Origin of the sequence: Haliscomenobacter sp. (assembly GCF_040403615.1) — a bacterium.
In the GTDB taxonomy this organism is placed as follows: domain Bacteria; phylum Bacteroidota; class Bacteroidia; order Chitinophagales; family Saprospiraceae; genus Haliscomenobacter.
Genome location: NZ_JBBAKG010000031.1, coordinates 1 through 53,926 on the forward strand (window position 1 = coordinate 1; position 53,926 = coordinate 53,926).

Sequence of the window (53,926 nt, forward strand, 5' to 3'; positions counted from 1 at the left end):
CAGCATGATCATAGTATAACGCATGTGTGCGATATAATCAAGCATGTTTGGACAAGCATGTTGCCATAATGTGCTGTTCTGATAAAATTTCCAGATCTGATGCTAAAGGTAAATAGCTGCACATAACGAACGGCGTTGATTATGTCACTACATACCATTACCACAATTACTGAAGACCTGAACCAGTTGATTCTGGACGACCCTGTGCGACCAGAAATTCCAGTGACCGACCGAGTCAACGCCAACAGCAGAATCTACATGCTCAAAAGTGGTGATCAAACTCAAGCAGTGACCTGTGTTAAGTTCTTATCTGTTATCCCTGCTGCTGTAGAGGACATGGGCAACATTGTGGAGAGTGCAACCATTGCTGTGTTCTATACCATCTGGAGTTACACTGCTGGTGCCGGTCGAGACCTGATCCAACAGGCCCAAACCAGTATTCAAGCGGAATTTCCTGATATCAGCACCTATGTGACTCTGAGTCCCAAGACCGAAATGGCTCGTAGATTTCATTTGAAAAACGGTGCTAGAGAATTGCGTGAAAATTCCAACACCATAAATTACATCTATAAGTGATTGGACCAAGCGTATAAAAGAAAGCCCCTTTCGGGGCTTTCTTGTGACTTACCAAATTTTGATTTTTCTATTTGGCTAACCAGATTTGAAATTTCTTGTTAAGGTCATCTGAGTTTTCTGCCCAGAACTGTGAGTTGATTGGCATAGCCCGGCCTGCATGTGGGCTGCTGGGCAACCAGGGTTTGTAAGGATGGCCGTCAGGAATCAGCGCCATGGATGAACGGCGTGCAGGCGCATAGGGAATGTTAGTTGCCATAGCAGCCAGTGCCTGTGAGCTGGTAGTCTGACGAATAAACTCTTGTGCTGCTTCTGTGTTTTTGCTGCCCTTAAGGATGGCAAACATGTTTGGCAACGTGGTGTGTCCGTCCCAGATTACCACAAAGTCTTTCTTGTCTTTGAAGTTGGCATCAACCACACGACCGTGCCACACATGACTCATGACCACATCGCCTGTGGCTATCAACGGCACAGATTGGGCTCCTGCTGTCCACCAAACCACATCCTTTTTAATAGTATCCAATTTTCTAAATGCACGATCTACACCTTCGGGTGTGCTGAGAACCCGATAGATATCTGCTGTTGCCACGCCATCGGCCATCAATGCCCATTCTAGTAGTGACACTGGACTTTTAAAAAGTCCTCGTTTGCCCGGGAATTTTTTGGTATCAAAAAAATCTTCCAGTGTCCGGGGACCATTGACACCTAGTTTTACTCGATCATACGCAATAACATTGGCATAGGTGGTGGTGGCCACAGCACAACCTTGAATCATGCCTGTGGTGAAATCCTTGGCAGCAATCGATCCATCTGTGCCTGCAGGAAGTTTGGCAGCGTCAATTTTTTCAAACAGGCCTTCCTCGCAGCCTTTGACAGCTTCTCCGGGTGTTATGTCAGCCACATCCCATTTGACGTTTCCTGATTTGACTTGGGTTGCAATTTCACCTAGCCCCCATCCACGATCCACGGACATGATTGTGATATTATTTTTGGCTTCAAAAGGCTTGTACATGGAGTCTGACAGAGCCTTGGTATAAACGCCTCCCCAGGATGCCACTGTGAGACTTTGCTGAGCCAACACAGAGATTGGCGCCGCAACTAGTGCAGCAGAGATTGCTGCTATTGATACGATTAATTTCATTTGATTTTCCTTAAAAAATTTATACTTAGATATAAACAATTTAGCTGCGGAAGAGTTCCGCGTTACGGATGGCGTTCCATGAGTATCACCATGGTAAAAGGGTGCAGCTACCCCAGGCGTCAATGTGAGTCCGACGTCGGCCCCTGCCGGCGTTGCTAAAATTATTTATATGGCAAGTGTACATGATATAAAAAAAATGTCAACTACTGATCTGTCCATCCTGCGTCTTGTGATGTGTATGTCTTGCTATCATTCAAACAATAGAATTTACTGAGATGACCTTTTCTTCCAAACACAGCCACAGCATTACCAAACTGATCAGTGTTCCATTCATCACTGTGTTCTTGAATCATGGCTGTCATTGAAGTTTTGTAGTTTTTGTGCCATTGTTGTCCCTCAGCACTGTTTATCACATTTTTATAAAAATTAGTACTACTCCACCCAGATATCAAATGCTTGTCCCAAGATGCTTGGTTATAAGTGTCACGATACAATTTGTAAGCAGCAATGTCATGCACCGAAGATCTACCCATGGCAGCATTGTATATTTTACCTAGCGCAGTTGTGTTGGGCAGATCTTTAACAAACAAGTCTGTAGAATTTAAATTGATATGGAATTGACGTAGCATGTATACCGTTTTTAAATAAAGTTCTGGTATATTCCTACTGACAAAAAAATCTTCTGTGCGCGAACTAAACATAGCATCATGTATTGATGTATCAATAAAATAAAAATACCATTTGTTTTTATTTTTCCACAATTTTACTTTGGATCCGCCTATGATATCACAAAAATCCACTGGACCGGGATCTTTTAATTTCGTACCCAAGGCCCAGCCCAGATCCATGGAAAATGCTAAATTTCCATCAACGGTATCAAACCCAGAAATTTTATCCGGGTCTGTAGCACCATTAAACCATTCTCCAACATCACTTGCTGTGGGAAGCAAAATAGTTATCTTGGTCAGAGCCAGTTTTTGTTTGATCTGTTGCAGGGCCGGTATAGCTGCTATGGCAATTTCTCTGTCAGAGGTTGATGCAGGAGTTGCACTATTGATATTGTCAGGAAATGTAGTCAATATGATTTCGTCTAGATGAATATTGTTGTTGACAAAACTATCCAGTGCAGTTTGACTATCAGCGCCGCCACTGAACCAGAGTCTCAAGTAGCTGTAGGTGTTTCGAAGTTCTTGTGCTCGCTGGCGGCACAATTCAGCATGGGTCTGCGGTGGCTCTACGGATGCATTTAGTCTAGCAAAAGCATCCTCAAACCAGTGAAAATACAAAGTAGCATGGGGCAATGTTTTCTTAAAGATCAATGCATCATGCTTGAACAAGAATTCAGTTGACACATTGGTTTTGTGATTGAACACTGTCCAGTAAACACTCCGTGTGGAGTAATGCGGATTAACAATGTTGGGAGCCCAGGACCTAAAAGAAAAATCACTCATGTGTTACTATGTAGTCATCTCTGCTTGTTCTGTAGTGGATTTTTCATCAAGTGACGCTGACAAATCTTGGTATTCTTGTTCTTGCTGTAACTTCAGCAGCATGATATCATATACCATCACAACTGCATACCCGGCTAGACCAATCATGCCTATAGTCAACACTGCCATTGGACCATAAGTTTGTATGAAAAATGCGGTGATCATAACCGATACCACAGCAACACCAAACAAGCCCAGAGTCCTAAGAGCTGCACGAACGCGAATATCGTTGAACATAATTTTTCCTAAGTTAAAATAAAATAATATTTGACTCTGTGTCAAATTCCCCTACCGATAAAGTTTGACATCCGCATGTTTCACACGGATGTGATTGTAGATCCTGTCCTCATACTTGATGGGTAAATCTAGTCGAACGCTTATGACAGGACCTTCCAGTTCATTTACCAGGCTGTCATTGCCCACCGTGCCCACAAACGGAATCTTGTTCCAGCGACCAAACAGTCGTGTACCAATTTCGTACTGGCTCACGTAGCGATTGGCAGCAAAATATTCAGCTAGGGTTCCCATTGCGTTACTCCTGTCGAGGCACAGAGATCTTGTGCTTGATACACAAGGTTCCGGTGTCATTGTTGAATACCCGTACTATGGCAGACAATTGCAGGCACTCGGGCTCAGTTTGCATGGGACGGGATTGCTGAATCAGGCCGTCGCTGTTCAAGGTCAGCAGACTCCAGATCCATAGCACTGTCATGGTCTAGGGCTCGATCCAGGTGGTACTCACAGCATTAACCTTGTTCAAGGCTGCAATGCGAATTGTTTGTTCTTTCAACAACTGTTCGAACCTGGCCATGTGTGCCAACTGAATGTTGTGGAGATACATGTACATCCTGGTCTCGTCGGGCCAGTCACGAAATTTTTCTTCCAGAGCCGGATCCACTTGAGATGCAAGGTCTCGTAGGTATTCTTCTTGTGTCATAGTTCAACCCCTGGTAAAAAAATACAAATACAGCATGGCCAAGATTGGCACTCCAGGAAACACCACAAAATAAATGTTTCGGTAATATGTCATACCTTGATCCCAGGTATCATACCATTTCTTGCCAAGAAGAAATTTGATCATCACTTGGTCCCCAACCATACAAACGGCAACAGCATCAAAAACAAACCCACTGTGAACAACACAGCCATCAATATTTTGTATTTCATTCTTCAACTCCAAAATGTATTATAACTGAACATTGATTTTTATGCAACCTGTATTTCAAAGTTTTTGGGTGTAGTAGCCCCCAGTCACATGTTGCAGCATGTACAGGCCTGTGACGCCTCGATAAACAGTAGATGACCAAACACTCCAGTCTCTGACTCCAGGGTTGGCTCCCAAAGCACGTGCCATGCTCAGAAAACTTTCTCGCAGGTGTAGTACAAGCCGGCCGTTTTCTCGTCGGTACAACAAAGCATCACCATTGGGCCCATTGAAGTAACAGTATTGATCACCCTGGTAACTGAATGCAACAATGTTGCCAGTTGAGTTGTGTGAATCCAGTGTGTGAGCATATGCAAAATTGTCTGCGCCTTGATTCAACCACACTTCTTTTCTGCCAGCAGCACCTGGTATCCAGGCTTCATAGTTGATCACAAAATCCAACAGTCCGTCGCCATTCACATCAATTTCTTTGACACCATTTATTCCGGCAAGTGCAGCATCCTGTCTGGGTATTGCTATTTGCTTGATTAGATTCAGCTGTGAATCCACAATACTAATACTGTCCTGGAATCCTGGCATCTGACTGTTTCCGCCCTGGAACACCGCAAAGTTTCCTGTGACTGCATCACGAATCACTGCACATGCACTGCCACCATTCACATGCAGACTTGCTACCAAGGGCGAAAATGTCCTGTTGCCGTTGTTGAGATAATAACCATAGGTATTGATATTACGATCGTACACGCCCATTATCAACACATCCACATGCCCATCTTGATTGAGATCGGCCACACATGCACCTTGACTATGGGCTCCCGAATCGACTGTTTGACGAGTGAACACCCCACTGGTGCTGCCCCACAATATCAAACTTGATGTTGATGCCACTAGATCGTCATCGCCTGGAAACCAAATATCCGCATGTCCATCATGATCAAAGTCGCCAATGAATATATGATTACTACCGGGATATTGATTGGTTCCTGCCAGTGCCACAGTGCGATCAGTCAGTGTGCCATTGGGATTTTGAATCATGATTGCCAGATAATTGATGCCACCTGTCCATCCACCAATGACCACGTCGTCTAGTCCGTCCCTGTTGAGATCACCAACTGCGTAGGTTTCCACTGTGTTTCTGTCGGCGCTTTGATTTAGCACTCTGGTGAACGCCGCACCCGGAAGTGGCTGAGCCTGATTTGAACTGGGGGATCCGCTGTCTGAACCGCCGCCACAGGCTGTCAACATCAGGCTGATTGCTAGATATGCCCAAAGCTGGATCATGTTGGTCCTTTGTTGCTATGTGTGTATTATAGCATTTCGGACAATATTGGTCAACCGACCCGGAAATTATGTTCGTTTTTCTAGAATCTTGTCAGCCAGTCCATAGTCCACGGCTTCTTGAGCACTCATAAAATTGTCACGTTCCATATCTGCTGTGAATTGTTCAAAGGTTTTGCCTGCTGAGTTATGTTTGACATAGATCTCAGTCAGCACCTGTTTCATTTTGAGAATTTCTGTGACCTGGATCAACATGTCCGTGGCCTGCCCACGTGAACCGCCTGAGGGTTGATGAATCATGTGACGAGCATTGGGCAAGATAAATCGTTTGTTCTTGGCTCCGGAACTGGCCAGCAACGATCCCATTGAACAGGCCTGTCCCATCGCAATGGTCTGCACATCGGGCCGGATAAACTGCATGGTGTCATAGATAGCCATGCCTGCTGTGACGCTGCCGCCGGGTGAGTTGATATACAAGCTGATGTCTTTGTCAGGGTTTTCACTTTCGAGAAACAACAACTGTGCCACAATCAAACTGGCACTGTGTTCGTCTACATCCGAGTCCAGCATGATAATGCGTTCTCGAAGCAAGCGGCTGTAGATGTCGTAGCTGCGTTCGCCCTTGCTCGTGGATTCAACAACAATTGGTACTAGATTCGGCATGGTATTCCTTTTTGGATTTTTTGTTTTTGACTATGAACATAATCAGTGAAGTGATGTTTATTGTATAGTATTTTTTCACTAAGAGCAAGGAATTTGGCTTGCCAGTACTCAGGTGACTGGTCACACAAGACCCCAAGGAATCGGTGCATGGCTGCTGGCTCAGCAAGGTTCAGGTCTGTTATATCCGCAAAGTCCAACACATACGTTTCAAAGCCGCGATCTGAGAGCCAGCGGGTTCCGCCATCGGGATCATACACCAAGAACGGCTTGCATCCTACTATGGGTTTGTAGATTTTTTCACTCACAAATCCTGTTCGGTTGATATCAAAAAACGTTTCGGTCACAACGTTTACCAGGTGGCGTTGCCAATTGTGCCGGTGACCCAGACTCACTATGTCATTGGGTATGCCGTAGTGTGTGGCAGCGGCATTGGGTGCAAGATTGTCTGGCTCGCAATCAGTTGGCAACGATCTCACAGCCAGGCCTGTGCCACCCATGCTCACTATGCCACGGTCCAACAAGTTACTGGCTTCAAGTTGTCGATACAGCTTTTGTCTATGCCAGTGTGGTTTGCGATTCAGGCACATGTAGGCTGTGTCAATCTGGCTTGAACTCATTAGAATATCCAGGGGCGGAGGCTTTAAAAATTCATCCACAAATACTGCACAAAAATCCACAGCATGTGGTCCTGCATAATATCCCACAGTCAGTATTTCACAGTCAAACTCCTTGTACCAATCAGCAGCAGGAATAGCTGCATCCAGCATGGCTATAAGCACAATGCGATCAACAGGATTGTCACGCAACCATGCTAATACTTGTTGATGATATTCACCGGTATACCATACAGAATTGACCACAACTGTTCTAGAAGAATCTGCAGATATGTGTGCCAGCATACGATCAACTATGTCTGCTTCAAACTTCTTGAGTGGAAATTGCAGGCCCCAGCCGTTGTCAAATCTTTGAATAATCATGATCTAGTATGTTAACAGGATAGTTGCAGATATTTGAAAGACGTTGCCGATTGTGTTGAGCTATCTCATGTGCAAGACTCAGCATACGATGCTGATCTGCGCGACCACACTCCAGCAATGTTCTCATGCTCCGTTGCATGAGACGCCATCGATCAGGACCTTCGTAGAGATCATAACTCTCATCCCAGATGCTGTGATATGTTCGAAATCCCATGGCTCGCAATCTTGCCAGGAAGTAGCGCGGTGCATACACCAGCACAGGTTTGGCAGCCATGATAGGACGCATGGTTTTTTCTGTGGGAAAGAATGTATCTCCCAGGGTATAGGTTTCGCACACTATCTCCACAGCAAAATTGTGATAATGCTGCATCAAACTGACATTCATTTCTGCCGGTGATGTGAGACTGACAAATGAATCTCTTACTGATTTGTTGTCCACACTGGTCACAATCCGTTGATTGTACCAGTCAAACATGCGGGCCTGATCGTAGAGTGACAGCCAGTCTGACAAGTTTTCTGGCTCCTGCGCCTCATTAATCTGCTGCTTCCAGGGAAATGGTTGTACATGATTCATCATGCTGGCAAAGAGTCCAGGACCATGCGCTTGATATAGAATAGCAGCTCTGCTGAGTGTGAGTCTTCCAATAAACAATCCAAATGGCTGTCGATATTCTAGTTGTTGTTCAAGTGTGGGTGCTGTGTGTTGCCAATAATTCTTGACCATAAAGAAAAAATGACTTATCTTGCTGCATTTCACACGCTGGTATGGCACAAATTCCACAGGATTGCTCCATCGGTGCAACTGCACTGTGTCCGGAGTTTGTTTCCTGGCCGTGAGCCAGGCGTCAACCACTGTGGTTATGCCCAGTGCCGACAAGCTGGGACCTTCACTGCACAGGTCCAGGATCAAGGGTTCTCCAGGTGGGTGCTGGTCAAGCTGTTGTTGAAAACGGGCAGGATTGTTCCAGCAGTCACCGGTAAATTCTATTGCTATGGGTTCTGTCATGCCAATACTTATGGTGCCACTAAATACACCATGAGAGACTTAATCAACGTACTTGACAGCATAATAACTGAAGTGACCATCAGCAAACCCAAATATGGACCCGGCACTCAATTTTCTGTTTCCGCAGGGTCAGAAGCTGGGAAAAAGTTACTGACATTGTTGCAGCAACAAGGATTTGATGCCACTCCGCCATTGACCAGGCAAGACGACACAGAATTGGGCGAAAAAGATATCTTAAATCTCCCCACAGTTACATATGGAAAAGGCGGCGACGGTTATATTTTTTCCAACAATGCTGGGCAGTCTGTTTTGATTGTTGGCAGTTCTAGTACCATTGGGGCAGCGTTTAATGCGTATACCGGAGCCACTGCCGATGACGATGTTGGGAAAATTGCCAATCGCGGCGAAACAGCCGAAGGTATCCTGGGCGCTGCTATGTTTGCTAAATTCACCAAACGTGAAGCTGACGAAGATATCGGTACAGTGACCGCCCAGGATATTAGCAATGTGCTTGACAGTTTAAAGCAAACCGGTGAAGATCAATATCAAGTGGAAGTAGAAGATTTTGATAATGAACATGCGGATGTAATTTCGTTTGTGCTGAGACTTAAATCTGCTGCATACAATGATCTCATGGATCCGGACAAACGACCGCTGTTGGCCAGTGAATTCTCCAGTGCTGCTGCTTATGTCAACAGTTCGGACGCCGAACGTTATAGCAAGTATTTCTACATCAATGGCCGTTCTGACAAGATCGTGATCATGGCCGACGGCGTCACGGGCGAGACAGAACAAAAGACCGATGTGTGGGTGTATGTCACAGATGAAAATGGCCAGCCACGCAAACTCAGACTTAATGCCAGTTTAAAAGTAGGTGGTATTGGACAATTCGGACAGGTGGGCGGAGACAGCGACGAAGCCTTACAAAATCTATGGGAATACTTTGGTGTTGATGTATCTCCTGTGTTGGCCAACTTTAAAAGAACAATGAAATCTCAGGGTCCAAGAGACGCATTTAAAAAATTGTACCAATATGCTGCTACCAACCTAGACAACGAATTGAAAAACGCCAGCCCCGAAGATGAGGCCAACATAATCAACGACATTGCCACTGGCATCACACACTTTGCCACCCTGGGAGATCCCAATGTTGAACTTGTGGATTTCAACAAGGGTGGATTCAAGATTTTGCGATTCAACAAGTTGGCCGAACAACTAAAAGACATAGATCTTGCAGCCACTTATATTGACGGCAAAACTTGGCCAGAAGTTGTGATACACGAACGTGGCAATCCCAAAAACAAACTACTCACAATCAGAGTCAAAATTGAAAATAGACCAAAAGGTATCTATGTTCGCAGTATTATTGAAAAAGAACCTCTGTTGGAAAAACTCACCGAATATCGAAAAGCCAGCTGGAACAATGCTCCAGCTGCTACTGGTGCTGAAGATCTAGATGCAGTTACCAGCACACCAAGACTATCCGGTCCTGGTGCACGAGCAGCAAAGACAAATCGCGAGCCCAGAATGGATCGTGCCACGCTAGGGCGTGAACGTCGTTAACGTCCCAGCTGTGATATTGCGTCGCAGATGTGCAGTTCCAGTGCCTGAGTGGCATCAAGCCAAACATCATGAGGTGGTAGTAGTTTGGCTCGGACAGTGTCATCGTCCAGTCCGGTACAATCCCGGTAGTGCTGTACCATGCGCTTTTGGGTGAGTTCAAACTCACGTATGGTAGCAAACAATTCATGCACCTTGCCATCGCTGCCCCAGCTGAACTGGTGACTTAGAATACTGGTATTGGGAGTAAGGATTCTACGTCCTGGAGAGCCTGCTAGAAATATCAAGAGTCCTGCACTAGCAATCTGCCCCAGACCCACTGTCTTGACCGCAATAGCACTACTGCGCATCACATCAATCAAGGCAAAGGCTGCACTCATGTCACCACCTTCTGAGCAGATCATCAGCAGGAGTTCTTTGCGTTTTTTCTTCACCACAAAGTTTTCATGCAGAATCCACTCTATCACTGGTTTGATACTGTCATGGTCTATTTCGCCCATAAGTACCAGCATGCCCGAGTCGGCCAGCCGTTGAGTGTGTGATTGATCTAGAGTTTCAGTTTCTGTGGCCATAAATTTGTAGTGAAAAAAGCAGCCCGATTGGGCTGCTGTTATTTATGCGTATATTATCGCAGATTATTGCTTTTGTGTTACAGTGTCCAGTTCTTCAAACGCTTGTTGGCTACGACCCTGGGCTTGTGCTTGCAGTCGTATCTGATCCTGACGTTTTTTCAGTACATTGGCATCACCTGTTGGCAGGACTACCAGCACATAGCTACGGAATCTGGCGCCATCAGCAACTCGCTTGATTTCTTTGGTTTCGACCCCGGTGATATCCACACCCGGACACATGCCGCGAATAGCAAGTTCACTGGTTTCGTGGCTGGCTTCAGATGTGTCCATCATAAAAATCTTGGACTGCTGGCTGACCTTTCCGCCTGCTGCCATGCAAATCTTGCCATATGCAAACAGCTTGGCCTTGTAGTCTGCCATGCTCATGTCTGTGCTGACTGCACTGCCATTGGCGTAGACCGCACTGTTACTCACAGGCAGTTCAGTCATCCATTTGGGTGCTCGATCAATAGCAGATGTCACTGCTTTTTCTTGTCGCTGGCGTTCTTCATAGGCACGCCGTTCATACTGTTCTTTGGGAGTCGAGCTACATGCAGCCAACAAGGCCACAGCAACCACGGTGATAAAATATTTCATATTGATCCTTATTTAGATTTAATCCACTCGCCGGCCTTGCCAAGGTCAGTGCCGGCTCCACTTACTGCTCCGCCCACGGTGCCGCAGGCACACAGAACCAGAGCAACCATGCATGTCAAAATGTATTTCATACAAAATCCTAAAAAGTTATTGATACGTAACTGTAACACAAGATTGAATTTAGGTCAAGTCTAGTTCTAAAATTTGTCAATCACTACCCATTTTGAGTCATGGATTTTACAAATAATACCTTGCCATGTACGCACATCACGCCCGGTATATCCTGTGTCCAGAAACCAACGACACTGGGTTCCGTTGTGCCAAAATTCATTGGTATAGTCTGTATGTGGTCTGAATTGTGCCAGCTCTCCTGTCACACCTGGATTCACCTGCCGCAGAGTATTTAGAGTAGGATCATCCCGACAAATCAAAACCTTTTCCGAAATTACTCTGCTAGAACTCACTTGTTCTCTTATTGAATCATCGGCTCGGCGTGTGGCTGCTGCACAGGCTTGATCTCTTGGTGTGTCGCCGGACCAAGCATATTCACCAAATGCGGTGTACCAGGTGGCACCAACCCTGGCCTGAAAGTTTACCAGACATCGTTTGCCGCCTGTGGGTTCAGGCACAACTGTGGCAGTGATCAGGCTGCGTTCTGCAATGGTCACGGCACTGTGCAACACTGTTTTGTCTTGCAACACACACTGGTCAGCTTGTGCTGCTGCTGTGGCCAGCGCCAGGCCATAGATTATGGTTTTTACGGACATTGTGCTAACTCCAGGAGTTTCTGATTCAGTAGCCAATCTGTACGACTTGACCCACGTGATATATTTTCATTGTATTGGCCTGGGTTGGTAATTATCAACCAGGGTTGTAGTGCATTGCTGGCCCGTGCAAACAGCCTGTCATCTCTGGTGCTTCGCATGCTTTGCAGCATGGCAATCTGTTGTGTTTTTTGAGCACACGTGATCTGAAAATAATCCAGATCATATGAGGCCATGGGCTGCTGTGAATTTGAAGCACATCCGCTACACAGGATTGCAAGTGTAACGAAGATGCCAGATACGTGCTTTGACTTGAGCGACTTGTTCATTCCATTCTCCTCGGCTTTGACTTTCTAACCAGCGCACAATACGCTGTTGGTTGGCACAATCATTGGGTATAAGGCTCACATCCACAGGAGGCGATCTTTGCACAATGGACATGCAGCCACTTAGAACCAGAGCTGCTATGGGTATCAGAAGTTTTTTCATAAGGTCAAAAGAAATCCGGTTAGTGCTGTTATTATAACACTAACCGGATTATTGGTCAACTCTGCTGTGACCTGTTTAGAGCATGCCTCTTTTCATGAGCACTTTTATTCTACGTTCAACGTCGGCATGATCAATTGATTGTGCCAGATACGTGTTGATTTCGTACCGGTAAGGGTCGGTGAACGTGCGCTTTACCCAGGCCCAAAACTCAGACAGCCCTGTAGGCTGCCGGTCTTCCGCAGTCGATACACTGGCGTCTAGCAACATTTAGGCTCCTTTGGCAGGCTTTTGTGTGGTCTGGTAAGCCTTCATGATACCTTCACCAAACTTGGAATAGTCAAATTTGGTTGCTTGTTGCATGCTTTTGACCATTTCACTAGTCAACACTGCGGCAGTGTCTTGACCAACCTTGACTGCTTTTTTGGTGTATTCAGCTTGAGTGTCAACAAAGTTGACCATGGCTTCTTTCACAGCTTCGTTGGTGACGAATGTGTTAACGAAAGTTTTTTTACCGTTTTGTACGGCGTCGATGATTGCTTCTGATGTAAACATAATTTTTCCTTTAGACAAAATTTACTAGCTGGACCCGCCCTATGCAGCATCCTAGCGTGTTTATATTGTAACACATATTTATGATTTATGTGCGGTCGCAGCATTTTTTTAACAGGTTTTCGGCAAAATTAACTGTGTTTTTTTGCCCATAACATCTATGTTGGTAAATATTTCATAGGAGAACTTATGTTTACAAAAATCAAACAATTCTTTCTGGGCAAGCCTGCTCCAGAAGCCCCGGCACCCTACAAGGTCGAAGCACCATGGACACACGCCGAGATTGCACCAGCCACAGCCCCAATTGTTGCTGAACCAGTTACAGCAAAACCTGCTGCAAAGAAGGCGGCTCCTGCACCCAAAAAGCCTGCTGCTGCAAAGCCAGCAGCCCGAAAGCCTGCTGCTAAAAAATCAGTGCAATTGTAGATTGAACATTTGATAACCCCGCAAGGGGTTATCTCACGATTGTGCTGTGGGTGTGTTGATCTTGTCCCACTTGTCCACCATAGCATTTTTGAGTGCCACAGTGGTTGAGAATTTGTTCTTACGCATGAAGTCGTTTATTTTAACGGCTGTAGGATAGTCTGTACTGTTAGGTTTACGTGCATTGGCCATGTCAACACCTAAATTGCTATCTTCATCAGGATATCTACTACCGTAATAAACTAGATCATGTCGTAGCTTCTCGGCACGTGGTGATAGCTCTGCTTTACTCTTTTTGTATATTAGCTCTAACCATGGCTCAAGATACATTGTGACTGGTCTACTTGGCGTATAACCTTTTGGCTGCGGCCCTTTGAGCAAATCTGCTGCCGCTGCTGGTGTTACTGCTTTGCGAGTATCTTGTAAACGCCAAGCTGATTCATCAGTGTACAAGTATGCAGGAATACCACGCTTCTTAGCAGAGATTAAGATAGTTCTGACTTCGGGACTACGATATTCACTTTGTTCTTTCAGCAGCACATGTACTGCCGTCACGCCATCAATTGACATTTCGGGCTCACGGCTAAACACACGGTCTTCACTTTCGCTACTTCTGGTGCCGTTGCTGTGTAGCCAAGCACGTTCCCAGTAGTCCACGGGCCGAGTCTTGTAGTTGCGATTCAACCAGGTGCCGTCGATCACAAACATCACACCGCCGCTGCCAACATATCTATGATAGTCACCCACCCGGCTGCGTGTGGTACTTAAAAAATACGGATACCCTTTGGGAGCATACATTTCTTCACTCTTGTTGCCGGTCACACTGCTGAGTTGAAATGCGCCGCCGGTGAGTATCTTGGCTGCTGCACCTATACCTGCATAATGGTAAACCACTGCGGTGGCTGCTTCTGCTAGGAATTCTTGTGCTCTCATAGAGCTATTTAGCTGCAAAATTGCTAAACAATACGCAATTTCAACTCCAGTACTTGCTGTTGTCTAGGCTGTTCCAGTATTGTTTGTTGTTGCGATTCACAAAGTTTTTCACAAGGTACTTGGCCATGCCCATGTAGCCCATTTTTTTGAATCTACGACTGTCCTGTCCAAGGTGGTGTTGGATGATTCTAAACTTTCTGGGACTGTATTTTCTGGACAAAAAGTAATCTTCGCTTGTGGAAAAGTTTTCAGGGAAGCCACCGTATTCTTCAAACCGGTCTCTGCGTGTGAGCATGAACGCTCCAACTGCAAAAGGAGAGAAATATTTCAGCGCATGATTTATGGTGTTGAACACAACAAATCCTGCTTTTGCTCTAAGGTCTTGATCATAACACTTGATGTTCAAGCCCACAAGATCCAGGTTCATGGATTCAATTTTGTCAACAGCATCACGGATAACATCGTATTTGAAAAAACGAACATCAGCATCAATGAACAAGATGTATGGGGTAGTGGCTAATCGTGCTCCGTTGTTCTTGGCAATAGACACAGGGCCGCCGTTGATTATTTCAACATTCAGTTCCCAACTGTTGTCCTGTATAACCTGTCTAGTGGCATCAGTTGAGCAGTCAGCAATGATAACTCTGGTATCACCTATATTTTGTTCACGTAGTGCGTTTAGCAAATGATGAATATATGTTTCTTCATTCTTGCAAGGCACTACAATAGTAATTTTATCACTTAGTTTCATTGTCTGTCTCCCGGGTCCAAGTTACAATTTCCCAACGCCCATCATGGTGTTCCACAAGTGCTGTGCATGATTCAACCCAATCGCCATCATTCATGTATGCTACACCATTGATTTCTTTGATCTCTGCATGATGTATGTGTCCACATATCACACCATCGAATCCACGCTTCTTACAGTAGTTGGCTAGATTTTCTTCAAACTTGAATATAAAGTCTACTGCTTTTTTGACCTTGTGCTTAAGAAACTGGCTAAGGCTAAAGTACCCAAAACCCATACGGTGACGTATCCAATTAAACTTGCTGTTGACACTAAGAATGATATCATATGCTCGATCTCCTAGGAATGCTATCCAGGGTGCCAGTCTAGTGATGCCATCAAACAAGTCGCCATGCACCACAAGATAATGTCTGCCATCTGCACCTATGTGTTCTATCTGATTGTGTATTTCAACATGCCCAAAACTAAACCCATATGGTATCATAGGTCTTAGAAATTCGTCATGATTGCCGGCCACATACACAACTCTGGTGCCTCGCTTGGCATGGCCTAGTACTCTGCGTACCACATTGGTATGACTCTGTTTCCATCGCCACTTGTTTTGTTGTATACGCCAGGCATCTATTATGTCACCCACAAGATACAGGGTCTCGCAGGTGTTGTTCTTGAGAAAGTTGTTGAGTTTCTCTGCCTGACAGTCTCTAGTACCAAGATGTACATCTGAGATAAAGATACTGCGATAAGTCTTCTGCATGGGGTATTTAAGCAGAAGTTTACCCTAATGATGTTACAGTTGTGTTACACGGTGGGAGACACAGCGTTGAGTTCTTTTTTGATACTGTGATAGTCTTCCAGGATAGATATAGCAGGCACCGTGGTTGTAGCGTAGGCCGGGGGTATATGTTGCCATTCCTCTTCTGATACTCCTGACACAATCATGGCAGTGTATTCGTGACCGTCACTAGTGTGCAGCTTCACTCGTTCAAAACTAAACGGATTTTGTGCTGCACTAGTCAAGGCCTGTGCCAAGGCTTTCAAAGCAGCAGGATCAGCCACAATGTGTAGATCTGTCTTTGGTTCGTTGTGTGGATATATGTGTAGTCGTGCCATTAGTCAATGTGTGCTATGTCTTGCAATCTCATGCGTTTGCTTTTTAGTACTTTAACACATTCTGAACTGTTTGCATAGTCCAAACGGCCCTTTCCCCACAGGATTGGCTGATCTGCAAAACTGATTGCATGCGGCAAGATCACATCAAGATAACGACCATTGCCAGTGCCCAGGGTAGCAAAGGTTATGTAGCCTTTGGCTCCGCTGCGGAACACTCGATAGTTAGCCACTAGCCCTACAAACTCCACTTCTCCGGGTCGGCGAATCTCGGTACAGGCCGGAATGAATCTACTGGAACTCCAACGGCCAGTGCGAAACAGTTCTTCACACTCACCACCTTCTAACGGAGAAGCTATTGCGCCAGCCAACTTGGCTTCTTGCCAATATACCCACTTGCTGTAACTGCCTTCGCAGTGTTTCAAACAGGCTTGCCAGAACTCTCGGGGATGATGTGCCTTGTTGTAGGCCAGAGCCCAGATCAGGCGTCCCAGATTGGTAGCATGAGCACGACACAGTCCAAAGTGACTAAGTTCTCGCAAGGATGCCAACACAGTGTCCCTTTTGGGATGATCGCCAATCAATTGCATGAATTCATAGATCTTTTCTTCATTGCGTTTGGCAAATGCTCTGCGCCACATGTCTGCGGTGTACATGTCGCAGTCCAGGATGTTTGCAATCATGGTGATAGCGTCATCCTCAAATACCACTGTGTCCCGCTGTATTGTATCTGCTGACCAGTCCTGGAAAGCACTGGCTCTGCGCCGTCCTTGAGTGGCCACTGGACGTATCAGAGCTGTGGCCAAGGTACAGTCTGAGCGACTTTTGATTTTCAAGGCACGGAACAGTCGTTTCATGGCCGGACTTTCGCCTTGCGTAACTCCCAGTACATCACCCCGTGCCAGCAGCGCACTGGTCTTTTCATCATGTTCAGGATAGTCAGTGAGTGGTCGCTGATCAATCTCCCATAACTGACTCAGTCCACGATTGGCCAGGATGTCAATCTTGAAGTGTTCAAGATCTTCAACTTCATACTTGTCTAACAAGATCTGATTGTCACCATTGATCAGGCTTTTTGGTACAGCCCGATCAAAGATCAGGATACCACCACAGTGCTTGGAGATACAGCGTTTCTTGCCCATGAGCTTGGCTGTGACACGTTCAGCTTCTGCTATCTCTTCAGGGGGCAACACTTGATTAAATTCAAATCCACGCTTGAGTGTGCCTTTAGCACCTAGTCTTTTGGCTGCTTCTCGCTTGGCGCTTTTCTCTTTGTACATCACATAATTTGATACCCTGGCACTCTGTCCTGGCCAGCGTTTGAATATGCGATTCATCACAGTGGCCTGCTGCCAGTGTGGAAAGTCTAGATCAATATCCGGCAAGTCGTCACGTTTGGGATTCATGAAACGTGCTATGGGAATATTTTCTGCCACGGGATCAAGATCACTTATACCCATGAGCCAGCATACTAGGCTGGAGCCTGCCGAACCTCGGGTGATATGTGGTATATCTCGGGTGAGATCTAATATCTCTCTCACACGCAGAAAGTGTCGTGCAAAGTTTTGATCTCTTATTAGTTCTAGTTCTTCTGCCAGTCTATCTGCATAGACTGTGTCTTGTGGTAATGCTCTTCTGAATTGCTTTACTAGTTGTTCAAGTTCCTGATATCTATCCATGTTATGCTGCCTTTTAGTTGCCTTAGGCAGATATTTATGGATCTATTTTTAGGATGATAAAATTTAAAACTCAAACGTTACAACACTTCAGATAGCAGTAAACTATATTTGGACCAGAGTCCAGCGAGTTGTAAATGCCTTGCCAGCAGCCTTGTGTTTGAGAATTTTTCTATATTCTTCTTGACGAAGTTGTTGAATCTTCTTGTCATCGTGGTCAACACAAGCCCGGTATAGTTGCTTGATCAATTTTGATTGTTTCATGACATGCCCATCCTTGAAAACTATTTATACCGTTAGTGAAATAATTGCCAATAAAAAAGAGCCCTAGAGCCCTTAGTGCTGGTTACGAATTCCAGCGTCCACCATATCTTGTGGCCGGTTTGTTTACCTATAGTGCTGTGTATTGCAGTTCTGTTACACAATTTGCAGAATCATGCGAGTCAGTCCCACCATGTCTATGCTTACCAAAAGTATATAGTTAGCCAGCATACCAAAAGATTTCCTAGTATAACTAGCCCAAGCATACATGGCACAACCAGCAATCCAGATAGGATACATGTACAATAACGGAGGGTTGGGGACGGTGATCGCCATTGTGATCGAACAGCCAATAGACACTGCCCAAGCCACAATCTCAACCACAAACCGAACAGGGTAAGTTTTATAGTCATCTCGGATCCAAGAAAAAATGTTGGGTAGTATATCGTTCATGCCTGAGCCAGTCGCTGATTGTACACCTGTTCACTGGCAAGGTTCTTGCCTTTGGCCTCACACTGAATATCCCACTGATCACCAAATGTCAGGGCCCATTCATTGCAGGCAGTGTTCCACATCATATCGCTATGTGCCCGGAGTTTTTGCTTTTTAAAACCTGCTGCAAGTAGTCCATCAAGATCGGGTCGAACTCGGTGATCGTGACCCACCAAAATATCTTCACGGCTAACACTGTAGTGAAGAGCAGGACGAACACCACGCCAAGACTCAACAACCCGTTGCGCACGAGGGTCCGCAGGCGTGATGTATTCTCCGCTGTTGATCCAGTGATGGTGTATGTCCAGCACAAGAGCCACATGCTCAGCCACAAGTAAAGTAGAATCGATGCCATTTGTCATTTCGTCATTTTCGATGGAGATAAGATTCCTGGCCTCGGGACTGAGGCGACCCAAGGTCTTAAGGAATTTGGTGACACCACCTTTGCCACTTAAATGTACATTTATCTTGAATCCCGAGTCATGCCATGATTTTCCATAGCCCATCCAGCGGGCCATGTCTGTATGATACTCAAATTCTAGTATGCTGCGTTCCACAATCACATCATGCTCACTGGCCAGCACACAGAACTGTCCGGGATGGAAGCTGAGTCTCACACCTAGTCTGCGGGCAGTTTCGCCAATGGGTGCAAAAATACGAGCCAGATGATCTTGTATTTCTGTGCGCTGCCACCAGTCAATCCAGCTGGCTTCGGTGTAGCCTTGCAGCATTTCTGAACCCAGTCGTACCATTCTACGACCTTCGGGCAGGGTGGCCACTCGTTCAATCATTCGGACCGCTGCTGCGGCATTGTGATTCATTATGTCCCATTGCCGCTGTTCAGCTTCATCTTTGTGCTCGCGAAGCCACCGCATGGTGGTTGATCGGCCGTTTAATTCACGGTCCACAGCATTGACCTTCATGCCGCCGCATTCGGACGGATCATTAAGCCATTTGCAGCAAAAACCAATTTGGGGTGTAGTCATATCAATCACTGTTGTTGTTCAGTAATTGTAACACATTTGGTAATAAATCTCTAGTGATATTGGAGAGTTTTTGGATAGATTTGTCAAGATTTTTTGGATGATCTACAATCACCCATTGTTTTCCGCTGTCCTTAATAGACTGCGCCAACAGTCCGATATAGTTATTTCGGCTGACCTTTGCGTTGGGTTTGGATTCTAGGTCAAATCCTACCATGATTATGACATCTGCTACACTAGCTGATAAATGAGCAGCAACAATATCATCTATTGAATCCACAACAAAATCAAACTCACCGCCAAACACATTGACACGTGGTGGATTGCTCAGAGTTTCGTAAACCGTTTTTGGAATATAGAGATTGCATACATCAGCATAGCCTTGCTCGATTAACACTGCTGCTTGATCAGCGTCCCAACACACCACGTTGTCGGTTTGGTACGCTCGCTGAGTGCGCCAGCTGCCCCAGATGGGTGCAATGTCACGCATGGGTTGTGTGTCGGCACTCGGAGGCAACAAGGTATTTTCAGCCAACAGCCAAGCTATATTCATGGCTCTCTATGCAGGTCTAGAGTAACACAGTGAAATCCGCCACCTAGTGTTCTACTGTGCCGCAGTTCAAGAGGTATAACAGTCATGCCCATGCCCTGTTCTAGAGCCTGTATCATGGCTTCTTGCTTGGCATCTACTATGACTGTTTGAGGATCAATGCTCAACATGTTGAGTCCAATCCATTTTGAAGCATACGGATATTGATAGAATCCTTGTGCCACCACTTGGTCAACAAAAAATATTTCTTTGCCTTTGAGATGTCGTGGTAGATCTTTCCTGTTGCTATCTAGCCTGCTGCCATTCACAACAAATTGATCTGCATTCAAGGCCACAATAGTTGAATCAATATGCACGCCAGCATAGAAGTTGCACAGTTCTATATCTACATCTGGAAACTGATTGCACAACCATTCGTAGGCTGCTCGATTGCCCGAGGCCGATTCAAGAAACAACCACTTGTGTTGTGTCACCCGCAAAATATTGGCTGCATCCAGTACCATGCCTGCTGCTCGTGGCATTGTGATAACCTGATCTGCTGCTTGTAAAATATCATGATAGCACTGTAGTTCCATGTCTCTACAGGGATACATCATGGCAGGATCAACCACAATTGACCCATGCACAAGTAGTCTATCACGTGGACAGTAGTTGTACAGGCCATCGTGAACTTGAAAGTTGAATGGTTCAGGGCGCACAACTTCAACACCGTGTGCTGTCAACGTGTCTGCTAGCGTTTGTAGGTCTTGGTTGGCTTCGTCTATGATCCATTGCGGCACAGGACCGGATGGCACAGGTGTTTCTTTCCAGAGTGTGCGCTCTGCTTCTGTATTAAACACCGGATCATTGATGGGCCAGTTGGCATGGGTCGCATCACCCACCACCATGCTTTTGAGTGTGCTGTATTCGTTGTAGCTGGAAATTTTCATGTGGTTCCAGTTAATTGTAGTGTGTAACGATCAGTTTTGCCAACATTGGCAGCCAGATGTAGAAAGTCATCACGCCAGCTGACCCAGTCACCAGCACGCCAATTGATAACAGGCACACCATTCATTTCCAGGTAATGCCCACTAGACCAGTCTTCTAAAAACACAATGGTACGAACCACTGACTGGGTTGATTCAAGTCCGTGTATGAGTTTGAATCTTCTGTAGGTATCTCTGTGGGCAGGCAATACTGCGCCCGGAGACATGCGATACACACTCCAACCTAGCTTGGTCCAACAAAACTTATCACATATAGAACTCATCCAAGCAGGCTCAGGGAAACGCATGTCATACATGTCCCCGGTGAATTTACTTTGCGTGTATCCCAGCTGACGCCATTCTGCTAGACTTTCTCGATCATTGAACTGTTCGTGGATGTAGTCAAGATCTCGATGTTGCAGTCCCCAGTCAGGATCTATGTGGCCTTGTGCCCAGATGTTATTTTGGTCGAGTGTTGCCATAGTGAACGACTTCGTACTCCGCAGTTGAAGTCAGTTTACGCCAAGGATCAACTATGATGCTGCCCGGCGTGATAACACAGTAGGGTTGTGTATCCAATTGGTCGCCGGTGTATTCATATGTGATTTTGCGATTGTGTGCCCAAAGGAACACCGCAGGATAATCCACACTGTCAACCACATTAGCTGGATCATCTGCCAGTGGATCAACATAGACCACCTTGTGTCCTGCTTGTTCTAGATAAAACCCAACCAGAGTACTGTAACTGCCGATGCAATACGGAACGTCTGGCTTGTATGCTTTGCCATGAATCACCACAGGCAAGTTGTTGTGAGTTGCACTTTGGTCCAACAAGAACCGAGCCAAGTTCTTGGCTTGTATTTCTCTAGCATGCATCACAGTATCAAACAAGTCGTAGCCAATATCATATTCTTCTGCTAACCAACGCAGAGCAATGTTATCGCGTGGGTGGCAGGCACCTGCATCACCCATGCCTGCTGTCATGTACTTGGGGCCCATGATACGCATGGTGCTTCGTGCAAGTGCATCTGTGACCACATCCACATTGATATGCCCAATACGTAGAGCAAAGTCCTGGATCATGTTGACCAGGCCTACTTTGGCACTGATAAATGTGTTGTAGAAAATCTTGATGGCTTCGCATTCGTCCCAGGTTCCAATTTCGTAGCGTGGGTTGTTTGCCATAATAGTCTTGTACAGGTCAATCAGCTCGCTTGCTAGAGCATTGGGGTTGCCATCTTCTGTGCCAATCATGACCATCTCTGGGTTGATCATGTCCCACTTGACCGAACCCATGGCAATTAGATAAGGATTATACAGGAACTGATGTTGTGAGTCCAACAACGGAAAGAACTTGCGGCGGGTGGTGCCGGGCAATACAGTGCTGATCAACACCACCTTTTTTGGTGATCTTGCATATCGGTTTATGTTCTTGATAGCGTCAATCACAGCATCGTGCCCAAAGTCTTTGGGTTTCATGTGGCTGCTGGGAACAGATCCATCATAGCCTTCTTGATGTGGAGTTGGCACAGCAATAAAGATCCACTCACTTTGATTCACAAGTTCGTTGATATCACAAACTTTTACCGAGTCACTAGTTCGCGGGTAAATATCATACCCCCGTACTGTGTGTTGCTCAGCAAATACTTCTGCACAGTCCAGGCCCAATTTGCCAATTCCAATAAATCCAATATTCTTCATATATGTCAGTTCCTTTAGATAGATTATACAACTTTTTGCATAGCCTTGTCGACCATGATATAACAATTTATCGCTTTTGGCCTCATGGCTCAAAAAAACTTGAGGATCTATTACCTTTGGTTCCAGCACTAAGTTGGGTCAACGCAATGGTTATTCCTCAGGTAATTTTTCATGATCAGGAGCCGTTGAATTTTAATTATTGGACTCTGGATGATTTTGCTCAATGGTGGCAAAAATGTATAGTAGATAATCAACTAAATTTTTTATACTCGGAAGCTATACAGGTCAATCATCAAATTTCACTACATCTTAGAGGATTAGTTCGTGCCAATTTATACAATTATATTTTGCTTGTGCATTCGGAAAAAAATAGCAAAGAAATTGATACCTATTTCCAAAATGGATTTTTGCCTGTGTACTACTGGAGTCATGCTGTAATTGCAGCTGATTGGTTTAGATATGCCGAGCATGATCCTGTGTTACAATATAACTCTGCTGCATTTGCACAAGATTTTTTGATATACAATCGTGCCTGGTCTGGCACTAGAGAATATAGGCTAGCATTTGCTGATCAATTGATTCAAGCAGGATTGGTAACTCATTGCCGCACCAGTTTTGCACCTGTGGACTCAGGATTGCATTATAATCAACACAAGTTTGAGAACCCCAACTTAACAATTGTCAGAACTGATCTAGAAACGGTGTTGCAGCCAAACACACATGATTCTTGTGCTAGTGCAGATTACAACAATCTGGATTATACTCAAACAGGCATGGAAATTGTGCTGGAAACCTTGTTTGACGATGCACGACTGCATCTTACAGAAAAATCTCTACGTCCCATTGCGTGTGGCAAACCCTTTATGTTAGTTGCCACAGCTGGTAGTTTGAGATACCTGCGCAGTTACGGATTCGAAACGTTTGGTGATCTTATTGATGAATCGTATGATCTTGAAACAGATCCGGTGGCTAGATTAACTGCCGTGATTAAGGAAATGAGCAGGATACGCTCTCTGGCTTCTGCAGATAAAATTGTTCTATGGAATCAACTGCATCAAATTGCTGAGAGAAATAAACAGAGATTTTTCTCAGCTGAGTGGCAGGCTAGCATAGTACAAGAATATGTTGACAATATGAATCAGGCCATGATTACTGTCAATCAACATTGTACTGGAAAACACTGGAAGCAATTTCAAGAACTAGATTGTATCTTAGGAATCAACAATACTCGTTCACAAGAAGAAATTAATCAGGTATTGAATTACCTAGCTCTTAAGAACAGTCCCAGACCAGTGATCGGGCAATGATTCAGTCTTTAGTTGTTGAATACGGGTGTTCAACTCAGTGTAAAAAGTGTCCAAGTCCCCGTTCCATTTGCCCTGTAAATGTTCCATGGCATCTTCGCAGTATTTCCAGTTACGCTTGCGATATTCAACCATGAGATTGGTGTGCAGATCATGAAAGTGATTCATTGTGGGCATGTCTTGCAATGGCACATGCTCTACAAGAGCATATGCGGTCATTGGAGATTGTTTTCCTTTGATCTCAAATGTATCCAGTTCCAGAACAATGTGTTTTTCTGCGGCAGCTTGGCCAATCTCTTCTCCAAATATTATGTGCATGTCAATTCCTTTTAAATATGTATCATGAGCATGACCTTTGACTTAATTTCTGATTTACATTTGGACACCTGGTCCGAAGAATTCAACTGGAGTGGTCAGCCCACCAGTCCTGTTTGTGTAGTAGCAGGTGACATAAGCCCAGATCCCAAAATAGTAAGAAACACACTGAAACATCTGTCAAATTGTTATGCTGCTGTGTTTTATATCGACGGCAATGATGAACATCGATACAGATATCATGAGCTGGAAGAAAGCCATCGCGATCTGGCCAGAACCATCAGCAAATTGCAAAGAGTGACTTATCTCCAGGAAAACGTGATAATAATCGACGGTGTGGCTATTCTAGGCACCAACGGCTGGTGGGGGTATGATTTGGACACATCTATCAGTCGAGATGAAGGCAAACAACGCATGGTAGATTGGTATGAACAAATCATGCCCGGGCACCCAATTGATCCTGAAGAACTCAGCAATTGTGCCAGAGCTGATGCTGCTTATCTGATCAACAGTGTGCAAAAATTACAAACACACAACGATGTCAAAAAAATTGTGATTGTCACTCACACAGTACCAGGCGCAAATTTGATACAGCATGATATTGAACTATCTGGCACCACACAATTCAATCACATGGGCAATCGGCTCATGAACCTGGTGCGCACCAATGACACCGAACACAAAATACATACCTGGTGTTTTGGCCATTATCACGGGGCTGTGGATCAAAATGTAAATGGTGTGAGATTTGTCAACAACTGCCGAGGGCGTGGCGACACACCCTACAAGCAGTCACCCTATTTTCCCAAAAGAATTGTTGTAGAAACGTGATTCCGAAATTATTCGGCGTCAGGCTCTAGTTTGATCTGCAATGGATACTGCTGCTTTCTTGCACTTTCAGTAACCTCTACACCTTTTTGTTCGGCAATTTCATAAGGCAACACTGCAACAATAGCTGATCCGTGCTCGTGTATGCTAACAGTGAGTTCAGTGGCAGTTTCTTCAGTATAACCAAAAAATTCTACTAGACTCTCTACCACAAATTCCATGGCAGTGGTGCTGTCATTGATGTAGATCACACGGTAAAGAGACGGCTCCTTGATGGCTTTTTTTGTTTTTGAAATAGTTGCTGCTTCTGCGTTTGCCATGTTGTTCCTTATGGAGTGGTGGAACTGTTCCACCACTGTATTTACTCAATTATATTATACTGCGTATGTGATTGCAATACTTTTAGGCTTGGCTGACTCAGGAACTTTGCGTTCCAGATACACAGTCAAGATACCATTGCTGATGCTTGCGCCGTTTACTTCCACATGCTCACTGAGTGGGAATGTTTGTTTAAAGTCGCGTTGTGAAACACCACGATGTAGATATTCGTGAGATTGATCTTGTTCTGTTGCTTTAGCACCAGAGATCACCAATTGACGTTGATCTAGACTGATATCAATTTCTCCTTCAGCAAATCCAGCCACAGCAACTTCAATGGTAACAGTGTCGTCGCCAGTTTTGATCACATTGTGGGGAGGATAGTTTGTGCTGGCTTGATGCTGTGTGACACGCATGAGGTCGTCAAATAGATTATCAAATCCAATTCCAAACTTGTGAATTGCAGGAATATCGAAACTACGAAGGGTGAGAGTTTTTGTCATGTTTTTCTCCTATTAAGCAAGATGACTTGTGTAGACCCCACCATGGGCATCTACCGCAGTATTTATTATACTACAAATCAGAATTATATTTTGTTATTTAGGTCAGATACAATGCGAAATTGGCGTAAGTCATGATTGTATCCAGGCACTTGCGGGTTCCAGGTTAGAATAAAAAACGTATAAAATTCGTCGTTATCAAATGCAACTCTATGATTCCATTTGAATGTTTTTTGTGTGTAGGGTATATCGTACTTTACGCTCCATTCCAGTAGAGCAGCCTGAATTTTGTACAACACATGATATGTACCAGGTGACAACGCAAATTCTATATACACGCTAGATATTTACAACCCGGAGTTCCTCAGGTTCTGCCACCTGATCTATATCAATTGACAGCACAGCAATGCCTTGCTGGCGGTATTGTGCAAGATGAAACATGTGCGGCAACAGCACACGTTCTAGTTCGCTGTGCAAGCCCCGTGCGCCAGTTTGATTGATCAAGGTACGCTCTGCAATCTCATCCAGTGCTGCTACTGTAAACGTCAAGTCCACACCATCTTCAGAAAATAGCCAACGATACTGATCCACATAGTTGTTCTTGATCTCAGTGAGAATTCTAATCAGGTCTGCTTTGCTGAGTTGTTTTAGACTGACCCAGTTGGGGAAACGTCCAACAAATTCTGGAATCATGCCAAACTTCACTAGATCATCCGGTGTGGTCATATCTAGGTCAGCATCTACGGATGTTTTTGCAACCTGAGCGTTGAAGCCGATTGAGGTTCCTTGCACACGATTTTTTACTATGGTATCCAGCCCCACAAATGCACCACCAGCAATAAACAAAATGTTGCGAGTGTCAATTTCAATCATGTCACCACCAGGATGCTTTCTGCCGCCGCCTGCTGCTGGAATACGACACACAGTGCCTTCTACCATTTTTAACAGGGCCTGCTGTACACCTTCGCCCGACACATCTCTAGTGATCGACGAGCTTTCGCCTTTGCGAGCAATTTTGTCAATTTCATCCACAAACACAATGCCCTGCTGTGTCTTGGCCACATTGTTGCCCGATGCAGCATACAATCTAGTGATCAGACTTTCCACATCGTCACCCACATATCCTGCTTCGGTAATTGATGTGGCATCAGCAATGGCAAATGGCACATCAAGATAACGTGCCACAGATTTGGCCAACAAAGTTTTACCTGACCCAGTGGGTCCTAACATCAAGATGTTGGCCTTGTCCATTTCTGGATCCACTGTGGTCTTGCTGATGCGTTTGTAATGATTCACAATGGCCACACTGATCATGATCTTGGCAGCGTCCTGACCAATCACGTACTGATCAAGATAGTTCTTTAGGACCATTGGATCTAGTTTAGCCGATGGTGGTTCAGGTGGCACAACTGGTTCGTCAGTTGACAATAGTCCTTGACAAAAATCCACGCACTCGTTGCAGATGCCTGCATACTCACCAACAATAAGTTTACGCACGTCATCTTTGTTTTTGCCACAGAAGCTGCATGAGGAATGGGTTTCTTTGATCATTATTCTATTCTGGAAGTTGTTGCATACGTTGTTCGGAGAGTCTCACGTGAATTTGATTGCTTTCGCTGTCGCTCAAAAGTTCGGGATCATACAATCCTTTTCCAATTTGAACAATCAGGTGATCTATATATGCTACATCGTAAGTATACTGATCTTTTATGGAATTGTCAACTTTGATCCAGCCAGCACCGTTGAATTTATACAACACATTGGGAATAGTTGTGGTCAACACATAGCTGTCACCTTTTATCGCAGTGTCGGGCAGGTGTGTTCCAAATCCAGATGTGGGCTCATGTGATGGCAAAAACTTCATCCAAGGTAGTTCGTCTATCTGCCCGGAGTCAAATAATTTTCGCTGATGTTTGAGTGTGTCTGTAGGATTCTCTGCCTTCCAGTGCGTCATGGCTGCTTTGAGCTCAGGGCTTTCTTCGTCAGAGTCATCATCGTCGGGCTCGAGCAGTATTACTTCTACTGCTGCTGCTTGTGGCACAGGAGGTGAGTCAGGCTCGAACATCCAACCAGGTGAGTGTGGGTTGGCCGGGAATAGTTCTTGCCGGCTCACAAGTTCGCCAGTGGGCAACTCTTGTTGTGCTTTGGCACGTAGCTGGTCCAGCACTTCTGTATCTACAGGGCCATCATCGGGTTCGTATGCTGGTCTCTCAGGTTCGAGTACTCGACTGCTGCGACCTTCACGAGCCCACTTGAGACTTTCTGTAGATGCCAACAACATCATGATAGCCAGCGGATCAAACACGCACACCAACAACATGATCACCCAACGCACTGCACGTTCTAAGATGTTGGCATCAGGATTGTCACCGTAGATCAAGGCAGCTATGTACTTGATTGGACCGACCTCAGCTTCAATCTTGCGAAACTCCGCTCGTAATGGTGCTGCTTCTTCGTTTAGTTTGGCAACGGTTTTTTGTTCTGTGTCAATTTCAGATATGAGACGAGCACGTTCTTTATTTTGAGATCTGCGGATCTGAACAGCTTTTTCAGCACCTTTCTCATCGGCACTACGGCCCATGACCTGGTCCACAGCCTCATCCATTTGTTTCAGCGCCCGGCGATTGGCGTCAATGTTTTCCTTGGATGTTCGAATTTTTTCGTCAAAGATCGAAACCTTGGCCTGACTGTCGCCACTCACAAGACTCTGATCACTGTGTGCTTTTGACAAGAAGCCAAAGATGCCCATGCTGGTGATCAACATCAGCATGATCACAGCAGACACCAGGTATATTTTCATCAACCATCTGGCTCGAGTCCAGTACTCGTGCAGCCATATGGTCACAACCACCTTGGCCAATTCCAGGATGGATCCCATGATCATGATGGGTATTACTGCTGCTGCAAATATGGCTGCCAGGCCGGCAATACTGTAGTAGGCAGCAATAACGCTGAGGCTCAGAGCCACGGCTAGAATTATAAGACTAAGAAACATAAGATTATTTACCGGTTAATAATGGACCTATGACGGCGTAGTGTTAACAGCAATAGCATGCTGGTAACAACAACAATCAATACAAAAGCAGCCGAGAGGATAGTGGGAGAAAGATGTTCTCTTAAGCCAGTCCACATCTGTCGTGGCAAGGTAGTTTGTTCAGGACCACCCAAGAACAGCACTATTACTACTTCATCAAACGATGTGGCAAAGGCAAATACTGCGCCCGACGCTACACCTGGCCACACAGCAGGCAGCATCACATGCCAAAAAGCTGTCCAGGGTGATGCACCTAGACTTCGGGCAGCATGTATCAATTTCATATCAAACACACTCAGTGTGGCAGTGACAGTTAGTACCACAAAAGGTATGCCTATCACTGCGTGTACCAACACAATACCCAGGAGATTGTTGGCAATACCCAGCTTGGAGAAAAAGAAGTATGCACCCACAGCCAGTATCACATAGGGTACAATTATGGGTGCGATCAGCACAGCCATTATAAAACGTTTGCCCGGTAGATTGTAGTGATTCAGTCCCACAGCAGCCATGGTGCCTAGCAAAGTGGCTATTAGTGTGGCCAGCGTTGCAATGAGCAAACTGTTGTAGATGGCGTGTAGCCACACAGGGTTGCTGAACAAATCTCGAAACCAGCGCAGACTATAGGTTTCGATTGGGAAATGAAAATAAGCTGCGTTGCTGAATGCCAAGGGCAACACCAGTAGTATTGGTGCAATCAAGAACAACAAAACTGATCCACCAAACAAGTACAGCAGTGTGGTATAAAGTGCAGAAGTTTTCATCTAATTGTTAACCTATTGTGCCCAACCAGGTGATCATACACTGTGTAAAGCAACAGCACAGCCGCAAGCAAGATAGTTGCTAGAGCAGAGGCAAGGCCCCAGTTCATGGAAGTTCCTATGTTGTATGATACAAAATACGCAATCAACTGATCTGCAGAACCTCCTATCAGTGACGGAGTGATATAGTATCCCAGCGCAAAAACAAATACCAGCAGGCCTCCTGCATTTAGTCCCGGCATGCATTGTGGGAGATACACACGAAAAAAGGCAACCAGTGAACTGGCACCCAGCGATCGGGCAGCTTGCACATAGGTGGTGGGTATCTGTTGCATGACTGAATACACCGGCAAAATCACAAAAGGCAATAGTATATGTGTCATGGCAATTATGACACCAACCCTGTTGAACACAAGAGTCAGAGGTTCAGCAATCAACCCTGACATTTGCAACAGTGAATTGATCAGTCCTTGTTCTTGTAGTACCACTGTCCAGGCTGTGGTACGCACCAGCAGCGATGTCCAGAATGGTATCAGCACAAAAATCAGCAGTAGATTGGCTGTCTTGTCACGCAGGTGTGCCAGCATATAGGCCAGTGGGAAGCCCAGCACAATGCACAAGAATGTCACAGCCAGGGCCACTGCCAGAGTGCGTAGATAAATTGAAATATAGATACGCTGATCCTTGGGCTGCTGTGCAATAGTTCCATCAGGCTGTCGGTGCAGATCCAGTGCGGACAAGAAAAACAGTGAGTGAACCGGTGATGAAAGATTACGAATTGTACCCCATATCTCTGGTTGACTCCAGGCAGGATCAGCAGTTTCAAAAACTGGTGTCCATGGTCCGTTGTCCTGACGTGCCACAACCCGTGATGTTTTCATAAAGACGGCACGCAGTCCGGGTTTTTCAATATTCAAACGGTTGGCAATTGATCCAGTTTGTTGTTCCTGGGCTGCTTTTTTCATGTCATAAGCCAGGGCAGCATAAACTGGTTCGGGCGGCAGTTGATCTCTTGGGCCGGCCCAGGCCTGCAACTCAGCCACAGTGTGCGGGAGGCCATCGGGCACCACAGGATCATAAATGCTGTTGAGTAATATCATACCAAGCGGTGCAACAAAGCTCAGCATGACAAAAAGCAACAACGGTGCAATCATTGCATAGGCACGCCAGCGGCTGCTGTTCTCTGCTTTGTGCATACGTTGATCTAGATTCATGAGTTGATTGTGTGACAGTCGGTGGCCGTCCACCCTAGTGCTACTATGCCGCCAATTTGTAAATCAAGAAATTGTCCATTGTTGGGAAGTGTCACAACAAAATTATCAGTCCCGCACGAATCCAATCGCACACGTATGTATCGGCCTAGACAAGTTATATCACGTACAGTGCCGTTGACAACGGTATCAACAGTTCCGTACACCGGATCAATTTGCACACGCTCAGGCCGGATATACACATTGGGTTTTATCATGTTGTTTTCCCCAATAAATTTGGCTACAAAAGAGTTGTTGGGGTGTGCGTACAGCCGGTCTGGAGTATCAATCTGCTGTATGCGTCCTTGGTAAAATACTGCCACACGGTCTGACATGACCATGGCTTCGGACTGATCGTGTGTGACATACACAAAGGTAATGCCAGTGTCTCGATGTAGACTTTTGATCTCATACTGCAATTGTTCTCGCAACTGTTTGTCCAGTGAAGAAAGTGGCTCGTCCATCAACACCAATTGAGGATCAAACACCAGGGCTCGTGCCACTGCTACTCTTTGCTGTTGACCTCCAGACAGTTGCGCAGGCCGGCGATTCTCAAATCCTGTTAGACCCACTTTATCTAGTACGGCTACAATCTTGCTGCGAGCCGCATCACCTGTTGTGCCGCGAACTTTCAACGGAAAGCCCACATTTTCAGCCACTGTCATGTGCGGAAACAAGGCGTAGTTCTGGAACACCATGCCAATGTTGCGGTGCTCCGGTGCTATACGATTGATAGGCCGACCATCTAGATAAATGTTACCAGCAGTGGGATTTTCAAACCCGGCCAGCATCATGAGTGCAGTGGTTTTTCCAGATCCCGATGGTCCCAACAAAGTCAAAAACTCTCCTCGCACAATGTCAAGAGAGAGATCCTGTATCACAAGAGTTTTGCCGTCGTAGCTTTTTTCAATGTGATCAAATCTCACAAAAGGCTGTTGATTATCTAGCATGGAATTATTCGTTGAGTTTTATCTTGGCACTCACAGCGTACTTTACCGAGATCCAGGATGCAAAGGATTCATCAGGCACATCAAACCAAACTGGATAGGATGTTTGATTGCCCCAGATGTTGTCTAGTTTGCGCTTGACTCTTGACTGGCTTTTCCAACCTGAGCCATAGAGTGTTTTTGCTTCGCGCTGGATTGAGTACCAGACGTTGGTGCTTGAGATATCAAACCAAATACGGTGCATGACCAAGGGCGTTGATTCAAGAGAGCTGAGTGACTCGGACATGCTCGACGCAGCGGCCCCAATTTCAACAGACATATACATATCCTTTCACTGTGTTAATCCTTATTGGCATACCCCCAGGTACCAGCCGGGTTTTGATTTTATTCAAGGACAGTGTCTCAACCTATGTGACTTATGTTCACATGCCACAGTAGCAGTGGGCCTAGGAATTCCACCGCACTATCGAACAGCACCATCTCCTTGGTCATGCACAGTAATTATACAGGCACCGTGGCCTGTTGTCAAATTATTTGGCAGGATCCTCAGCCAGTCCACGCCAGGCTGTGGGTTTGATTGCAAAGCCTTCTCGACGCCACTCACGTCCATTCCAGTCAGCAAACAGCACAAACGGCCAGGTCATTGTGATAACTTCATAACTGCCTGTTCGTGCAGGGGGAGTATCATCATCATACCAATCAGTCAGAGTAGGCTCCTCCGCAGCGTCCTCAGGAACGCCTGGCATTTCCGCAATCAATTCGTCAAGTTCTGCTGCCAACTGTTGATCAGTTTTTTCTTGTGACTCTTGTGCCATGTCTGAAAATACTTCACCAGTGGTTTCATTGGTCATGATCAAGGGACCATGAAACCAGTATTCAGTATCATCATTGCTCCAGCCAAGATTTTCCAGTCCATCCGAGAAATCCCAGGCAGCTTCAATCTGCTCACGTTCTGCGGAACTCATGTCCTCAGGAAATGTCCAGTCACTCCAGCAACCATCGTCCAGGCTGTACAGTTCCCAGTCATAGCCGTAGAGTTCATAGCCGTCTGGGTTGGCAAGATCAACATCGGGCATTTCATCACTTTCGCAATAGAATGTGCCCCAACGATAACCTTCCTCCTTGCTGATTGTCACTCCATCCTTGTACCAGAGCTGTTTTTCAACAGCTGACTTTTTGTAATGTGTTGATAATCTCCAGACGGTCATGATTATTTTCTTTCACCAAATAGTTGTAACAAGTTTAGGAACAGATTGATAAAATCCATGTACAAGGTCAACGCACCGCTAACTTCGGCAGCAGGTGTTGTATCTACACTTAGCTCTTCACGAATACGTTGTGTGTCATAGGCAGTCAATCCCAGGAAGATGATAATAGCCAAGGCACTGATAACCATTTGCATAACAGTACTGCCAATAAAGATGTTTACAATACTGGCAATCACAATAGCAATTAGGCCAACAAACATCATTCGACCCATTGAGCTTAGATCTTTTTTGGTAAAATAACCGTATCCGCTCATTACACCAAACAAGATTGCCGCACCCATGAATGCACTAACAATTGAACCCATGTTGAATACAGCAAAGATCATGGAAAAGCTCAGACCCATCAATGCTGCAAATCCATGTAGACATAATTGTGCCGTAGTTTTACTGGGGCTATTACCCAACACATAGCTGACGCCAAAAATTGCGGCTAGTGGTGCAAAAATCACAATCCACTTTAGTACACCTGTAAAAAAGAATTGCAGCAACTCCGGACTGGTGCCCACAAAGTAACTGACCAACATGGATACAACAACTGCAAGACTCATGTGTCCGTACACACGGCCCATTGCTGAGTTGATTTCGCTGGCAGAACGATATGTCATTCCGCCTGTGTAAGTTGTGTCAAACATAGTATTCTCCTTAAACGTCCAGATCCATCTCGCCGGCTTCTTTCACAAGAGCCAGAACTTCATCCAGTGTGTTACACAAGATCTTGGCAGTGACATAGTCGCCCTTCTTGTTGCGTCCACCTGCTTCTACCATGAAACCATTGTCGTACATATTGATCGTGAACGACTCATTTACCTTGATCAGCTTGTCGCTGATTTTACTTACTGTTTTTGCTGTTGCCATTTGATTTCTCCTAAAAAATTACTATTCATGATTGATTAAATAATGCGTCCAGTCACAGCATACACCAACTGATCCAATGGTGCATCATAGTTTTTACCGTTGCGTCGAAGCATCCAGATTTGTTCCACTAGCTCTTTGGCATTATACGGACCAGTGCTCAGGGGCAAGGCGTCACGACTTTCTAGTTCTTCAATCAGATCCTCTGTTTCAAACTCTCCAAGATCAACATCAACTTCAACTTCTGTGTAAACTGTTTTGTGCATGATTTTTCCTAAAAATTAATATTCATGATTGACCCGGCTATGCCATCCTGTCTACGTTTTGTCCCGCACGGTTCATTCTACGATTCATTTCAATTCTTGCTTGTTCATCAACCTTGGCATCGGCCTGCACCCGTCGTTCTTCTAGTCTAAGTTCTTCGTGACGCCGATCCACTTTTTTGACTTCCATCTGTCGATACACTTCTGCATTTTGTGCAGTTACCCTGCTGACTTCTGTCATAGTTTTTCTCCTGGTTCAAATCCACGAAAGCGTACAAAGCGTGGAAATCTCAATGAGTATGATCCGTCTTGGTTTTGTGTGACTGCGTCAGCTTCGACTTCAACCACGTCACCAAGTAGCTGATCCCGACTGGTCCAATACTCATCACGAAGAGTATCGCTAAACCCAGTGCCAACATTAACGCAAATTCTACGGTCATCATCAACTCCTTCACAAATTATAGCACCTAACCGGCCTGTATTGCGACCGGTACCTTCTTCAAAGCCCACAATATTAAGATCAACTGTGATTGTGGGTTTCCATTTCATCCAAAAGCTAGATCTCTTGCACTCGTATGGTGCGCTGAGATCCTTGATCATGATTCCTTCGAATCCGTTGGCCACAGCATCCTGGGCATATCGATTCATGATGTCATGACCTTCAGCTGTGTCCAGATCCACCGTGATACCGTCCATGAGACGCAGACAATCTGTAGCATCAAATCGTTCTCGAGATCCTGTTAAAATATCAAGTCTCTTGCACTGTTGTGCATTATAGTGTCCTTCTTGAAAACTGTCAAGTGGAATAATATCAAACACATGATACACCATGTCCGTGGTTTTGGCATTTGTTTTGCGTTGTGCTTGCCGCATGAGTTGTTGAAAACTGGCACCCACAATCTCACCATCCAGCACATATCGTCCACCAAATGCACCAATTGATTTGCGGTTGGCAGCAATGGCGTCGGCCACATGCGGGAAGTTTTCAAACACCTTGCCATTACGGCTGTACAGTGTAACGCTGGCACCTTGCACCACTGCTAGTACTCGTACACCGTCCAGTTTGACTTCCAGACGTTTGATGCCTTTCATCTTGGCCGGACGATCAGTTGAGTCCTGTGCCAGCTGGCAAGTAAAGGTAGGTATCTTCCAGGAAGTTTTGCTCAGAACCTTGTTGAGTGTTTTTTCACTGATACCGCAGCGCAGATCCTTGATCAACACTCGTCGGCACAAGCCATTCCACTGTTCAGAGTCAAACAGCTCGCTTACTTCTTCGATACGATCTCTAGCAGCATGGCCAGTTACTCCGCGAGTTCTCAAATTCTCACACAATCCCCAGAATATAGGCCAAGGATTAGGCCGTCCGGTTAGACCCTCAGTCTCCGGTACCTGACGAACATTGTACACATAGAAGGGATTGTATGCAAGATAGCAGTTGAACAAAAAACCCTGTGCGCCGGCACTGCCCAATTTTGACGCCATCAAGGCTTTTTCAATCACTCGTTCTTTGTGCAAGCGGCTGTCGCTGGATTCAAGGTCGTGAACCCAGTCAGCTACCACCACGTGTTTCCAAAACTCATTGTTGTCAAAGTCAATGTCATGCATTATTTAATTCTCCTGTGACTTAGTCAATGCACATACTAATAGAAATTGTTCATAGGCTGCTCGAACACTGGCATGTGTCATTAACTTGTCAGCTTCTGTCTGCATGGCACGAACACCTGCTTCAGCAATGTCGTGAATACTGGCACCATTCAAGGTGCAAAGTTCATCTCCAAACTCCTTGGCCAGTTTCTTCCAGGCTCGTTGCTGTCCGGGTGTGATAGGTGTGCGAGCCGGCCGCATCTCGCTGGCTTTGTTCAGCGCCTTGCGAATTTCATCTTCAGCCACACGCCCTGCAGCAATCATGGCCGCATAGTCAGGATCCACATTGTAACGAGTAGTTGTTCCGCCGGGGTAACTCATAATTAAATGATTACCTTTGGGCAAAGCATCTGTCAAGTTACTGTTGTATTCACTCACAGGAACATATCTGCGACCACGTTTTTCGTAGTAGATCTTTTTCATGCTGTTACCAACTTGAATTGTAAAAAACTTTTAGTCCCAAAAACACTTCTGCTTTGGCTGCTCGAACAAACGCAAGATCACTTGCTCGATACTCGTCGTCGCTGTCCTGCCCAAAAAAGAATCCGCTAGTGGCAGGCAATTGTTTGTGTGTGATTGCACGTTCCAGAGCTTCAAGGTCGTCCCAGGTCAGTTCCAGTTCGTCACCGTTGAACTCACCTTCGTTGCCTTTTTCAATCCACAAGCAATGCATCCAGCCATGCAGGTTAGGATGTTTACGCCAGTAGGCAATCTCACGCTGTCCAGTGTTGTCATCTGCTGCTGCCTTGGCGGCAGCATAAGCATACATGTCTAGTCCCATTACATTACCTTTCTAATTGCAGCCATTGCTTCGGGGAAACGTTTCATGGTGTCAGTTGCACTGTCCAGCTCAAGCAGGGCAGCTTGTTCCAGCAAGCTGATGGCATAGGCCACATCTTCTGCGCCCACTGCTACCATCCAGTCCTGAATTTCTTCTGGGGTTTTTAGATTCATAACAATGGTCATGTCTGCCACTTGGTACTGGTTGAATCCCAATTGAGCAAAGTCGATTTTGCGATTGGTCATGTTACCTAACTCCAAATACTGCTGCCATCAAGGCGTCAACTTCTGCTTGAGTAACTACCACTGGTTCAGTGCGACGAACACGAGCAGGTTTTACTGTCTTGACACGAATAGTTTTGGTGAGATGTTTTTTTGCAGTTTTAGCAGGGCGGAGTTTGACTGCCACTTCACCTGCCAAGGCTTCACGCACCGCATCAGTGTCGGCAAAGCCTGCTAGATTCTGCAGATAACACACAGCCCCAATCTTGTCCATTGCATTTGGCAACGGCACAATATTCACATCAGTGTCGCCCAGCTTGGCCAATTGCTTGCCCCGAGCTTCTGAGTTGGCAAAACGAACTTTAATAGTGCCTTTAAGAACGGAAGTACCAGCGAAAGTATAAAGCATTTAAGACTCCTTTTTGTGATTAAGCGTTAATTATAACAGATTGGCGAATATTGGTCAACCGTTTTGTTGTGTGTGTTTGCACTGGGCGCGGAATCTGAATCCTGAACAGGTGCAGCTCAAGTTGCCGTTTAGGCGTGTCACGGTATAAACATCACCCTTGCTGCCGGCCACAGTCCAGGTCTCGCCTGCAGGCGGTGTCACGTCAACCGAAACATTCCATTGGTCGGGCACAATTTTAAATCGGCGTCCACGGATGTCAATGCGCACGGGTGTACGGAATTTGTGTGCTGCTCCTGTGCCAAACTTCACATAGGCATACATCTTGCTTTTGGCATCGTCCATCAGGTACACATGGTTAGGAGCCGTGTCACCGGACCATTCGGTTGTTTCAGCAAACCATTTCATTTTGCAATCAGGCGCAGGCCTTCGTTCATGACTGTTTGCAGGGCCACCCGCTGTTCAGCAGTGAGTTCGTTGCGCTGTTTTGCGGCCAGCATGGATTCCAGGGATTCTAGTAGAAACCCGCTGACGCTGTGATCAATGCGATACTGTTCACAGATTGAGATAGCTTGAGTAACCGTCATGTGCTGCTCCTGTTTTGCTCTATGTGTGTATTATAGCATTTCGGGCAATATTGGTCAACCAGCCCAAAACAACCAACCACACAATCCATTCTACCACTGTAAATTTGCTGCGATAATAGCACAGCAACATCTTTCGTTTGAACTTTTCATAACGGGAGGCGGCTGGTTGCATGTGTGTATTATAGCAGCAAGGGCCGTATTGGGCAACCAAAAGAAAACCCGCCGAAGCGGGTTTTTGTTGTAGTGCGTTATACAGTGCGGAGTTTAGAAGTTGACTTCTAGGCCAGCACCAAATTTCTGTACATTGGTTGCGGAGTCTTCTTTGACATAACGTGCATGAACCAGAGTGTTCTTGCTGAGTGCATAAGATGCACCAACGTTGTAGGCCTTGACAGTGTCGTTCTCACCGTAGCCAGCCATCAAGGTCACTGCACCCATGGCCTGGTTAACACCAACTGATTTACCAGTAGTTGCTGCTCCAGATACTTTGTCTTCGGAATACATTGCAAATACTTTTGTACCGGATGCCAGAGCTAATCTAGCACCAATCACACCCGAGTGGCTGTTGGTACCAGTGATCAAGCGAGCAGCAGTTGCACTCACAGGACCCACAGTGTATTCAACACTGCTGGCTTGTGATTCTGTAGTGCCGCCTGCAACTTCACCATTGGCAATTGCATACATGGCAGAGAGTCCGGCCACTGGCTTGGCAGTTACAAACACTGCATTTTGCAAACGTGAACCTTGTGCAGCATGGATAACTGCTGTGCTAGAACCAAAAGCATTTCCCATGGCGTCATAGTTGTCAAGTGTACGAGCAATGGTGTGTTTGTCACGACCCAGAGCCACGGAACCCAACTTGTTAGACAAGCCAACAATGGCAGTGCGGTCACCCAGTGTGGTTGCAGCAGGAGCGTCAGCACCGTAGCCAGTTTCAATCACGACACCAGCAGTGATGCCGCCAGCAAGTGCTTCTGTGGCCTTGATACCGAAACGGCTGGAATCGTTTGTCAACGCGGTCACACCTTCGGCAGTGCCGGTCTTGGTGTTTTCTTGGTACACACGAGCTTTACCGTAAACGGTAGCGTCAGCTTGTGCTAGGGAGGCGGCCAATGCTAGGGCCATTACTAAAGCATATTTCTTCATGAGGTTTTTCCTTAAAATTAATTTTTGTGCTATTCACACTAGTTACTTAGCGGAGTGTAATTCAGTCACTGTTATTTTACCACTAGATTAGCTGCTTCTGCATCAGTATAAGTGGATGGTATGAGATTTGCCTGCGGAATCACGCCCGCATACTCGCTGGGTATAGCAGTATCTTGACCAATTCCTACTCCGTTTAGCACCAAGAGATTGCGCCCTTCTCTCAGGCAGGCCACAATGGCTTGGCCGCCTTGTGTGGCAAGATCAGCCACTGTTTCGATAAATTGTGCAGGACCATCAGCTTCTGTGTTGGTTCCATAGCCGGGAAGACTTTGCACAAAACTCATGATTGGACCGCGACCCGATGCATCAAGATTGGGAATGTCTATACTAGCTAGAGCAAGATTGGTATTTTCTGAAACCAATTTTGCTCCCATTGTGTTGAAGTCAGAATTCAAAACGCTCGATTGTGTGGGATATGACGCGGATATGTTAGAAACCTGCGAGGTGGCATTGGCTATCAATTGTTGCAATGCAGAATCAGCATCAGCATATGTTCCAGCACCTGTGCCTGCGGGAATAGTAACTGGTCCAATAATAGCATTACCGTATACTCCGTTGACAGTATTTTGCATTCTGCCATAGGTGTCGGTCAACCCGGTCAGGATACCTGCACTAGTCATACTGTTGATTGTGGTTGTGACATTGCTGAGTACACTGGTGTAGTTGACACCGACCGCAGCCCCAAGAAGATCAGTAATCACCAGTGTTCCGTCAGGTCCAGTACCAGTGGCGTATGCACTGGAATAAAATGCAGCCACACTGGCAGGCACAGCCTGTTGCAGTGCAGATATGGATGGCAGGTCTCTAGTGGTCTGCATGTCAACAAATGCTGCGGCCAGTTGAGGCAACACAAGATTGTTTATATTTTTTATTTGTTGTAGTCCAACTTGTATGGCCTTGCAGGCCAGAGCCTGATCTGCTGGTATGATTCTAGCAAGTCTTTCGTAACTGATTATATTTAGAGTTCCCAGTGTCAACACATATCTTGGCAAGTAAATCAACAATTTTGAATTCACTGTACCTTGTGTGTTATCGTAGATGGCTCGCAACACCGATGTGGTGTCTTGATTGTAGGTGCGAACTGTGAGACTGGTAAGACTGTTGGGGAATATTTTTGCAGGATTCAAAAGGTCTGCCATGTTGTTTATATTCTTGGTAGTCACACCAAAAATAGCCAACACTTGTTCTAGATCAGTGCCTGTGACATTCAACATGCCTAGGTATGCCAGATGTTGCACACTGTCACTCGCATTGACATTGGGATCGGTAAGATTACCAATACTGGCTTCGTCAAGTCCGGCTTGAATCAAGATAGATCGAATGTTTGCTGTGAGGTTGGTCAGGGTGAGCAATTGCCGTAACAGTGCTGCCGGAGAACCAAAATTACCAAGATTGTCAAGATCAATCAATTGTCCCAGTGCTGCTAGGTCTAGACCAAATGTTCTCATGGCCAAGGTGGTGTCGCTGAGATTGCCAGTGATAAGACTGTTCATTGTGGTAAACGTTGATCCCAGATAGGTCTGACTGTTCACGCTGGTGTTGATAAATTCATTGGCAGTGGTTACATAACCTTGTGCTGCACCAAACACCTGCGCAAAAATAGCAACACTGCCGTTGCCAAGATAGCTGGTGCCTTGAGAAGTGATTATGCCAGTAAATCCAGCTGTGGAATTTGTGCCTAGAGACGCATAAGCACTGGGAGTGTTGTCGGCTAGTGCAGGCACAGTGTTTGCACAAAATGTAAACATGCTGGTCAGGGTATTTCCACTGATGTTGGCAGCAGCACTGTTGCCCACAGTGTTAAAAAATGGTGTCAGTAGCGATGTGTTGGTGTAGGCTGTTACCGCTGCGGTCCAGGTGTTGGCAACGGCTAGACCACCGTTGTTGCTCAACGTGGCTCCAGCAATCATCTGTAATGGTGTTAATATACTAGCCATTATGCTGCAAACACATTGTCACTGCCTTGAGCAACTGATGTGCAGCTGGCCAAGGGATCGCCTACTCTGGCTGCAGGTATACCATTTACAAAAACCGTTCTACTGCCCTGTGCAATTGGTGCAACGTGGCCACGACAAGGATTGCCTGGACGTAGATGCACAGTACTAGTGTCCCCTACTCGGGCTGCTGGTCTATTGTTGATAAACACATCTTTACTGCCAACGGCAATGGTGTATCCACTACAATGTGTAACTCCTCGGTCACCTTTTCTCGCTGCTGCGGGCATGTTCAATCTCCATAAGTTTTAAAAATCGACCGTGCCATTGTGCAATTTCATTGTGTTCCTCACTGGTGTGTGGTTCAGGTGGGATTTCAGGCAGAAATTCTATCACATGATCTAGATCGTCAGGGATATCTTTGTATTGGTCATACACAAAAAGCTCCGTGCCTTTCATGATTACAAATCTATGCCCCATACTGTATTTATGGATGTGAAATACTGGGCTGTTAACCCATTATCAATTTCTTTTCTGGTACCCGAATTCCAGTCAATGCTTCAATGTACTTCATCTTGACTGCATCATCTGTTAGTGCGTAGATTGCCACGTTGTTGATGTTTAGTTTGACTGGCTCATCTGCATCAGCAGTAAACATGCTGGGTACTAGTCCCAGGCCCTGGGGACCAGGTGCCACGCTGACCGGTGCACTGATTTCCAGCCAGTCTCCGTCGGCCCGTGTTAGTTTGGCAATGAGTTCTTCGCCTGAGTTCAATTTAAAAGTTACTGTGCTGCCTTCAAGATGTTTCATTCTGTCAATTTCTTTCTAAGTTCTGTAAATCCACCCACAAGTTCTTGATCCAAAAAGATCTGTGGTAATGTTCGAGCAGTTGGTACTGCTTCTAGTAGTTGTTCACGTGTCCAGTTCTGGCTCACGTTGCGTTCTTCATATTCAATGCCCTTTGATTCCAACAGTGCTTTTGCTTGAACGCAGTAAGGACAAGAGTCTTTTGACCACACAATTGCTTTCATTTGTTTCCTTATAAGTTGGGTAATAGATCGTAGTCCAACTGATCACTCATGACTCCGATAACATAGTTAGTGCTTTCAGACTCTTGCAGTGCAGTTTGTTTGTTTGATGTGTTCACATGTTTGTTGAACCAAGGAATGGGTGTGCTTCGAGGTGCAGGTTCCTGATACTTGATACCAATTTCCTTGAGTGCGCCCACGGCTGTGTAGTCCACAAAGTCTTTGAGAATGTTGGCGTTGAGTCCAATCACAGGTCCCTTGTTGAACAGGTAGTCTGCCCATGACTTTTCTTCACGGATCACGTCCAGATACAACTCATACACTTCGGCTTCGCACTCGACCTTGGCAGCAGCAAAGCGTGGATCTTCCTTGACCACTTGGTTGATCATGTAAGCAGTCCATTCCTTGTGCAGGATCTCGTCTTGTAGGATCAGGCTGATGATGTTGCCATTGCCCATGAAGATCTTGTTCTCTACCATGGCCAGGCTGGTGGCAAATGATACCATGAACCTGAATGCTTCCAGTGCATAGCTGGCATGCAAGGCCATGTAGATTGCTCTCACATGTTCTACTTCTTCCACAGGTTGGCCTAGTTCTTTAGCACAGTTGATTCTGTGTAGGTCATCATAGTATTTGCCCACACTGCTTGCCATGTCAATGATCTGTTGTGTGTCGTGGATGGTGTTGAACACATCCTTGGGCACATTGTAGATGTTGCGAATGATGTGACTGTAGCTTTTTGAATGAATGTTGGTTTCAAAGAATGTCCAGTTGTAGACCAATGCTTCTAGTTCTGGCAATGATACCACCGGCATGAAGATCTGACTGGGTCCACGACCTTGCAGGCTGTCCAAGGCTGTTTGACGTAGCAGGTTGCTGGTAAAGATATGCTTGACTGTTTCGCTAGCATCCTTGAAGTCATTTGAATCTTTGGTCAGGCTGACTTCTTCAGGTTGCCAAAAAAAGCCACGTGCTGTGGCTTCATAGTCTGCAATCTTTTTGTACTTGACTTCTTCAAAGCGTTGGATTGTAACAGGACCAGCAGGGTCCAGAAACATCTTGCGATTGAGATAGTCTGTTCGTGTTGTTAGGTTGTATTGTTGTTTTGACATTTTAATAATTCTCTGTTAGTCATTTTTTTCTTCAATGGTGTAAAACCAATCATCTCCTGCGGTCCACTTGCGTGTGCCATCTACTGTCCATAAATTTTGTGCGGCTTTAAAGTCTGGGAATTTGGTCACACCCGCAATCAAGCTCTGATCGTACCACAAGCATCGGTTGTTGGGTTGACAGGCAAACTGTCCATTTTCCAAACGCATAAAGTTAAAGCTCTTGTGTTCTTCGGCAACTTCAGTAAAGCCTGTGTCCACATCCATACCGTCGGCACAGAAGTCCACAGTGAACAGGTAGGTGCCGTAGTGCCATTCTCGATCTTTGCCCAGGAACTTAACGCCTAGATTACGCAGACCTATTTTTTCAATAATAGTAAAACGATAGCCCATGCAGTCCCAAAGTTGTAGAGTGTCAATGGGCAACGTGCCTGTGTAGTTTTCTTGCCACACATAGGCATGTATAGGCAGTTTGTCGTAGAGTGCTCCGTAATTGGGCAACAGACTTTCGATACGAAATACCTGTCCTCTCAGGGCTTTGATACTGACCCAGATGGCAGGTTCTAATTCTCCGTGACCCTTTTCAAAGTTGTAGAGGAATTCTCTTTTGATCCAACACTTGATGGGTGGTAATGATCCTACTATGTAACTCATTTGATATTTTCCTTGTTAAAGTTTACAGGCCAAACAATCCTCCTCACTCTCGTCAAAGTCAATCACTTCTAAAGGAGCATCTTCTGTGACGTTCTTGCTGCCTGTTTTGTTGATTAGGCTGTAGTAAAAAGTCTTTAGACCCCAGTGGTGTGACTGCATCAAGTTGCGAGCGATCAAGGTGGTTGGAACCTTACGGTCTGCAAAGTGTGCAGGATTGTAAAATGTGTTGGTACTAATACTCTGATCCACATAGGCAGCAATCACAGCCGCTGTCTTTAGATAGCCGTCGCAGTCTTTCTGTTCCCACATCAGCTGATATCGGTTCTTGAGTTTGTGATATTCTGGAACCACCTGTGTCAAACTGCCGGCTTTGGATTCTTTCACACTGATCAAGCTCATGGGCATTTCAATACCATTGGTTGAGTTGATTACCACACTACTGGATTCCACAGGAGCCACTGCCATTTGTGTGGCATTGCGTACTCCGTGCATTTTCATTTCTGAGCGCAGGGCTTCCCATGGCAGCTCAGGAGAGAAGTCTGCAAGTTCATTCACACCCTGAGCACGTAGTTCCCAGGGAAATGTGCCTTGGCCATAGCGTGTGTGATCACTACCGAGACACTTGCCACGTTCTCGGGCCAGCTCCACACTGGCTTCAGTTAGATAAAATGCCTGATGTTCCATCCAGGTCTTGACTTCACCTAGTGCATCCTTTTCACCATATTGCAAGCCACGCTTGGCGTGCCAGTATGCAAGGTTGGTGAGGCCAATTCCGAGCGGTCTGATTTCATCGTTGCTTAGTTTTGATTGAATTGATAAGAAATCTTGATAGTCCAATATATTATTGAGGCTTCTATGTAAAATGCGACAAGCGCGGCGCATATCTTCAGGGTTACGAAAGGCTCCCCAATTAATAGAACCAAGAGTGCATAAAGCGATGCGGCCATCAGCATCATCGAGGCGCTTAAAAGACTTAGTAGGTAAAAGTATTTCACAGCAAAGGTTACTCTGGTAAATGGTATGATACTCAGGATCAAATGGACCCTGCTTCATCACGTTGTCAATGAACACAAGATAGATACGGCCGGTGTCTGTGCGCTCTTTCAAGATGCCGCCCTTGAACACTTCTTCTGCACTCATGGTCTTGGTACGCAAGTCTTTGCGCTTTTCGTATTTGACATACAGTTCTTCAAACAGTTCAGTGTTGCTGTAGAATGCTTCGTACAGGTCTGGAACTTGATTGGGATCAAAAAATGTTATGTTTTCTTTGTTCTTGAATCGTCTCCAGAAGAAAGCACTTAGTACCACTCCATAGTCCATGTGTCTGACACGAGTTTCTTCTGTGCCTTGATTGTTCTTGAGCACAATAAGATCATCAAACTGATGATGCCAGATGGGATAGAACACTGTGGCTGATGCATTGCGAATGCCACCTTGACTACATGAACGCAGGTCGCCGAACCACTTCTTCAAGAACGGTATCATACCTGTGTGCATAATCTCACCACCACGGATGGGACTGCCCAGTGGACGTAGTCGTCCAATCTCTAGACCAATGCCTGCACGTTTGCTGGCATACTTGGCCATCATTTCGCCCGAAGCAAATATACTATCGAGGTCGTCATCGCTGCGTATAAGGACGCAACTCGAAAATTGTTTAGTAGGAGTCCCCAGCCCAGCCAAAACAGGAGTAGCAAGAGTAAAAAGACCATCACTTGCTGCATTGTAATATTCTTTGATATAGCGCATTCTCGCCGAGTTCGGTTCTTCTGAGTGAAATACAGTAGCGGCCGCGACCATGTATCTAATTTGTGGAGTTTCATAAGTTTGTCCTGTTGAACGATTTTTTACCAGATATTTTTCAATCAGCTGCTCAATGGCTGCATAGCTGTATTGTTCATCCTTGGCATGATCCAGCATGTCATTCATGCGGTTCCAGTCTGCTTCAGTGTACCACTCTAATAACTCGGGTGTGTACAGGCCTGTGGCCACATTGGTCTTCACAATGTCATACAGATGAGGAGGCGTGTAGGCGCCATAAACGTCTTTTCTCAACATACTAAGTCGTTGCTTGCCGGCCACAAACTGATAGTTGGTGTGTCCAACTCCAGGATTTGATTCTACATCAATCAAGTCAACAATGGCTCTGAGTGTGATACCATCAATTTCTCTGGTGGTAATGCCATCATAAAAATGCAATTGTGCCTTGATTTCTACCATGCTTTGACTAACGTCTGCAATGCCTGCGCATACTTTTGCAATCTGTGTCTGCCATTTTTCCAACGCTAGCGGCTCACGAAGGCCGTTGCGCTTTTGTACTGTGATTGTTTTCATTATTATTTAATTTGTTGTTTTATTTCTTGTAGCGAAACACTATGATGAACCTTGTAAGGTCCTGGGCTGATATTTAACACTTGTTCCGGCCCCCAATTCAATATATATTTCTTTTGGGCAACCAGGACTAAATTGTCACTATCGGTGTCTACCAAGTGAGAATCCTGCATTTCTGAATGGTCCAGCATAGCTATAGTATACATGATTCCTAGCCCGCGAGCAAGACCGCAGTACATGTTGTCGCTCAATAGTTGCCAGGGATCTGGCCAAGTGGGCTGATCATCCCAGTGCAAATGGTAAGCACGCCATGGAGCGCAAAACCACCAGGCGTTGATCAGATGCAGGGCTGATTCAGAATCAACCTGTGCGGCTTGAGCTCGGAGTTGTGACCAACTGTCAAGCCGTTGAGCAAAAGTGGGTAGCCACATCGCTTTTTATGCCAGGTGTGTTATTGAATATTGAATAGTACCGGCATTACCGGTATTGGTGGTGGATGCAGTCCAAGATACCACACTGGCTGTTTCGCTCACAGCAAATGTCACGCCCGGACCTGTGCCATTGTTTACACTGGTATCTTGTCCAGTTAATCCTGTGCCCGAGCTAGTGGTGCCTGCCACAATAAAATACACTCCGGTTTGAATGTCAACTGTTCTCACAATGGTATAATTGATTTGCACTGCACGAACTTTGGTAGCATCAAATGTGGTTATAACTTGACCAGCAGTGTTGTTGACCAAGGTCAGTGCTTGTCCTGTTTCTCTTACATAGGTACCTTGTTTGATTTGGTCAGCACTTTCATATGCAAGATTAACTCCGTGATTTATGTTGATTCGTGGATAGGTGGTGGCATAAACAGCAGTGCGTTCAAACATGTCACCTATGCTGACATTTTGTTCACCAAGAAAGTTGATTACTGCGGTGGCTGGACTTGTGGTTCCGTTGAAATGATTACCAACGTCATAGAACACATTGTAACCTGACGCATTAAGTCCAGTGTTGGCAGCAATCTTGATACCTTCAGCATAGACATTATCAAAGCTGTTGCCCAGGATGCGGAATCCTGTGGGGCCACCATTCACCGGAGCAGGGTCACCCAACAGCACACCTTGATACAATGTGTCAAATTGACTTTCAGTTACCACGCATCCTTGCGTCTCATTGGCAGTGTTGAATGCCCAGGTGGTACCTGTAAAGCTGCATCTACGGAACGTGATGTTGTTGCAGATCAAACTTAGAGTTGAGTCGAATCGCACACATGCCATGTCGTCGGCATCTGTGGTCAGATCAGCCTGCACTAGAGGTCCGCTGAAACCAACGTCGGTGAATGTACAAAAACTAGCATCCTGCACCAGGAAAACATCTGTGGTTTCCAACGAACGGAATCCTAGAGATGCAATTTCAATATTGGTAGGTGCCGTAGCACCATTGTTTCCAATATTCACACCTATCTGTTGTAGGCTGTCGCCAAACCGTGCCACGTATTCACTCAAGGTACTTGTAGGGCTTGACGTGTCCAGCGTGATAACACTAGAGTTTGCACCTTCGCCATAGAGTCTGGCATAAGGTGGAATCACAATTGATTCAGTAACCAAGTAAACGCCGGCTGGGAAGAACAACGAACGGCGAATTTGTGGATTGATTTCCCTACAGAACAACTGATACAATGCACGATTGATTGCTTCTGTATCGTCTGTAACGCCATCGCCTACTGCACCAAAATCCAGGACGCTGGCAAATTGATCCAACCAGTTTTGCAAACTCAAACTGACTGGACTGCCTGATGTAGCACCAGTTTGCACAGTGTATCCGGCAGCAGCACCTTGATAGGTGTATGCTCCATTTACCAACAGCAAATCTGAGAACTCTGTGAGAACTTCAGTATTGCCAACAACTGGAGCACCATCTTGAAGGGTGCCATTGCCGATGTATAATTTGCGTTCGTCAATGGCCCAGCCCAATTCTGCACCGGCCAATTGCGGCAGATTTTCTGCTAGACCTTTACGGTTTGTGATGCGACTAACTTGTACAATTGCCATATAAATCCTGATTCTGTGCTGTATTTAGCGTGTGGCGTAGTACTGTTCAACTCGCTTCATCCACTCATTGGTCCAGTGTACAAATTCTGCGCCTTCAATCACGTACTCAGTATATACGGGCTTGCCTAAGCTACCATCAGCCAGCACATCGGGCTGTTGAGCCATCAAAATAACGCCGCAGTCAATGGCGGTACCGTGGGTTTTGTTGTGTGCTGCTGCATACGCTGCCAATTGCACAAAATAATCATCAATCCATTCACGTTTTTTGGGCCGGTTGGTCTGTTTGAAATCCATGATAGCGGGCCGATTTTTCCACACACCCAAACAGTCTGTGGTGCCAGCATATAACCCACTATAATAAACAGGAACTTCTGCACCCCAGAATTCATTCACATGACACAAGCCTTGCAGAATAACTTCTGCGGCCATGAACCAGCTAGGATGTGCAAAAGGATTGCCGGGCAAGGGCTTCATGTCGTCATTCAACATGTAGTGCTCAAGGTACGCATGCATTCGGGTGCCACGGTTGGCTGCTTCTGTGGTAATTTCTTGTGCTTTTTGTTCGCCAACTCGTTTACGCCAGTTGGCCAAGACCTGACGCTTTTCTTCACTCTTGGTTCGATCCAGGATTGTGGTCACGCTAGGCACCTTGCTGCCGTCAGGCAAACAGTAGTGTCTTTTGCCGTCTATGGTTTCTCTATTGATGGGTGTGTAGTTATACCGTTTGACTATCATTGAGTTATCAAGTTGTTGAGTATATTTTGGATTTTCCAATACACTGTTGCTTTAGGAACAAATTCAAGATCTGACGTTGCATGTTTAAAATTGTGATCGCAAATAGATTGCAATTGATCTAACACTTGTTGTTGATCCATGGTACATAATTTTTTGACCTGATCAAATGCAGCCGTCCAACGTTGCTGATCATCTTCAATGTCATCGTAGCTTTCGTCAATTATACTATCGAATGTTTTAAAACCTTCATCTCGAATGAATTTCAGCATACCTTTTCCGGCAAACATCACAAACAACCTGCGACCGAGTAGGGCTTTGGCTGTTTTTTCTGTCAGCATATGAATACCATTTTCACATCCTGTTTCGCAAACAATACTATATGCAGTTCTGTTGAATAATTCTGTGGGCAGTATACAAGGCATTTGAACCAACATCCCGCGATATCTTATGTGTTGATTTAATCTTAGATAATCCATGTCGGGCAAAGGTTCAAAATCTGGTGCCCAGATAAATTCTAATCCTTGGTGCATCGGGACGGTTAGCGCATCTCCGGGCATGGGGCCCAGTACATGAACTATCTTGTGTTCAAGATTGTGTTGTTCAATTTGTTCTGCTACGAATGTACGATGGGGTTTTCGTGTTCCTAGCATTGCATCAAAATATTTAGGCTTTGGTGCATATGGCGTTAGTTTATCTCTCAATGCATCAGGAAAGTTTTTATAAAGTTCGGCAACTCTCCAGATATGATACTGCCATGGAATAACCTTGTTACTGTGCTCATCTACTGTTCCTGCCATGATCCAGTATAAATTGTCAAGGTCTTGAAACTCTAATTCTGTTATCATTGCCGGTACAAGTACTTCAGTTTCAATGGTAAAGACCAAATTGCTTATCTGGCTTAACAGTATAATTTTATCTTTTTCTCGTTGGTTGACTTGTGCAGGTGTAAGTTCGCCAGGTGATCTATGATCAACAACATTGAATGCTATTTTAATAGCAGCGGACGATTGCTGATATTGATCTATGTCTGTGTATATGTTGCATGGCAGCCAAAAGTTGAAATATTTAGGCCAGCATGGCAAGGCTTTCCAACCTCCTACAAAGACAGGAGATTCTGCGTGGTATGCATCTTGTATGTATATAGAAATCATTAGGTATTGTCAATCAAATGGGGCAATATTGCTTGTTGTACTTTCATACTCTAAAACTTTCTCCGCAACCACAGCGGTCGCGCTCGTTGGGATTGGAAAATTCAAACCCTTCATTGAGCCCTTGACGAACATAATCCACAGTCATACCATCAAGGTACACTTCGTGTTTTTTGTCTACCAGCACAGAAAAATCAGGCTGGGCATAATTTATGGTGGCATCATCACCAGTATAGGCATCAACATATTCCAACACATAGGCTAGGCCAGAACAACCAGTGGTTTTTACTGCTAGACGTATTCCTATGCCGCCACGCTTTTCTAGCAATCGTTTGATTTTGTTTCGGGCAGTGTCAGTGAACGAGATCATGCTTGCTACGGTAATCTTCCACAGCGGCCTTGATGGCGTCTTCGGCCAGGATCGAGCAATGAATCTTGACCGGGGGCAATGCAAGTTCTTGAGCAATTTCTGAATTTTTGATTGCCGAAGCAGCATCAAGAGTCATGCCCTTGACCATTTCAGTGATCAGCGAGCTTGAAGCGATTGCCGAGCCGCATCCGTAGGTCTTGAATTTTGCGTCTGTGATGATGCCATTTTCATCTACTTTGATTTGCAACTTCATCACGTCGCCACAAGCCGGGGCGCCAACCATTCCGGTACCTACGGTGTCATCGCCTTTTTCAAAGCTGCCGACGTTGCGGGGGTTTTCGTAGTGGTCAACTACTTTGTCTGAATAAGCCATACTGGTTCCTTTTGTTGAGTATACTACCAACAGGCTGACTAGTCAACCAGTTTGAATCAACCGAGATTACGGTCTTTGTTCATGGCTGATTTTGCAGCCTGTGCTACAATATTTTGTGCTTGATTTACCGGCATAGCGGTGGGTCCAGGTTGTTCGCCACCTTTGAATATCAATTCAGTGGCATCCGGCGACATGGGTTCTATTATGCCACTCAAGGGCGGTTGACCAACTAGGCTTTGCAAAGTATCAGGAGTAATATCAATCCCAATATTTTTAGCACGATTGATAAATGCCTGAACAGGCATCTGTAATTTTGCTGAAGTATCTGTGGCACGACCCACAGCAAATTGGGCCAAGGCCAGTAATTTGTCTGCGGTATTGTCTACAGCTACTTCATCAATTCGCATTATCTGCGCTCTCGTCCTAGAGACGCTGCAGGGCCAACGGCTGCTGCATCTAGTTCTTCTTCAGGAGAGGGTTCAGTCATGTTCACATCAATTTGTTCTTCGCCGGCTGGCGGAGGAGTAGCCATTTCGGCTCCGGGCATTTCGACAGGTCCTTGACCAGTTACCACACCAAGAGCTTGTTCCAGCTGTTGTTTGCTGCCTTGCAGATTCTGAACCAGGCCGGTCAATGCTGCTTGTGCATCATTGTTAAACTGAGCTGCTTGATCTGCGCCAATTTGATTTTTAATTGAATCTACCAAGGCTGGCAATTCTTTAAATTGCATCTCAGTGGTGTCTTCAATCATGCCTTGCATTTTGTCAACCATGTCTTGTGCAGCCAGTACCACTTGGGCTTGCTGAACTTCGCTTTCGCTGAGATAGTATCCATAAGTTTGAGCACGACGACGATGTTCTTGTACCGAGGTAGTGCTGCTGAGATTGGTAAGTTCGTTCTGCTTGTCGGTCACTTGTTTTTTCAGATCTTCAAGTTCTTTTTGTATCTGTGTTTTCTGGTCCATCTTTTCCTTGGCAGCCATGGCAGCAGCCTGTTGAGGATTTACTCCTGGTGCAGCGGCAGCGGCCATTTCATCTTCGTAGATTTGTTCTGCAAGTGCTTGTTCCATCATCATCAACTTCAGGTAAGCAGGGTCACGCTCACTGGAGTGACGTGCAGGACCGCTTCTGTGTTCAGATAATACCCCACGTACCTTGCGATACATGTTGTGCAGTTGATCGCGATTCATTGAGTCAAATTGAACTTGTTGATCAAAATGACTCTCGAATACCTTAGCGATCTGTTGTGTGGGGCGTGTTACGGCCAGTTCGTTTAGTTTCATTTGAGTTTCCTCGTAGTTGCCAGTATTTAGCCAAATTTATACATTTTGTCAACTCTTGTTCCAGCAGTTGACTTTGGTCTTGTCGGTAGGATACTTTGGTTATTACAGTTTCCCAGGCAGTTCCCGACATACGATCTGCAATGTTTTTACGGATGTAAATATCATTGCGCAATCGTGTGAGTGATTGATCTATCTCTTGTATTTGTCTAGCAAGATTAAAATAGTTTAATCTGTCGGCTATGCACCAGGCAAGGGCAGATTTAGTGGTGCTAAATTTGCCCACAGCATCGTCTCTTATGGAAACGTCAAATCCTTGATCTCTGGGCTGTATTGTGTATTTGCCAAAAGCACGGTATTTTTCTCCGTCTTCCACAATGACATTTTCCAGCAGATGAGGAAGTTCTCTTTCGGCCAGAGCGGCCAATTTGCGGCTGGCTTTCATTTGAATACGTAGTTTGATAACAACCAACCAACAGTGGCCAACAAGAACCCAATGGTTCCAAGGCCCCAGTTTATCAACTGATTGTTTCGATTGTCAACAATTTTATGCACCATGGCATGCACTTCTTCTACCATTTCTTTAAGTCGTCCAATGGAAGAATTGGCAGAATCTAGTTGCAGTTCTAGATGGCGATAACGTTCGGCGCAGAGCTCTACATGCGCTTCCAGGCTCTTCTTTTCGATTTCTGTTGTGTCCATGAATTATTTATGGCCTTTTGGATAGAACCAAATGTTTACGTCTGGTTGTAACAGTGCGGTCAGTTGTTGTTGAACATAGTTGATGATAGGGACTCCGCGGCATGCCTGTTTGAGTAGCCCCACTGGATCTTCATTGAGTCTAAACACATCATCAAACTCTGTTTCAAACTCAAATTCCCAACGACCGTTTTGCATTCGTATGTCAGATATACTCTGCGGCTGTGTGTAAAGTCCTATCAATTGCAATATGGTTTCCCAGTTGCGTTGTTGATTTCTACTGCTGTTCCAGGAATCAACATCTGTTATTGGTTGATTGGCTCGGTCCACAAACGGCAAGACGTTTGTTCGAAAATGTCCTGTAACACCAGTGGGTCTACAATCAAAATCAGTCAATACACAAATACTATATGCCATGAGGTATTTACGGCCAAAAAAAAGCCCCGGAAATAAACCAGGGCCTTGATTTTTTTACTACTATCTAAGATTAGACAGGAGCAAAGTTGCTAGCAGCAGTAGTGAATACTGCATTGCCGGCTGCTGAAGTCAATTCCAAGTTCTGACCACCGGATGCCACTGTAGCACTGGTATTAGCAGTGGTCAACAATGTAGCAGCAGTGTATGCGCCTGTTGGATAGATAGCCAAGTTCAACACTGTTGGTGCTGCTGGGCTAACTTGATACATAGCCACAGTGCCCTTGGTCTGAATAGCTTGCAACACATTGTTGATGTAGCCATTGACATTTGCCGATGTTGTCAACGCACCATTGGCCACCAAGCTGAAGAAATCCAGCTTAGGACCTTGGAAGTTGACTGAACCAGTTGCAGCAATGTTAGCTGTTCCGCCAATGTTGCCATTGGCTGTATCCATGTTGAATACTGGTTGATTCGTGCCGTTTGTTTTTGTAAAAATTGCCATTTGAAAATCTCCTAAAAAGTGGGCTACTTGCCCTACTCTTATTTATGAAATTGGCAAAAAATTACAATGTTGGTGGATTGTTTCGAGCTTTGTTTCTGGCTGTGAAATCAAAGCGATTTA

General features: G+C 45.5%; 73 protein-coding genes (1 of these 73 cut by a window edge). 5 read left to right on the forward strand and 68 right to left on the reverse strand.

Features of this window, described 5'->3' with window-relative positions:
- Positions 1–141 precede the first annotated feature (141 nt).
- On the forward strand, positions 142–576 hold the full coding sequence (locus ABW391_RS11770; protein ID WP_353482064.1) for a hypothetical protein: 435 nt from the start codon (positions 142–144) through the stop codon (positions 574–576).
- Positions 577–643: 67 nt separating this feature from the next.
- Here the strand turns inward: ABW391_RS11770 and ABW391_RS11775 are convergent, their stop codons facing one another.
- The 10 genes from ABW391_RS11775 to ABW391_RS11820 all read right to left on the reverse strand — a co-directional run bounded on the left by ABW391_RS11775 (position 644) and on the right by ABW391_RS11820 (position 8,293).
- The gene (locus ABW391_RS11775; RefSeq protein ID WP_353482065.1) at positions 644–1,714 is read right to left on the reverse strand and encodes an ABC transporter substrate-binding protein; all 1,071 of its coding nucleotides are present in this window, start codon (positions 1,712–1,714) and stop codon (positions 644–646) included.
- Between the two features lie 203 nt (positions 1,715–1,917).
- Positions 1,918–3,066 (reverse strand): hypothetical protein, encoded by a 1,149-nt coding sequence (locus ABW391_RS11780; RefSeq protein WP_353482066.1) that lies wholly within the window; start codon positions 3,064–3,066, stop codon positions 1,918–1,920.
- A gap of 105 nt (positions 3,067–3,171) precedes the next feature.
- Positions 3,172–3,441: a hypothetical protein gene (locus ABW391_RS11785; RefSeq protein ID WP_353482067.1), complete on the reverse strand. Its 270-nt coding sequence runs from the start codon at positions 3,439–3,441 to the stop codon at positions 3,172–3,174.
- Positions 3,442–3,492: 51 nt separating this feature from the next.
- Positions 3,493–3,732 carry a hypothetical protein gene (locus ABW391_RS11790; protein WP_353482068.1) on the reverse strand — a complete coding sequence of 80 codons (240 nt, stop codon included), beginning with the start codon at positions 3,730–3,732 and terminating at the stop codon, positions 3,493–3,495.
- Positions 3,733–3,736: 4 nt separating this feature from the next.
- The gene (locus ABW391_RS11795; RefSeq protein WP_353482069.1) at positions 3,737–3,916 is read right to left on the reverse strand and encodes a hypothetical protein; all 180 of its coding nucleotides are present in this window, start codon (positions 3,914–3,916) and stop codon (positions 3,737–3,739) included.
- 3 nt (positions 3,917–3,919) lie between these two features.
- Complete coding sequence (locus ABW391_RS11800) at positions 3,920–4,141, reverse strand: hypothetical protein (protein ID WP_353482070.1); 222 nt, start codon at positions 4,139–4,141, stop codon at positions 3,920–3,922.
- A 285-nt stretch (positions 4,142–4,426) separates the two neighbouring features.
- Entirely contained in the window at positions 4,427–5,650 is a 1,224-nt protein-coding gene (locus ABW391_RS11805; protein ID WP_353482071.1) for an FG-GAP repeat domain-containing protein, read from the reverse strand.
- A 66-nt stretch (positions 5,651–5,716) separates the two neighbouring features.
- Positions 5,717–6,310 (reverse strand): ATP-dependent Clp protease proteolytic subunit, encoded by a 594-nt coding sequence (locus tag ABW391_RS11810; protein WP_353482072.1) that lies wholly within the window; start codon positions 6,308–6,310, stop codon positions 5,717–5,719.
- Complete coding sequence (locus ABW391_RS11815; RefSeq protein ID WP_353482073.1) at positions 6,298–7,287, reverse strand: hypothetical protein; 990 nt, start codon at positions 7,285–7,287, stop codon at positions 6,298–6,300. Before ABW391_RS11815 ends, ABW391_RS11810 begins: the two co-directional genes overlap by 13 nt.
- Positions 7,268–8,293, reverse strand: coding sequence for a hypothetical protein (locus ABW391_RS11820; protein ID WP_353482074.1), 1,026 nt, complete (start codon positions 8,291–8,293; stop codon positions 7,268–7,270). The genes ABW391_RS11815 and ABW391_RS11820 overlap by 20 nt, the downstream gene beginning before the upstream one ends.
- Before the next feature lie 30 nt (positions 8,294–8,323).
- On the opposite strand from ABW391_RS11820, the gene ABW391_RS11825 reads away from it, so the two are divergent.
- Complete coding sequence (locus ABW391_RS11825) at positions 8,324–9,856, forward strand: hypothetical protein (RefSeq protein WP_353482075.1); 1,533 nt, start codon at positions 8,324–8,326, stop codon at positions 9,854–9,856.
- On the opposite strand, the gene ABW391_RS11830 is transcribed toward ABW391_RS11825, so the two are convergent.
- From ABW391_RS11830 to ABW391_RS11850, 5 genes are all read right to left on the reverse strand, one after another.
- On the reverse strand, positions 9,853–10,425 hold the full coding sequence (locus ABW391_RS11830; RefSeq protein ID WP_353482076.1) for a ClpP family protease: 573 nt from the start codon (positions 10,423–10,425) through the stop codon (positions 9,853–9,855). The genes ABW391_RS11825 and ABW391_RS11830 overlap by 4 nt on opposite strands.
- 63 nt (positions 10,426–10,488) lie before the next feature.
- On the reverse strand, positions 10,489–11,061 hold the full coding sequence (locus ABW391_RS11835; RefSeq protein WP_353482077.1) for a hypothetical protein: 573 nt from the start codon (positions 11,059–11,061) through the stop codon (positions 10,489–10,491).
- A 197-nt stretch (positions 11,062–11,258) separates the two neighbouring features.
- Positions 11,259–11,864, reverse strand: a complete 606-nt coding sequence (locus ABW391_RS11840) for a hypothetical protein (RefSeq protein WP_353482078.1) — start codon at positions 11,862–11,864, stop codon at positions 11,259–11,261.
- A gap of 525 nt (positions 11,865–12,389) precedes the next feature.
- The gene (locus ABW391_RS11845) at positions 12,390–12,581 is read right to left on the reverse strand and encodes a hypothetical protein (protein WP_353482079.1); all 192 of its coding nucleotides are present in this window, start codon (positions 12,579–12,581) and stop codon (positions 12,390–12,392) included.
- The gene (locus tag ABW391_RS11850) at positions 12,582–12,866 is read right to left on the reverse strand and encodes a hypothetical protein (protein WP_353482080.1); all 285 of its coding nucleotides are present in this window, start codon (positions 12,864–12,866) and stop codon (positions 12,582–12,584) included. It lies immediately after the preceding gene.
- A 186-nt stretch (positions 12,867–13,052) separates the two neighbouring features.
- On the opposite strand from ABW391_RS11850, the gene ABW391_RS11855 reads away from it, so the two are divergent.
- The gene (locus tag ABW391_RS11855; protein ID WP_353482081.1) at positions 13,053–13,289 is read left to right on the forward strand and encodes a hypothetical protein; all 237 of its coding nucleotides are present in this window, start codon (positions 13,053–13,055) and stop codon (positions 13,287–13,289) included.
- A 33-nt stretch (positions 13,290–13,322) separates the two neighbouring features.
- Here ABW391_RS11855 and ABW391_RS11860 read toward each other — a convergent pair whose 3' ends face one another.
- The 10 genes from ABW391_RS11860 to ABW391_RS11905 form a co-directional block, all read right to left on the reverse strand.
- Positions 13,323–14,219 (reverse strand): hypothetical protein, encoded by an 897-nt coding sequence (locus ABW391_RS11860; protein ID WP_353482082.1) that lies wholly within the window; start codon positions 14,217–14,219, stop codon positions 13,323–13,325.
- Positions 14,220–14,259: 40 nt separating this feature from the next.
- Positions 14,260–14,970: a glycosyltransferase family 2 protein gene (locus ABW391_RS11865; protein ID WP_353482083.1), complete on the reverse strand. Its 711-nt coding sequence runs from the start codon at positions 14,968–14,970 to the stop codon at positions 14,260–14,262.
- The gene (locus ABW391_RS11870) at positions 14,957–15,721 is read right to left on the reverse strand and encodes a UDP-2,3-diacylglucosamine diphosphatase (RefSeq protein WP_353482084.1); all 765 of its coding nucleotides are present in this window, start codon (positions 15,719–15,721) and stop codon (positions 14,957–14,959) included. Before ABW391_RS11870 ends, ABW391_RS11865 begins: the two co-directional genes overlap by 14 nt.
- 44 nt (positions 15,722–15,765) lie before the next feature.
- Positions 15,766–16,077, reverse strand: a complete 312-nt coding sequence (locus ABW391_RS11875; RefSeq protein ID WP_353482085.1) for a hypothetical protein — start codon at positions 16,075–16,077, stop codon at positions 15,766–15,768.
- On the reverse strand, positions 16,077–17,753 hold the full coding sequence (locus ABW391_RS11880; RefSeq protein WP_353482086.1) for a DNA polymerase III subunit alpha: 1,677 nt from the start codon (positions 17,751–17,753) through the stop codon (positions 16,077–16,079). Before ABW391_RS11880 ends, ABW391_RS11875 begins: the two co-directional genes overlap by 1 nt.
- A 707-nt stretch (positions 17,754–18,460) precedes the next feature.
- The gene (locus tag ABW391_RS11885; RefSeq protein ID WP_502916323.1) at positions 18,461–19,489 is read right to left on the reverse strand and encodes an apurinic/apyrimidinic endonuclease family protein; all 1,029 of its coding nucleotides are present in this window, start codon (positions 19,487–19,489) and stop codon (positions 18,461–18,463) included.
- Between the two features lies 1 nt (position 19,490).
- A complete protein-coding gene (locus ABW391_RS11890; protein ID WP_353482088.1) occupies positions 19,491–20,039 on the reverse strand; it encodes a hypothetical protein in 549 nt (182 codons plus the stop codon).
- Positions 20,036–20,965 (reverse strand): hypothetical protein, encoded by a 930-nt coding sequence (locus tag ABW391_RS11895; RefSeq protein ID WP_353482089.1) that lies wholly within the window; start codon positions 20,963–20,965, stop codon positions 20,036–20,038. Before ABW391_RS11895 ends, ABW391_RS11890 begins: the two co-directional genes overlap by 4 nt.
- Positions 20,962–21,483 (reverse strand): hypothetical protein, encoded by a 522-nt coding sequence (locus ABW391_RS11900; protein ID WP_353482090.1) that lies wholly within the window; start codon positions 21,481–21,483, stop codon positions 20,962–20,964. The genes ABW391_RS11895 and ABW391_RS11900 overlap by 4 nt, the downstream gene beginning before the upstream one ends.
- Positions 21,461–22,702 (reverse strand): Rossmann-fold NAD(P)-binding domain-containing protein, encoded by a 1,242-nt coding sequence (locus ABW391_RS11905; protein ID WP_353482091.1) that lies wholly within the window; start codon positions 22,700–22,702, stop codon positions 21,461–21,463. Before ABW391_RS11905 ends, ABW391_RS11900 begins: the two co-directional genes overlap by 23 nt.
- Before the next feature lie 2 nt (positions 22,703–22,704).
- Here ABW391_RS11905 and ABW391_RS11910 point away from each other — a divergent pair, with 2 nt between their 5' ends.
- Entirely contained in the window at positions 22,705–24,009 is a 1,305-nt protein-coding gene (locus tag ABW391_RS11910) for a hypothetical protein (RefSeq protein WP_353482092.1), read from the forward strand.
- Here the strand turns inward: ABW391_RS11910 and ABW391_RS11915 are convergent.
- On the reverse strand, positions 23,968–24,324 hold the full coding sequence (locus tag ABW391_RS11915; RefSeq protein ID WP_353482093.1) for a hypothetical protein: 357 nt from the start codon (positions 24,322–24,324) through the stop codon (positions 23,968–23,970). The genes ABW391_RS11910 and ABW391_RS11915 overlap by 42 nt on opposite strands.
- A gap of 24 nt (positions 24,325–24,348) precedes the next feature.
- Here ABW391_RS11915 and ABW391_RS11920 point away from each other — a divergent pair, with 24 nt between their 5' ends.
- Positions 24,349–25,152 (forward strand): metallophosphoesterase family protein, encoded by an 804-nt coding sequence (locus ABW391_RS11920; RefSeq protein WP_353482094.1) that lies wholly within the window; start codon positions 24,349–24,351, stop codon positions 25,150–25,152.
- An 8-nt stretch (positions 25,153–25,160) separates the two neighbouring features.
- Here ABW391_RS11920 and ABW391_RS11925 read toward each other — a convergent pair whose 3' ends face one another.
- From ABW391_RS11925 to ABW391_RS12130, 42 genes are all read right to left on the reverse strand, one after another.
- Positions 25,161–25,469 (reverse strand): ATP-dependent Clp protease adaptor ClpS, encoded by a 309-nt coding sequence (locus ABW391_RS11925; protein ID WP_353482095.1) that lies wholly within the window; start codon positions 25,467–25,469, stop codon positions 25,161–25,163.
- A 54-nt stretch (positions 25,470–25,523) separates the two neighbouring features.
- Positions 25,524–25,970 carry an Hsp20 family protein gene (locus tag ABW391_RS11930; RefSeq protein ID WP_353482096.1) on the reverse strand — a complete coding sequence of 149 codons (447 nt, stop codon included), beginning with the start codon at positions 25,968–25,970 and terminating at the stop codon, positions 25,524–25,526.
- Between the two features lie 336 nt (positions 25,971–26,306).
- Positions 26,307–27,518: an ATP-dependent Clp protease ATP-binding subunit ClpX gene (gene clpX / locus ABW391_RS11935; RefSeq protein WP_353482097.1), complete on the reverse strand. Its 1,212-nt coding sequence runs from the start codon at positions 27,516–27,518 to the stop codon at positions 26,307–26,309.
- Positions 27,519–27,522: 4 nt separating this feature from the next.
- On the reverse strand, positions 27,523–28,962 hold the full coding sequence (locus tag ABW391_RS11940; RefSeq protein WP_353482098.1) for a hypothetical protein: 1,440 nt from the start codon (positions 28,960–28,962) through the stop codon (positions 27,523–27,525).
- Between the two features lie 8 nt (positions 28,963–28,970).
- Positions 28,971–29,765, reverse strand: a complete 795-nt coding sequence (locus tag ABW391_RS11945) for an ABC transporter permease (RefSeq protein WP_353482099.1) — start codon at positions 29,763–29,765, stop codon at positions 28,971–28,973.
- On the reverse strand, positions 29,762–30,976 hold the full coding sequence (locus ABW391_RS11950) for an ABC transporter permease (protein ID WP_353482100.1): 1,215 nt from the start codon (positions 30,974–30,976) through the stop codon (positions 29,762–29,764). The genes ABW391_RS11945 and ABW391_RS11950 overlap by 4 nt, the downstream gene beginning before the upstream one ends.
- Positions 30,973–31,962 carry an ABC transporter ATP-binding protein gene (locus tag ABW391_RS11955; protein WP_353482101.1) on the reverse strand — a complete coding sequence of 330 codons (990 nt, stop codon included), beginning with the start codon at positions 31,960–31,962 and terminating at the stop codon, positions 30,973–30,975. The genes ABW391_RS11950 and ABW391_RS11955 overlap by 4 nt, the downstream gene beginning before the upstream one ends.
- 4 nt (positions 31,963–31,966) lie before the next feature.
- Positions 31,967–32,278, reverse strand: a complete 312-nt coding sequence (locus ABW391_RS11960; RefSeq protein WP_353482102.1) for a hypothetical protein — start codon at positions 32,276–32,278, stop codon at positions 31,967–31,969.
- 211 nt (positions 32,279–32,489) lie between these two features.
- Positions 32,490–33,167: a hypothetical protein gene (locus ABW391_RS11965; protein ID WP_353482103.1), complete on the reverse strand. Its 678-nt coding sequence runs from the start codon at positions 33,165–33,167 to the stop codon at positions 32,490–32,492.
- 2 nt (positions 33,168–33,169) lie between these two features.
- Positions 33,170–33,859, reverse strand: coding sequence for a Bax inhibitor-1/YccA family protein (locus ABW391_RS11970; RefSeq protein WP_353482104.1), 690 nt, complete (start codon positions 33,857–33,859; stop codon positions 33,170–33,172).
- 10 nt (positions 33,860–33,869) lie between these two features.
- Positions 33,870–34,082 (reverse strand): hypothetical protein, encoded by a 213-nt coding sequence (locus ABW391_RS11975; protein ID WP_353482105.1) that lies wholly within the window; start codon positions 34,080–34,082, stop codon positions 33,870–33,872.
- Positions 34,083–34,117: 35 nt separating this feature from the next.
- Positions 34,118–34,345 carry a hypothetical protein gene (locus ABW391_RS11980; RefSeq protein ID WP_353482106.1) on the reverse strand — a complete coding sequence of 76 codons (228 nt, stop codon included), beginning with the start codon at positions 34,343–34,345 and terminating at the stop codon, positions 34,118–34,120.
- Between the two features lie 37 nt (positions 34,346–34,382).
- Positions 34,383–34,583 carry a hypothetical protein gene (locus tag ABW391_RS11985; RefSeq protein ID WP_353482107.1) on the reverse strand — a complete coding sequence of 67 codons (201 nt, stop codon included), beginning with the start codon at positions 34,581–34,583 and terminating at the stop codon, positions 34,383–34,385.
- Positions 34,580–35,947, reverse strand: a complete 1,368-nt coding sequence (locus ABW391_RS11990) for an ATP-dependent DNA ligase (protein ID WP_353482108.1) — start codon at positions 35,945–35,947, stop codon at positions 34,580–34,582. Before ABW391_RS11990 ends, ABW391_RS11985 begins: the two co-directional genes overlap by 4 nt.
- A 3-nt stretch (positions 35,948–35,950) precedes the next feature.
- A complete protein-coding gene (locus ABW391_RS11995) occupies positions 35,951–36,409 on the reverse strand; it encodes a hypothetical protein (RefSeq protein WP_353482109.1) in 459 nt (152 codons plus the stop codon).
- Between the two features lie 4 nt (positions 36,410–36,413).
- Positions 36,414–36,767, reverse strand: a complete 354-nt coding sequence (locus ABW391_RS12000; protein WP_353482110.1) for a phosphoglycerate kinase — start codon at positions 36,765–36,767, stop codon at positions 36,414–36,416.
- Complete coding sequence (locus ABW391_RS12005; RefSeq protein ID WP_353482111.1) at positions 36,767–37,012, reverse strand: hypothetical protein; 246 nt, start codon at positions 37,010–37,012, stop codon at positions 36,767–36,769. Before ABW391_RS12005 ends, ABW391_RS12000 begins: the two co-directional genes overlap by 1 nt.
- Before the next feature lies 1 nt (position 37,013).
- Positions 37,014–37,397 carry a hypothetical protein gene (locus tag ABW391_RS12010; protein WP_353482112.1) on the reverse strand — a complete coding sequence of 128 codons (384 nt, stop codon included), beginning with the start codon at positions 37,395–37,397 and terminating at the stop codon, positions 37,014–37,016.
- Positions 37,398–37,451: 54 nt separating this feature from the next.
- Entirely contained in the window at positions 37,452–37,739 is a 288-nt protein-coding gene (locus ABW391_RS12015; RefSeq protein WP_353482113.1) for a hypothetical protein, read from the reverse strand.
- A 59-nt stretch (positions 37,740–37,798) separates the two neighbouring features.
- On the reverse strand, positions 37,799–37,981 hold the full coding sequence (locus ABW391_RS12020) for a hypothetical protein (RefSeq protein ID WP_353482114.1): 183 nt from the start codon (positions 37,979–37,981) through the stop codon (positions 37,799–37,801).
- Between the two features lie 264 nt (positions 37,982–38,245).
- The gene (locus ABW391_RS12025; protein WP_353482115.1) at positions 38,246–39,127 is read right to left on the reverse strand and encodes a porin; all 882 of its coding nucleotides are present in this window, start codon (positions 39,125–39,127) and stop codon (positions 38,246–38,248) included.
- 71 nt (positions 39,128–39,198) lie between these two features.
- Positions 39,199–41,124 carry a hypothetical protein gene (locus tag ABW391_RS12030; protein ID WP_353482116.1) on the reverse strand — a complete coding sequence of 642 codons (1,926 nt, stop codon included), beginning with the start codon at positions 41,122–41,124 and terminating at the stop codon, positions 39,199–39,201.
- A complete protein-coding gene (locus tag ABW391_RS12035) occupies positions 41,124–41,411 on the reverse strand; it encodes a PAAR domain-containing protein (protein ID WP_353482157.1) in 288 nt (95 codons plus the stop codon). Before ABW391_RS12035 ends, ABW391_RS12030 begins: the two co-directional genes overlap by 1 nt.
- A complete protein-coding gene (locus tag ABW391_RS12040; protein ID WP_353482117.1) occupies positions 41,386–41,580 on the reverse strand; it encodes a hypothetical protein in 195 nt (64 codons plus the stop codon). Before ABW391_RS12040 ends, ABW391_RS12035 begins: the two co-directional genes overlap by 26 nt.
- 52 nt (positions 41,581–41,632) lie before the next feature.
- The gene (locus ABW391_RS12045) at positions 41,633–41,932 is read right to left on the reverse strand and encodes a hypothetical protein (protein ID WP_353482118.1); all 300 of its coding nucleotides are present in this window, start codon (positions 41,930–41,932) and stop codon (positions 41,633–41,635) included.
- Complete coding sequence (locus tag ABW391_RS12050) at positions 41,929–42,153, reverse strand: glutaredoxin (RefSeq protein WP_353482119.1); 225 nt, start codon at positions 42,151–42,153, stop codon at positions 41,929–41,931. The genes ABW391_RS12045 and ABW391_RS12050 overlap by 4 nt, the downstream gene beginning before the upstream one ends.
- A gap of 8 nt (positions 42,154–42,161) precedes the next feature.
- Positions 42,162–43,262, reverse strand: coding sequence for a ribonucleotide-diphosphate reductase subunit beta (locus ABW391_RS12055; RefSeq protein ID WP_353482120.1), 1,101 nt, complete (start codon positions 43,260–43,262; stop codon positions 42,162–42,164).
- 15 nt (positions 43,263–43,277) lie between these two features.
- Positions 43,278–43,913 (reverse strand): hypothetical protein, encoded by a 636-nt coding sequence (locus tag ABW391_RS12060; RefSeq protein WP_353482121.1) that lies wholly within the window; start codon positions 43,911–43,913, stop codon positions 43,278–43,280.
- Positions 43,914–43,928: 15 nt separating this feature from the next.
- Positions 43,929–46,247, reverse strand: coding sequence for a class 1a ribonucleoside-diphosphate reductase subunit alpha (nrdA, locus tag ABW391_RS12065; protein WP_353482122.1), 2,319 nt, complete (start codon positions 46,245–46,247; stop codon positions 43,929–43,931).
- Between the two features lie 2 nt (positions 46,248–46,249).
- Positions 46,250–46,675, reverse strand: coding sequence for a hypothetical protein (locus ABW391_RS12070; protein WP_353482123.1), 426 nt, complete (start codon positions 46,673–46,675; stop codon positions 46,250–46,252).
- Between the two features lie 6 nt (positions 46,676–46,681).
- Positions 46,682–48,283 (reverse strand): glycosyl hydrolase family 28-related protein, encoded by a 1,602-nt coding sequence (locus ABW391_RS12075; protein ID WP_353482124.1) that lies wholly within the window; start codon positions 48,281–48,283, stop codon positions 46,682–46,684.
- A gap of 24 nt (positions 48,284–48,307) precedes the next feature.
- A complete protein-coding gene (locus ABW391_RS12080) occupies positions 48,308–49,018 on the reverse strand; it encodes a hypothetical protein (protein WP_353482125.1) in 711 nt (236 codons plus the stop codon).
- Positions 49,015–50,169, reverse strand: a complete 1,155-nt coding sequence (locus ABW391_RS12085; RefSeq protein ID WP_353482126.1) for a hypothetical protein — start codon at positions 50,167–50,169, stop codon at positions 49,015–49,017. The genes ABW391_RS12080 and ABW391_RS12085 overlap by 4 nt, the downstream gene beginning before the upstream one ends.
- A gap of 43 nt (positions 50,170–50,212) precedes the next feature.
- Entirely contained in the window at positions 50,213–50,536 is a 324-nt protein-coding gene (locus tag ABW391_RS12090) for a HesB/IscA family protein (protein WP_353482127.1), read from the reverse strand.
- Positions 50,520–50,909, reverse strand: a complete 390-nt coding sequence (iscU, locus tag ABW391_RS12095) for a Fe-S cluster assembly scaffold IscU (protein WP_353482128.1) — start codon at positions 50,907–50,909, stop codon at positions 50,520–50,522. Before iscU ends, ABW391_RS12090 begins: the two co-directional genes overlap by 17 nt.
- A gap of 56 nt (positions 50,910–50,965) precedes the next feature.
- On the reverse strand, positions 50,966–51,265 hold the full coding sequence (locus tag ABW391_RS12100; protein ID WP_353482129.1) for a hypothetical protein: 300 nt from the start codon (positions 51,263–51,265) through the stop codon (positions 50,966–50,968).
- Between the two features lie 50 nt (positions 51,266–51,315).
- Positions 51,316–52,098 carry a hypothetical protein gene (locus tag ABW391_RS12105; RefSeq protein ID WP_353482130.1) on the reverse strand — a complete coding sequence of 261 codons (783 nt, stop codon included), beginning with the start codon at positions 52,096–52,098 and terminating at the stop codon, positions 51,316–51,318.
- 43 nt (positions 52,099–52,141) lie between these two features.
- Positions 52,142–52,633, reverse strand: coding sequence for a hypothetical protein (locus ABW391_RS12110; protein ID WP_353482131.1), 492 nt, complete (start codon positions 52,631–52,633; stop codon positions 52,142–52,144).
- Complete coding sequence (locus tag ABW391_RS12115; RefSeq protein WP_353482132.1) at positions 52,630–52,890, reverse strand: hypothetical protein; 261 nt, start codon at positions 52,888–52,890, stop codon at positions 52,630–52,632. Before ABW391_RS12115 ends, ABW391_RS12110 begins: the two co-directional genes overlap by 4 nt.
- A 3-nt stretch (positions 52,891–52,893) precedes the next feature.
- Entirely contained in the window at positions 52,894–53,304 is a 411-nt protein-coding gene (locus ABW391_RS12120; protein ID WP_353482133.1) for a hypothetical protein, read from the reverse strand.
- Between the two features lie 70 nt (positions 53,305–53,374).
- Entirely contained in the window at positions 53,375–53,758 is a 384-nt protein-coding gene (locus ABW391_RS12125) for a hypothetical protein (RefSeq protein WP_353482134.1), read from the reverse strand.
- Positions 53,759–53,867: 109 nt separating this feature from the next.
- On the reverse strand, positions 53,868–53,926 hold the 3' end of the coding sequence (locus tag ABW391_RS12130) for a DUF6267 family protein (RefSeq protein WP_353482135.1). It continues 1,891 nt past the right edge of the window; the window shows 59 of its 1,950 coding nt (coding positions 1,892–1,950); its start codon lies beyond the right edge, outside the window; the stop codon is at positions 53,868–53,870.

What these genes read in the sequence shown, in the direction of transcription:
- ABW391_RS11770 (WP_353482064.1), top strand. Translation starts at nt 142, where the DNA reads ATGTCACTACATACCATTACCACAATTACTGAAGACCTGAACCAGTTG.
- ABW391_RS11775 (WP_353482065.1), bottom strand. Translation starts at nt 1,714, where the DNA reads ATGAAATTAATCGTATCAATAGCAGCAATCTCTGCTGCACTAGTTGCG.
- ABW391_RS11785 (WP_353482067.1), bottom strand. Translation starts at nt 3,441, where the DNA reads ATGTTCAACGATATTCGCGTTCGTGCAGCTCTTAGGACTCTGGGCTTG.
- ABW391_RS11790 (WP_353482068.1), bottom strand. Translation starts at nt 3,732, where the DNA reads ATGGGAACCCTAGCTGAATATTTTGCTGCCAATCGCTACGTGAGCCAG.
- ABW391_RS11795 (WP_353482069.1), bottom strand. Translation starts at nt 3,916, where the DNA reads ATGACAGTGCTATGGATCTGGAGTCTGCTGACCTTGAACAGCGACGGC.
- ABW391_RS11800 (WP_353482070.1), bottom strand. Translation starts at nt 4,141, where the DNA reads ATGACACAAGAAGAATACCTACGAGACCTTGCATCTCAAGTGGATCCG.
- ABW391_RS11805 (WP_353482071.1), bottom strand. Translation starts at nt 5,650, where the DNA reads ATGATCCAGCTTTGGGCATATCTAGCAATCAGCCTGATGTTGACAGCC.
- ABW391_RS11810 (WP_353482072.1), bottom strand. Translation starts at nt 6,310, where the DNA reads ATGCCGAATCTAGTACCAATTGTTGTTGAATCCACGAGCAAGGGCGAA.
- ABW391_RS11815 (WP_353482073.1), bottom strand. Translation starts at nt 7,287, where the DNA reads ATGATTATTCAAAGATTTGACAACGGCTGGGGCCTGCAATTTCCACTC.
- ABW391_RS11820 (WP_353482074.1), bottom strand. Translation starts at nt 8,293, where the DNA reads ATGACAGAACCCATAGCAATAGAATTTACCGGTGACTGCTGGAACAAT.
- ABW391_RS11825 (WP_353482075.1), top strand. Translation starts at nt 8,324, where the DNA reads ATGAGAGACTTAATCAACGTACTTGACAGCATAATAACTGAAGTGACC.
- ABW391_RS11830 (WP_353482076.1), bottom strand. Translation starts at nt 10,425, where the DNA reads ATGGCCACAGAAACTGAAACTCTAGATCAATCACACACTCAACGGCTG.
- ABW391_RS11835 (WP_353482077.1), bottom strand. Translation starts at nt 11,061, where the DNA reads ATGAAATATTTTATCACCGTGGTTGCTGTGGCCTTGTTGGCTGCATGT.
- ABW391_RS11845 (WP_353482079.1), bottom strand. Translation starts at nt 12,581, where the DNA reads ATGTTGCTAGACGCCAGTGTATCGACTGCGGAAGACCGGCAGCCTACA.
- ABW391_RS11850 (WP_353482080.1), bottom strand. Translation starts at nt 12,866, where the DNA reads ATGTTTACATCAGAAGCAATCATCGACGCCGTACAAAACGGTAAAAAA.
- ABW391_RS11855 (WP_353482081.1), top strand. Translation starts at nt 13,053, where the DNA reads ATGTTTACAAAAATCAAACAATTCTTTCTGGGCAAGCCTGCTCCAGAA.
- ABW391_RS11860 (WP_353482082.1), bottom strand. Translation starts at nt 14,219, where the DNA reads ATGAGAGCACAAGAATTCCTAGCAGAAGCAGCCACCGCAGTGGTTTAC.
- ABW391_RS11865 (WP_353482083.1), bottom strand. Translation starts at nt 14,970, where the DNA reads ATGAAACTAAGTGATAAAATTACTATTGTAGTGCCTTGCAAGAATGAA.
- ABW391_RS11870 (WP_353482084.1), bottom strand. Translation starts at nt 15,721, where the DNA reads ATGCAGAAGACTTATCGCAGTATCTTTATCTCAGATGTACATCTTGGT.
- ABW391_RS11875 (WP_353482085.1), bottom strand. Translation starts at nt 16,077, where the DNA reads ATGGCACGACTACACATATATCCACACAACGAACCAAAGACAGATCTA.
- ABW391_RS11880 (WP_353482086.1), bottom strand. Translation starts at nt 17,753, where the DNA reads ATGGATAGATATCAGGAACTTGAACAACTAGTAAAGCAATTCAGAAGA.
- ABW391_RS11885 (WP_502916323.1), bottom strand. Translation starts at nt 19,489, where the DNA reads ATGACTACACCCCAAATTGGTTTTTGCTGCAAATGGCTTAATGATCCG.
- ABW391_RS11890 (WP_353482088.1), bottom strand. Translation starts at nt 20,039, where the DNA reads ATGAATATAGCTTGGCTGTTGGCTGAAAATACCTTGTTGCCTCCGAGT.
- ABW391_RS11895 (WP_353482089.1), bottom strand. Translation starts at nt 20,965, where the DNA reads ATGAAAATTTCCAGCTACAACGAATACAGCACACTCAAAAGCATGGTG.
- ABW391_RS11900 (WP_353482090.1), bottom strand. Translation starts at nt 21,483, where the DNA reads ATGGCAACACTCGACCAAAATAACATCTGGGCACAAGGCCACATAGAT.
- ABW391_RS11905 (WP_353482091.1), bottom strand. Translation starts at nt 22,702, where the DNA reads ATGAAGAATATTGGATTTATTGGAATTGGCAAATTGGGCCTGGACTGT.
- ABW391_RS11910 (WP_353482092.1), top strand. Translation starts at nt 22,705, where the DNA reads ATGTCAGTTCCTTTAGATAGATTATACAACTTTTTGCATAGCCTTGTC.
- ABW391_RS11915 (WP_353482093.1), bottom strand. Translation starts at nt 24,324, where the DNA reads ATGCACATAATATTTGGAGAAGAGATTGGCCAAGCTGCCGCAGAAAAA.
- ABW391_RS11920 (WP_353482094.1), top strand. Translation starts at nt 24,349, where the DNA reads ATGAGCATGACCTTTGACTTAATTTCTGATTTACATTTGGACACCTGG.
- ABW391_RS11925 (WP_353482095.1), bottom strand. Translation starts at nt 25,469, where the DNA reads ATGGCAAACGCAGAAGCAGCAACTATTTCAAAAACAAAAAAAGCCATC.
- ABW391_RS11930 (WP_353482096.1), bottom strand. Translation starts at nt 25,970, where the DNA reads ATGACAAAAACTCTCACCCTTCGTAGTTTCGATATTCCTGCAATTCAC.
- clpX (WP_353482097.1), bottom strand. Translation starts at nt 27,518, where the DNA reads ATGATCAAAGAAACCCATTCCTCATGCAGCTTCTGTGGCAAAAACAAA.
- ABW391_RS11940 (WP_353482098.1), bottom strand. Translation starts at nt 28,962, where the DNA reads ATGTTTCTTAGTCTTATAATTCTAGCCGTGGCTCTGAGCCTCAGCGTT.
- ABW391_RS11945 (WP_353482099.1), bottom strand. Translation starts at nt 29,765, where the DNA reads ATGAAAACTTCTGCACTTTATACCACACTGCTGTACTTGTTTGGTGGA.
- ABW391_RS11950 (WP_353482100.1), bottom strand. Translation starts at nt 30,976, where the DNA reads ATGAATCTAGATCAACGTATGCACAAAGCAGAGAACAGCAGCCGCTGG.
- ABW391_RS11955 (WP_353482101.1), bottom strand. Translation starts at nt 31,962, where the DNA reads ATGCTAGATAATCAACAGCCTTTTGTGAGATTTGATCACATTGAAAAA.
- ABW391_RS11960 (WP_353482102.1), bottom strand. Translation starts at nt 32,278, where the DNA reads ATGTCTGTTGAAATTGGGGCCGCTGCGTCGAGCATGTCCGAGTCACTC.
- ABW391_RS11965 (WP_353482103.1), bottom strand. Translation starts at nt 33,167, where the DNA reads ATGACCGTCTGGAGATTATCAACACATTACAAAAAGTCAGCTGTTGAA.
- ABW391_RS11970 (WP_353482104.1), bottom strand. Translation starts at nt 33,859, where the DNA reads ATGTTTGACACAACTTACACAGGCGGAATGACATATCGTTCTGCCAGC.
- ABW391_RS11975 (WP_353482105.1), bottom strand. Translation starts at nt 34,082, where the DNA reads ATGGCAACAGCAAAAACAGTAAGTAAAATCAGCGACAAGCTGATCAAG.
- ABW391_RS11980 (WP_353482106.1), bottom strand. Translation starts at nt 34,345, where the DNA reads ATGCACAAAACAGTTTACACAGAAGTTGAAGTTGATGTTGATCTTGGA.
- ABW391_RS11985 (WP_353482107.1), bottom strand. Translation starts at nt 34,583, where the DNA reads ATGACAGAAGTCAGCAGGGTAACTGCACAAAATGCAGAAGTGTATCGA.
- ABW391_RS11990 (WP_353482108.1), bottom strand. Translation starts at nt 35,947, where the DNA reads ATGCATGACATTGACTTTGACAACAATGAGTTTTGGAAACACGTGGTG.
- ABW391_RS11995 (WP_353482109.1), bottom strand. Translation starts at nt 36,409, where the DNA reads ATGAAAAAGATCTACTACGAAAAACGTGGTCGCAGATATGTTCCTGTG.
- ABW391_RS12000 (WP_353482110.1), bottom strand. Translation starts at nt 36,767, where the DNA reads ATGGGACTAGACATGTATGCTTATGCTGCCGCCAAGGCAGCAGCAGAT.
- ABW391_RS12005 (WP_353482111.1), bottom strand. Translation starts at nt 37,012, where the DNA reads ATGACCAATCGCAAAATCGACTTTGCTCAATTGGGATTCAACCAGTAC.
- ABW391_RS12010 (WP_353482112.1), bottom strand. Translation starts at nt 37,397, where the DNA reads ATGCTTTATACTTTCGCTGGTACTTCCGTTCTTAAAGGCACTATTAAA.
- ABW391_RS12015 (WP_353482113.1), bottom strand. Translation starts at nt 37,739, where the DNA reads ATGGACGATGCCAAAAGCAAGATGTATGCCTATGTGAAGTTTGGCACA.
- ABW391_RS12020 (WP_353482114.1), bottom strand. Translation starts at nt 37,981, where the DNA reads ATGACGGTTACTCAAGCTATCTCAATCTGTGAACAGTATCGCATTGAT.
- ABW391_RS12025 (WP_353482115.1), bottom strand. Translation starts at nt 39,127, where the DNA reads ATGAAGAAATATGCTTTAGTAATGGCCCTAGCATTGGCCGCCTCCCTA.
- ABW391_RS12030 (WP_353482116.1), bottom strand. Translation starts at nt 41,124, where the DNA reads ATGGCTAGTATATTAACACCATTACAGATGATTGCTGGAGCCACGTTG.
- ABW391_RS12035 (WP_353482157.1), bottom strand. Translation starts at nt 41,411, where the DNA reads ATGCCCGCAGCAGCGAGAAAAGGTGACCGAGGAGTTACACATTGTAGT.
- ABW391_RS12040 (WP_353482117.1), bottom strand. Translation starts at nt 41,580, where the DNA reads ATGAAAGGCACGGAGCTTTTTGTGTATGACCAATACAAAGATATCCCT.
- ABW391_RS12045 (WP_353482118.1), bottom strand. Translation starts at nt 41,932, where the DNA reads ATGAAACATCTTGAAGGCAGCACAGTAACTTTTAAATTGAACTCAGGC.
- ABW391_RS12050 (WP_353482119.1), bottom strand. Translation starts at nt 42,153, where the DNA reads ATGAAAGCAATTGTGTGGTCAAAAGACTCTTGTCCTTACTGCGTTCAA.
- ABW391_RS12055 (WP_353482120.1), bottom strand. Translation starts at nt 43,262, where the DNA reads ATGTCAAAACAACAATACAACCTAACAACACGAACAGACTATCTCAAT.
- ABW391_RS12060 (WP_353482121.1), bottom strand. Translation starts at nt 43,913, where the DNA reads ATGAGTTACATAGTAGGATCATTACCACCCATCAAGTGTTGGATCAAA.
- nrdA (WP_353482122.1), bottom strand. Translation starts at nt 46,247, where the DNA reads ATGAAAACAATCACAGTACAAAAGCGCAACGGCCTTCGTGAGCCGCTA.
- ABW391_RS12070 (WP_353482123.1), bottom strand. Translation starts at nt 46,675, where the DNA reads ATGTGGCTACCCACTTTTGCTCAACGGCTTGACAGTTGGTCACAACTC.
- ABW391_RS12075 (WP_353482124.1), bottom strand. Translation starts at nt 48,283, where the DNA reads ATGGCAATTGTACAAGTTAGTCGCATCACAAACCGTAAAGGTCTAGCA.
- ABW391_RS12080 (WP_353482125.1), bottom strand. Translation starts at nt 49,018, where the DNA reads ATGATAGTCAAACGGTATAACTACACACCCATCAATAGAGAAACCATA.
- ABW391_RS12085 (WP_353482126.1), bottom strand. Translation starts at nt 50,169, where the DNA reads ATGATTTCTATATACATACAAGATGCATACCACGCAGAATCTCCTGTC.
- ABW391_RS12090 (WP_353482127.1), bottom strand. Translation starts at nt 50,536, where the DNA reads ATGATCTCGTTCACTGACACTGCCCGAAACAAAATCAAACGATTGCTA.
- iscU (WP_353482128.1), bottom strand. Translation starts at nt 50,909, where the DNA reads ATGGCTTATTCAGACAAAGTAGTTGACCACTACGAAAACCCCCGCAAC.
- ABW391_RS12105 (WP_353482130.1), bottom strand. Translation starts at nt 52,098, where the DNA reads ATGAATCGCGATCAACTGCACAACATGTATCGCAAGGTACGTGGGGTA.
- ABW391_RS12110 (WP_353482131.1), bottom strand. Translation starts at nt 52,633, where the DNA reads ATGAAAGCCAGCCGCAAATTGGCCGCTCTGGCCGAAAGAGAACTTCCT.
- ABW391_RS12115 (WP_353482132.1), bottom strand. Translation starts at nt 52,890, where the DNA reads ATGGACACAACAGAAATCGAAAAGAAGAGCCTGGAAGCGCATGTAGAG.
- ABW391_RS12120 (WP_353482133.1), bottom strand. Translation starts at nt 53,304, where the DNA reads ATGGCATATAGTATTTGTGTATTGACTGATTTTGATTGTAGACCCACT.
- ABW391_RS12125 (WP_353482134.1), bottom strand. Translation starts at nt 53,758, where the DNA reads ATGGATACAGCCAATGGCAACATTGGCGGAACAGCTAACATTGCTGCA.